Annotated in this window: 48 protein-coding genes and 1 pseudogene (2 of these 49 running past the window's edge); 45 read left to right on the top strand and 4 right to left on the bottom strand. The window is 41.8% G+C overall.

What is annotated here, in order from left to right; all coding sequences use genetic code 11:
• The 15 genes from BLS20_RS04800 to BLS20_RS04870 all read left to right on the top strand — a co-directional run.
• On the top strand, positions 1 to 320 hold the final stretch of the coding sequence (locus BLS20_RS04800) for a methyl-accepting chemotaxis protein (RefSeq protein WP_090172803.1). 1414 nt of this gene lie to the left of the window's left edge; 320 of the gene's 1734 nt are visible here — the last part of the coding sequence; its start codon lies off the left edge, out of view; it ends in the stop codon at positions 318 to 320.
• Positions 321 to 520: 200 nt separating this feature from the next.
• Positions 521 to 877, top strand: a complete 357-nt coding sequence (locus BLS20_RS04805) for an ArsR/SmtB family transcription factor (RefSeq protein ID WP_090172805.1) — start codon at positions 521 to 523, stop codon at positions 875 to 877.
• A 14-nt stretch (positions 878 to 891) separates the two neighbouring features.
• A complete protein-coding gene (locus BLS20_RS04810) occupies positions 892 to 1107 on the top strand; it encodes a cation transporter (RefSeq protein WP_090172808.1) in 216 nt (71 codons plus the stop codon).
• 80 nt (positions 1108 to 1187) lie between these two features.
• Positions 1188 to 3059, top strand: coding sequence for a heavy metal translocating P-type ATPase (locus BLS20_RS04815; protein ID WP_090172810.1), 1872 nt, complete (start codon positions 1188 to 1190; stop codon positions 3057 to 3059).
• 109 nt (positions 3060 to 3168) lie between these two features.
• Complete coding sequence (locus tag BLS20_RS04820) at positions 3169 to 7230, top strand: S8 family serine peptidase (RefSeq protein ID WP_090172812.1); 4062 nt, start codon at positions 3169 to 3171, stop codon at positions 7228 to 7230.
• 156 nt (positions 7231 to 7386) lie between these two features.
• Positions 7387 to 7890 carry a DUF5721 family protein gene (locus BLS20_RS04825; protein WP_090172815.1) on the top strand — a complete coding sequence of 168 codons (504 nt, stop codon included), beginning with the start codon at positions 7387 to 7389 and terminating at the stop codon, positions 7888 to 7890.
• 228 nt (positions 7891 to 8118) lie between these two features.
• Positions 8119 to 11043 (top strand): molybdopterin-dependent oxidoreductase, encoded by a 2925-nt coding sequence (locus tag BLS20_RS04830; RefSeq protein ID WP_242870530.1) that lies wholly within the window; start codon positions 8119 to 8121, stop codon positions 11041 to 11043.
• Positions 11043 to 11858, top strand: a complete 816-nt coding sequence (locus BLS20_RS04835; protein ID WP_090172819.1) for a 4Fe-4S dicluster domain-containing protein — start codon at positions 11043 to 11045, stop codon at positions 11856 to 11858. Before BLS20_RS04830 ends, BLS20_RS04835 begins: the two co-directional genes overlap by 1 nt.
• A 12-nt stretch (positions 11859 to 11870) precedes the next feature.
• The gene (locus tag BLS20_RS04840; RefSeq protein ID WP_090172821.1) at positions 11871 to 12185 is read left to right on the top strand and encodes a hypothetical protein; all 315 of its coding nucleotides are present in this window, start codon (positions 11871 to 11873) and stop codon (positions 12183 to 12185) included.
• A 201-nt stretch (positions 12186 to 12386) separates the two neighbouring features.
• On the top strand, positions 12387 to 12992 hold the full coding sequence (locus tag BLS20_RS04845; RefSeq protein ID WP_090172823.1) for a TetR/AcrR family transcriptional regulator: 606 nt from the start codon (positions 12387 to 12389) through the stop codon (positions 12990 to 12992).
• On the top strand, positions 12971 to 14476 hold the full coding sequence (locus tag BLS20_RS04850; RefSeq protein ID WP_090172825.1) for a DUF6937 domain-containing protein: 1506 nt from the start codon (positions 12971 to 12973) through the stop codon (positions 14474 to 14476). The genes BLS20_RS04845 and BLS20_RS04850 overlap by 22 nt, the downstream gene beginning before the upstream one ends.
• 1 nt (position 14477) lies before the next feature.
• Entirely contained in the window at positions 14478 to 16319 is a 1842-nt protein-coding gene (locus tag BLS20_RS14065; protein ID WP_341443189.1) for an MFS transporter, read from the top strand.
• A 203-nt stretch (positions 16320 to 16522) separates the two neighbouring features.
• Positions 16523 to 17461, top strand: coding sequence for an AEC family transporter (locus BLS20_RS04860; RefSeq protein ID WP_090172827.1), 939 nt, complete (start codon positions 16523 to 16525; stop codon positions 17459 to 17461).
• A gap of 10 nt (positions 17462 to 17471) precedes the next feature.
• Entirely contained in the window at positions 17472 to 18638 is a 1167-nt protein-coding gene (locus tag BLS20_RS04865; protein ID WP_090172829.1) for an FprA family A-type flavoprotein, read from the top strand.
• A 126-nt stretch (positions 18639 to 18764) separates the two neighbouring features.
• A complete protein-coding gene (locus tag BLS20_RS04870) occupies positions 18765 to 19358 on the top strand; it encodes an NUDIX domain-containing protein (RefSeq protein WP_090172831.1) in 594 nt (197 codons plus the stop codon).
• A 17-nt stretch (positions 19359 to 19375) separates the two neighbouring features.
• On the opposite strand, the gene asnB is transcribed toward BLS20_RS04870, so the two are convergent.
• On the bottom strand, positions 19376 to 21229 hold the full coding sequence (gene asnB, locus BLS20_RS04875) for an asparagine synthase (glutamine-hydrolyzing) (RefSeq protein WP_090172833.1): 1854 nt from the start codon (positions 21227 to 21229) through the stop codon (positions 19376 to 19378).
• A 97-nt stretch (positions 21230 to 21326) separates the two neighbouring features.
• On the opposite strand from asnB, the gene BLS20_RS04880 reads away from it, so the two are divergent.
• The 16 genes and pseudogenes from BLS20_RS04880 to BLS20_RS04950 all read left to right on the top strand — a co-directional run bounded on the left by BLS20_RS04880 (position 21327) and on the right by BLS20_RS04950 (position 38238).
• On the top strand, positions 21327 to 22352 hold the full coding sequence (locus BLS20_RS04880) for a hypothetical protein (protein WP_143010223.1): 1026 nt from the start codon (positions 21327 to 21329) through the stop codon (positions 22350 to 22352).
• 11 nt (positions 22353 to 22363) lie between these two features.
• Complete coding sequence (locus tag BLS20_RS04885) at positions 22364 to 24808, top strand: glycoside hydrolase family 2 protein (protein WP_090172837.1); 2445 nt, start codon at positions 22364 to 22366, stop codon at positions 24806 to 24808.
• 102 nt (positions 24809 to 24910) lie between these two features.
• Complete coding sequence (locus BLS20_RS04890) at positions 24911 to 25741, top strand: hypothetical protein (RefSeq protein WP_090172839.1); 831 nt, start codon at positions 24911 to 24913, stop codon at positions 25739 to 25741.
• Between the two features lie 269 nt (positions 25742 to 26010).
• On the top strand, positions 26011 to 27009 hold the full coding sequence (locus tag BLS20_RS04895; protein WP_090172841.1) for a hypothetical protein: 999 nt from the start codon (positions 26011 to 26013) through the stop codon (positions 27007 to 27009).
• A gap of 135 nt (positions 27010 to 27144) precedes the next feature.
• Complete coding sequence (locus BLS20_RS04900; protein WP_090172843.1) at positions 27145 to 28746, top strand: MBL fold metallo-hydrolase RNA specificity domain-containing protein; 1602 nt, start codon at positions 27145 to 27147, stop codon at positions 28744 to 28746.
• A 120-nt stretch (positions 28747 to 28866) separates the two neighbouring features.
• On the top strand, positions 28867 to 29433 hold the full coding sequence (locus tag BLS20_RS04905) for a hypothetical protein (RefSeq protein ID WP_090172845.1): 567 nt from the start codon (positions 28867 to 28869) through the stop codon (positions 29431 to 29433).
• A gap of 12 nt (positions 29434 to 29445) precedes the next feature.
• Entirely contained in the window at positions 29446 to 31212 is a 1767-nt protein-coding gene (gene argS, locus BLS20_RS04910) for an arginine--tRNA ligase (protein ID WP_090172848.1), read from the top strand.
• Between the two features lie 112 nt (positions 31213 to 31324).
• Positions 31325 to 33040, top strand: coding sequence for a bifunctional glycosyltransferase/class I SAM-dependent methyltransferase (locus tag BLS20_RS04915; protein ID WP_176762292.1), 1716 nt, complete (start codon positions 31325 to 31327; stop codon positions 33038 to 33040).
• Between the two features lie 118 nt (positions 33041 to 33158).
• Positions 33159 to 33494: pseudogene (locus tag BLS20_RS14070) on the top strand (NUDIX domain-containing protein); the annotation flags it as partial.
• A 93-nt stretch (positions 33495 to 33587) separates the two neighbouring features.
• Positions 33588 to 33992, top strand: coding sequence for a molybdenum cofactor biosynthesis protein MoaE (locus tag BLS20_RS13890; RefSeq protein ID WP_242870535.1), 405 nt, complete (start codon positions 33588 to 33590; stop codon positions 33990 to 33992).
• 211 nt (positions 33993 to 34203) lie between these two features.
• Positions 34204 to 34557, top strand: coding sequence for a hypothetical protein (locus BLS20_RS04925; protein ID WP_090172854.1), 354 nt, complete (start codon positions 34204 to 34206; stop codon positions 34555 to 34557).
• A gap of 167 nt (positions 34558 to 34724) precedes the next feature.
• Entirely contained in the window at positions 34725 to 35036 is a 312-nt protein-coding gene (locus BLS20_RS04930; RefSeq protein ID WP_090172856.1) for a hypothetical protein, read from the top strand.
• Between the two features lie 88 nt (positions 35037 to 35124).
• On the top strand, positions 35125 to 36129 hold the full coding sequence (locus tag BLS20_RS04935; RefSeq protein ID WP_090172858.1) for a metal ABC transporter substrate-binding protein: 1005 nt from the start codon (positions 35125 to 35127) through the stop codon (positions 36127 to 36129).
• 23 nt (positions 36130 to 36152) lie between these two features.
• Positions 36153 to 36863, top strand: a complete 711-nt coding sequence (locus BLS20_RS04940; RefSeq protein ID WP_090172860.1) for a metal ABC transporter ATP-binding protein — start codon at positions 36153 to 36155, stop codon at positions 36861 to 36863.
• Positions 36860 to 37702, top strand: a complete 843-nt coding sequence (locus BLS20_RS04945) for a metal ABC transporter permease (RefSeq protein ID WP_176762293.1) — start codon at positions 36860 to 36862, stop codon at positions 37700 to 37702. The genes BLS20_RS04940 and BLS20_RS04945 overlap by 4 nt, the downstream gene beginning before the upstream one ends.
• A gap of 5 nt (positions 37703 to 37707) precedes the next feature.
• A complete protein-coding gene (locus BLS20_RS04950) occupies positions 37708 to 38238 on the top strand; it encodes a hypothetical protein (RefSeq protein ID WP_090172862.1) in 531 nt (176 codons plus the stop codon).
• 137 nt (positions 38239 to 38375) lie between these two features.
• Here BLS20_RS04950 and BLS20_RS04955 read toward each other — a convergent pair whose 3' ends face one another.
• Both BLS20_RS04955 and BLS20_RS14075 read right to left on the bottom strand, forming a co-directional pair.
• Positions 38376 to 39443, bottom strand: a complete 1068-nt coding sequence (locus tag BLS20_RS04955) for a sodium-dependent transporter (protein ID WP_341443192.1) — start codon at positions 39441 to 39443, stop codon at positions 38376 to 38378.
• 12 nt (positions 39444 to 39455) lie between these two features.
• Positions 39456 to 39728, bottom strand: coding sequence for an SLC5/6 family protein (locus tag BLS20_RS14075; protein WP_341443190.1), 273 nt, complete (start codon positions 39726 to 39728; stop codon positions 39456 to 39458).
• Between the two features lie 229 nt (positions 39729 to 39957).
• Between BLS20_RS14075 and BLS20_RS04960 the strand changes: the two genes are divergently transcribed.
• The gene (locus tag BLS20_RS04960) at positions 39958 to 40413 is read left to right on the top strand and encodes an Hsp20/alpha crystallin family protein (protein ID WP_090172864.1); all 456 of its coding nucleotides are present in this window, start codon (positions 39958 to 39960) and stop codon (positions 40411 to 40413) included.
• Positions 40414 to 40487: 74 nt separating this feature from the next.
• Complete coding sequence (locus BLS20_RS04965) at positions 40488 to 41420, top strand: DnaJ C-terminal domain-containing protein (protein WP_090172866.1); 933 nt, start codon at positions 40488 to 40490, stop codon at positions 41418 to 41420.
• A gap of 173 nt (positions 41421 to 41593) precedes the next feature.
• Here BLS20_RS04965 and aroC read toward each other — a convergent pair whose 3' ends face one another.
• Positions 41594 to 42694, bottom strand: a complete 1101-nt coding sequence (gene aroC, locus BLS20_RS04970) for a chorismate synthase (protein WP_090172966.1) — start codon at positions 42692 to 42694, stop codon at positions 41594 to 41596.
• A gap of 151 nt (positions 42695 to 42845) precedes the next feature.
• On the opposite strand from aroC, the gene BLS20_RS04975 reads away from it, so the two are divergent.
• The 12 genes from BLS20_RS04975 to cysC form a co-directional block, all read left to right on the top strand.
• A complete protein-coding gene (locus tag BLS20_RS04975) occupies positions 42846 to 44054 on the top strand; it encodes a hypothetical protein (RefSeq protein WP_090172868.1) in 1209 nt (402 codons plus the stop codon).
• A gap of 16 nt (positions 44055 to 44070) precedes the next feature.
• Complete coding sequence (gene tgt / locus BLS20_RS04980) at positions 44071 to 45201, top strand: tRNA guanosine(34) transglycosylase Tgt (protein ID WP_090172870.1); 1131 nt, start codon at positions 44071 to 44073, stop codon at positions 45199 to 45201.
• Between the two features lie 57 nt (positions 45202 to 45258).
• On the top strand, positions 45259 to 45597 hold the full coding sequence (gene yajC, locus BLS20_RS04985; protein WP_090172872.1) for a preprotein translocase subunit YajC: 339 nt from the start codon (positions 45259 to 45261) through the stop codon (positions 45595 to 45597).
• Positions 45598 to 45745: 148 nt separating this feature from the next.
• Positions 45746 to 46846, top strand: coding sequence for a 3-isopropylmalate dehydrogenase (leuB, locus tag BLS20_RS04990; protein WP_090172873.1), 1101 nt, complete (start codon positions 45746 to 45748; stop codon positions 46844 to 46846).
• A 55-nt stretch (positions 46847 to 46901) separates the two neighbouring features.
• Positions 46902 to 48575, top strand: coding sequence for a dihydroxy-acid dehydratase (gene ilvD / locus BLS20_RS04995; RefSeq protein WP_090172875.1), 1674 nt, complete (start codon positions 46902 to 46904; stop codon positions 48573 to 48575).
• A gap of 71 nt (positions 48576 to 48646) precedes the next feature.
• Positions 48647 to 50314, top strand: coding sequence for a biosynthetic-type acetolactate synthase large subunit (gene ilvB / locus BLS20_RS05000; protein WP_090172878.1), 1668 nt, complete (start codon positions 48647 to 48649; stop codon positions 50312 to 50314).
• A 54-nt stretch (positions 50315 to 50368) separates the two neighbouring features.
• Positions 50369 to 51463 (top strand): 3-phosphoserine/phosphohydroxythreonine transaminase, encoded by a 1095-nt coding sequence (gene serC, locus BLS20_RS05005; protein WP_090172879.1) that lies wholly within the window; start codon positions 50369 to 50371, stop codon positions 51461 to 51463.
• A 21-nt stretch (positions 51464 to 51484) separates the two neighbouring features.
• Complete coding sequence (locus tag BLS20_RS05010) at positions 51485 to 52648, top strand: phosphoglycerate dehydrogenase (RefSeq protein WP_090172881.1); 1164 nt, start codon at positions 51485 to 51487, stop codon at positions 52646 to 52648.
• A 111-nt stretch (positions 52649 to 52759) separates the two neighbouring features.
• Positions 52760 to 53989 carry a DUF1015 domain-containing protein gene (locus BLS20_RS05015; protein WP_090172883.1) on the top strand — a complete coding sequence of 410 codons (1230 nt, stop codon included), beginning with the start codon at positions 52760 to 52762 and terminating at the stop codon, positions 53987 to 53989.
• 170 nt (positions 53990 to 54159) lie between these two features.
• Positions 54160 to 55065 carry a mechanosensitive ion channel family protein gene (locus tag BLS20_RS05020; protein WP_242870531.1) on the top strand — a complete coding sequence of 302 codons (906 nt, stop codon included), beginning with the start codon at positions 54160 to 54162 and terminating at the stop codon, positions 55063 to 55065.
• 72 nt (positions 55066 to 55137) lie between these two features.
• Positions 55138 to 56040 carry a sulfate adenylyltransferase subunit CysD gene (cysD, locus tag BLS20_RS05025; RefSeq protein WP_090172885.1) on the top strand — a complete coding sequence of 301 codons (903 nt, stop codon included), beginning with the start codon at positions 55138 to 55140 and terminating at the stop codon, positions 56038 to 56040.
• Position 56041: 1 nt separating this feature from the next.
• Positions 56042 to 57671 carry the 5' portion of an adenylyl-sulfate kinase gene (cysC, locus tag BLS20_RS05030; RefSeq protein ID WP_090172886.1) on the top strand. Its footprint extends 200 nt past the window's final position, so 1630 of the gene's 1830 nt are visible here — the first part of the coding sequence; the start codon lies at positions 56042 to 56044; its stop codon lies off the right edge, out of view.

The following is a 57671-nucleotide window of genomic DNA, read 5'->3' on the forward strand; positions in this document are numbered from 1 at the left end:
TCGATGAAAAGGTTATGGAAGATTATGACAAGTTCGTCGAAGTCGTAGATCAGTATCGTGATGACGCAGAAAGCGTTAACGAAATCATGGAAGAGTTTGAGAGAAATACGCAGACGATTACTGAGACAATGGAAAGCATGAACATTGGTCTTAATGATGTATCCGTAGCAATCGGTGAAAATGCACAGGGTGTAACCTTGGTAGCACAAAGTACCGTTGAACTGGTTCAGGCTATGGAAAATATTAAAGATGAAAGTAACACAAATCAGGAAATTTCATCACAGCTTAATGATGAAGTTGGCAAATTTAAGAACTTATAAGAGTTTGCTTTGGCAGTCCTTGCATAACAGCAAGGGCTGCTTTTTTTATTTAATAGGAAATTGCTCTGCATTTCCTAGTCAAGACTCGCGCGAGCAAAGGGAATTTAAAATAGCAATAATAAACCTGTTGACAATCCGGGAAAAACGTGGATAATAATAGTTGAACATATATTCAACTATTAAACGATGGAGATGAAATCATGCAAGACAAGATGTTTGAGTGCTGCTGTGAAGTGATTCACGAAGGTGTTGTAAACGAAGTAAAACTTAATATGGACAGTGAGAAGAATTATCAGGCGCTGGCTACGTTGTACAAGATGTTTGGAGATCCGACCAGGGTGAAGATCTTGCATGCTCTTAGACAGCATGAGATGTGTGTATGTGATTTGGCAGCACTTTTGGGTGTTACTAAGTCAGCAATCTCGCATCAGCTTAAGTCACTTAGATTGTCTAATCTTGTGCAAAACAGGAGAGAAGGACAGGTTGTTTATTATTCCCTCGCAGATGCACATGTGGAGATGATTTTGGATTTGGGTATGGAACATATTAATGAGTAAAGGAGAACAAAGGAATGAAGAAGAAATTTAAGTGTGAAATTGATTGCGCGGACTGTGCAGCTAAGGTTGAAACAGCAATTAAGAAAATTGATGGTGTCAATGATGCTTCCGTTAATTTCCTGACGCAGAAATTTATTTTGGATGCAGAGGATGAACGCTTTGATGAAATATTAAATGAGGCTGAGAAAGTAGGGCAAAAGATCGAAAGCGACTTTGAAATTGTGAAATAAGCCAATGCTTTGTACGATGGATGAGGAAAAAGCAAAAAGACTAAGAAAATCACTTTTGCCCCTGAGATTGAGGAGAAATAATGACTAAGAAGCAAAAGAAGATGCTACGAGCAATTATAATTGCGGGAATCATCTATACGGTTTTGTTCGTGCTCGATAAATGTGGGATGCTCGAGAAACTGCCGATTATCGTAGCCGGCGTGCTATTTGCAATTCCATATGTAATCGTCGGTTATGATGTTGTGATCCGGTCTTGTAAAAGCATTGCTCATGGACAGGTGTTTAATGAATATTTTTTGATGATGGTGGCAACATTTGCAGCATTTGGTACCGGAGAATTTTCGGAAGGTGTGGCAGTTATGCTTTTCTACCAGATTGGCGAGTTGTTCCAAAGCTATGCAGTGGGAAGGTCGAGAGCCTCGATTGCAGAAATGATGAGTATAGCACCGGAATATGCGAATCTTTTGCGAGAAGATGGTTCGGTGCAAGAAGTTGACCCGGATGATGTGCATGTTGGAGATGAAATATTGGTGCGTGCCGGAGAGAAAGTGCCTCTTGATGGTGTTGTCATACAAGGAACTTCTTTTCTTGATACTGCAGCGCTAACCGGAGAGTCGGTTCCGCAAAAAGTGACGGTTGGGGATGCAATAATCAGCGGCTGCGTTAATGCACAAGGCGTTTTAAAGGTTCGGGTGACAAAAGAATATGAGGATTCTACGGTGGCAAGGATTCTTGATTTGGTAGAAAATGCCAGCAATAAAAAATCAAGAATGGAGAATTTTATTACGAGATTTGCCCGTTATTATACACCGGTCGTAACAATCGGTGCAGTGATCCTTGCATTTCTTCCGCCGATTATACTGCACGGTGGATTGGTTGAATGGATTCAAAGAGCATGTATCTTCTTGATAGTATCTTGTCCATGCGCACTTGTAATCTCCGTGCCACTGGGATTCTTTGGTGGAATTGGTGCAGCTTCAAGGATTGGAGTGCTGGTAAAAGGAAGCAATTACTTAGAAGTGGCAGCCAATTTAAAAACGCTGGTATTTGATAAGACAGGAACACTGACCAAAGGACAATTTAAAGTAACGAAGCTGTGTCCGGCACCGGGATATACCAATGAAGAACTGCTGGAAATGGCAGCTCATGGAGAAGGAAATTCTACACATCCCATTGCACAGTCGGTATGTGAAGCTTATGATGGGACGCTGGATATGACACGAGTTTGTGAAGAGAGCGAGGTTGCCGGTCATGGAATCGTGGTTCTCTATGAGGGAAAGAAATTATGCCTTGGTAATAACCGTCTGATGGATGCACATAACATTGTTTACGAGAAAAATGATACGATCGGAACCGTGGTTTATGTAGCACACGATGGAAGATATGTTGGAAGTATTGTGATTTCCGATGTGCTCAAAGAAGGCGCCAAAGACGCCATCAATCAGATGAAACAGGTTGGAATCAAAAAGACCGTGATGCTGACAGGAGATCGAAGTGAGGTTGCCGGGGAGGTACAAAGGCAGCTGGGAATAGATGAGGTATATGCACAGCTTCTTCCGGCAGATAAAGTAGAGCGGGTCGAGGAACTTCTAAAGAAGCAGCCTGCTAATGAAAAGCTGGGATTTGTCGGCGATGGAATCAATGACGCACCGGTTCTTATGAGAGCGGATATAGGAATTGCCATGGGAAGTCTTGGCTCAGATGCGGCAATAGAAGCGGCTGATATCGTATTGATGGATGATGAGATACAAAAAATTGCGGCGATTGTAAGAATTGCGAAGAAAACGCAAAGGATTGTAAGACAAAATGTAATATTTGCAATTGGAGTAAAGATTTTGGTTCTTGTTTTGGGTGCATTAGGATATGCCAATATGTGGGAAGCCGTCTTTGCAGATGTAGGCGTAGCAGTGATTGCAATACTAAATTCGCTACGCGCACTTCGCACCAAATAAATGAGATAATTTTGAAATAAAATATTAAAACATAATTAATATCCCTTCGTTTCACTACGTGTTATCATAGTATTATGGTTATGAAATAAGTAAACGGAGGGATATTTTTATGAAAAAAAGAATTCTAACCACGATGATGTCGGGGCTTATGGCGGTAAGTCTGCTTCCGATGTCGGCATTTGCAACAGAGACGGACAATGCTCAGCAGTCGGATGACTCAATTATTGAGGAAGGAGCTGAGTATGTCGAGGGACAAGTTATTGTTCTTTATAAGGATGGAAAGGTTACGACAGAAGCATCCGGAAGCGCCACGCCTGAGGTGTCAGACGAATTTGGCTCTACAATGCGGTCGATAACGAGCTCCTCGAAAGTACGAAAGGAAATCAAAAAAGAACTGAATAACACTTTGTCCGATCAGAAGAAAATTCTGAAAAAATCATTGGGGGAATCATATGTTGTAGAAGACACCATTGTATTTGATGATGACAATGAAAAGACAGATGATTTGGTAACGAGTGTGATCTCTTCCGATGAGTATACGACAGAGCAATTGGTCGAGAAGTTATCAAAAAACAGCTCGGTAGAGATTGCGGAGCCAAACTATATCGTGAAGGCAGAGTCCACAACCAAGGCAACCGAGTCAATAAGTGATGAATATAAGGACACGGAATATCATCTGGATGATACGAATATAAAGCAGCTATGGAATAATTACACAGAAAGCGATGGCGAAGAGGTAGTCGTTGCAGTATTAGATACCGGTGTAGATTATTCACATGAAGATTTGAAAGATGTAATGTGGACCAATACACTTGCACCATCGGCCTTGGCAGGAGAGCATGGATTTGACTTTGTAAGCGATGATGCTTATCCGATGGATGATAACGGACATGGTTCACACTGTGCAGGTATCATTGCAGCAGAGGCGAATGATGCCGGAATTGCCGGTGTTGCCAGTAAAGCATCGGAAGTTAAGATTATGGGCGTGAAAGTATTAGATGAAGCCGGTTCCGGATATGGTAGTGACATTTTGGCAGGATGGTATTATATCATGCAGGCATGTGAAAATGGCATTAACGTAAAAGCGGTAAACTGCTCACTGGGTGGATCGTATCGAAGTGAAGTGGAGAGCCAGGTAATCAAAGAGTTGGGTGCTACCTATGGCGTGGTTAGCTGTCTTGCAGCCGGCAATGACACGCAAAATATTGATTACTTCGCATCAAGCCCTGCAAGTGTTGACTCGGATTGTGCATTAACGGTTGCGGCTACAAATGAAGAAGGAAATCTTGCAAGCTATTCCAATTATGGCGAAAAAAATGTAGATATTGCAGCACCGGGAACCAATATTGTTTCATCGGTAAGTTATAATAGCTTGCTTCCATATATTTATGATGATGCTCAGTTAGAAGAAGTCACACAAATCTATGGTGAAGTGACAGACAATGCAACGGTTGATACAGTGAACAGTACAGTAACCCTTGACCGTGTCAGTGATAATATATCAGCATTTGGAACGGGTGTTTTAAAGACGACGGACAATACTGCAATAATGACTTTATCAAAGACAACGGCGCAAGGAACTCTTAGCGGTGCTGATTCTAATTTGGAGTGGACCATTAGCAATCCGACAAAAGGCGGAAAATATCTGCTGGTATTCCCATTCGATCATAGCGGACTTACCGGGGATGAAGCAGCCAATATGTTGTATCGGGTTATTACAAATGGTGAGGATGAAGTTGGTTTGGAATGCGGAGATTTCATTTTCAAGGAGACCGGAGAATTATCCTATTTAGAGGATGAAGATTTAGAAATTCGAGATATTACATTTTCATACTCTGCTATAAATGATATTTGGATGAATTTTAATATTGGTACTTGGGACAGTATGTATAGATTGTATACCCAAAATGAAGTGGAAGCAGCCGGAGATGGTTATAGTGCGGGACTTGGAATTTTGGTAACAGCAAATGGCACAGAAGATATTACTGTTTTACTTGAGGATGTAGCGGTTACGAAACAGCTTTATGATGAAACGAATGATACATCGCTAGAAGACGAGTTTGGCAAATATGATCTTTATTCCGGAACTTCTATGGCGACTCCGGTTGTGACAGGTTCTGTGGCCATGCTTGCAGCATTGAATCCTTCTGCAAGCGCACAAGAGCTGTGTGCAATGGTAAGAGGAAATGTTAATACGAATAATGAAATTAAGGTTTCGACAGCCGGAGTGATTGATTTTTCTGATTATACAGATACAACCAAGCAGCAGACCGTGATTACGAAAGCAACGGTAGATGGCTCCAAAAAGACAGTTACGCTAAGCGGTGAGAATTTTGGAGATACGGCCGGCACACTTGCTTATTATGATATGAATGCAGAGGATTATGATGATTCAACGGATGAGAACGTAACCGTTGATGCGTCCAAGATTAGTTGGAGTGACAGCGAGATTGTAATAAGTGATGCAAGTTTGATTGGTAAGAATGTGCAATTTACGATAACAACCAGCGCCTCAAAGACGGCTAAGTATGCAGATTATCTTGTAGATGGTATGACAGAATTTACCGATGAAGGAACCATACCGCTTCTTACAATGACAGATGATTGGGGCGATGAAGTGGAAAGTGCACCGGGTATGTTAAACGGTAGCGATGTTTTGCGGTTTTATGACGCAAACGGTATCATTTATCAATATAATAGTTATAATAATGAAACGGCATACGGAGATGATTACTTAGATGACTATTCTGAGGATGATACTGCAGGTGGCGGATATTATATGGAAGCCGATCCGGCAGAACTTCTTTCTTCTTATGATTGTGCATCAAAATGGAATCTAACAGATAAGCAGTCACAAAAACTTGCAATTAAGGATGTTTTAGGGGTTGCTTATGACCAAAATATTATTTATGAAATCTTGAAAATCTCTACGAGTGGAACGGAACATTATCTCCTGGCCGGTTATGATACGGATACGGCTGAATGGAACGTTTATTACGACAGTTATGGAAAGAAAACGGCAGATATTCCATTTGCACAGTTGTCTAGTACAAGTATGACGGTTTACAATGGTTATTTGTATATGCTTGGTGGTTTGAGCAGTGTAGATGACGGACTTGGCGATAATTCGCAGGCACTTGATACGATTTATGCCGGTCAGATTTCGAAGGCTTCTTCTTGGACAACCAGCAATATGATGGTAGCTACGTTGCCGCAGACAACCTATGGAGGAAAGGTGCAAGCCTATGATGGTAAGATATATTATGCATTAGGACAGGAAAATGCCCTGATTTCACAGGATGTATATTGTTATGACATTTCGAAAAAGACTTGCTCAACTTATGTGACGCTCCCGGATGTAATTCGTGATCCGGTGATTAAAACACATGCGATGAATGGCGCATATGCGGATTATTTGCAGGGAACTTTAGGAGTCTATGGAAATGGACTGGTGATAAGCGGTATTTCGTTTGACGGATATGGCGATATGCTTTATATCAATACAAGCAACAAAACTGTTTCGAGTGCTTATGCAACAATTCATAGTGGTGTGATTTATGATTCGGTTGTCGGCATGACCATTGGAGATAAAGTATATGTTGGATATGCGGATACCGGAGAAGATGGAGGCAGCGAGGCTATTCGTCTGCGCAGCTTCAGTCTTTCGACAAGTGCATTTTCTAATATTGAAATAAATTATGCCGGTCTTGGAGGCGGAAGTGTTAGCGGAGATAACCTTTATGTGAAGGGTGAAAAAATCAGTGGAACCATCAAGGCAGATAGCGACTCATTTATCCAAAAAGTTGTGATAGATGGTAAGACCGTGAAGACCGGAACAGCTAAAACAAAGGTAAAATCTTATTCTTATTCTTTCACCGCTTCAAAAACAAAGCACATCATTAAGGTTACTTTTGGCAAATATGTAAGTAAGGTGAAGTTTACAAAGAAGAAAACGAAGATTAAAGCAGGTAAGAGTTTTACGTTCAAGGCAACCACAAACGGAACGAACAAGAATGTTAAGTGGAAAGTAAGCAATAAGAAATATGCGAAGATTACCGCGAAGGGCAAATTCACAGCCAAGAAAAAGGGCAAGGGTAAGACCGTTAAGGTAACCGCAATTTCAAAAGAAAATTCTAAGTACAAAAAGACAATTAAGGTGAAAATCAAATAGACCTGTCTAGGTAATGAAAAAGGTAGAAGAGGCCGCAAGTGATCTTGCGGTCTCTTACATTTTACAAAAATAGTGAAAAGGAATATAGACAATTCCATTCTTATGGAGGAAATGATACAATGATTTTGGCAAAATTATTGAGGGAGGATCTTACAGATGGTTGCATTACAGCTTACAAATGAACAGCAATTTTTGGATGCGCTGCTTAAGAATAATACATTTGACAATTTTTTGCTGGAAGAAGCTACAATCTTTTCGTTGGCGACGTTCTCGATTGACGGACATATCAATGAAAGTCTGTTAAAAGGCGATGATGAGAAGCGCGCGATGTTTGAAGGATGTGACTGTCTGCCATTTTCTTATCTGAAGAAATCATTTGCGGCTTACTTTGCAGATCCAAAACTTATTCACTCTTATCAGTTGACCATGAAACTTTCGACGGAGAATTTGATTCGGACGATTCGCGCCATTGATGAAAAATTATCGCCGGCAGATTATGCCGGATTATATATGAATTTTCGGATGCAGAATCAGCTTTTGACTTGTACACCGGGCGTGTCGCATCTGACATTTACGATGGATCATCAGGTGGATCGAGCTTGGGATCATATGACGGAAGTTTTTTTGAAGCAAAGCGGGCTGGAATATGAAGCGTTGTAGGCATGGGATTGGAAACTGAAAAATTGTACTTATCCTAGAACAAGAACACATTTCTATGTATATATCTTTTAAAAAATCATTTTATTTCAATCGTATTTCACCAAAAAAAGACATATAAAGTCGCAATACAGAGGGTAACAGGGCGCTAACGTAAGTTCGCGCCTTTTTATGCGAAATGCACAAAAAATGGCATGGTATACCATTAAAATACGGTTATTCCGAATTTGAATGATAGTAAAAATAAACAAGAAAACAAGAAGAGAATATCCTTGTTATAATGAAAATGTCAAAAAAGTAAGATTGGCGCATTTTGTTAATGTGTCAAAATCAACAATAACAAAAGGAGAAGAGGATATGTCAGAACTTGTAAGAAAAACGATGATGACGACCGGTGGTCCTGTTTTCGTATATGTAGACGAAGAAGAGGATAAAATCGTCAGAGTTACACCGATGGATCTGGATGATGATGATGCTCCTGGTTGGAAGATTGAGGCCAGAGGTCATGAATTCACACCACCAAGAAAAACAACGGTTACACCAGTTACACAGCAGTTTAAATCAATGATTTATTCGGATCGTCGTAACTTGTACCCAATGAAGAGAGTGGACTTCGATCCAAATGGTGACAGACATGAAGAAAACAGAGGTATTTCCGGATATGAGAGAATCAGCTGGGATGAAGCTCTTGACATTGTCTGTAATGAAATTAGAAGAATCAAGAGAGATTATGGTCCTGGTGCAATGGTGATTGAGCCATCCTCTCATCATTTATGGGGAACGGTAGGATACCGTCACTCAACATTATTTAGATTTATGAATGCCACAGGTATGACCTATGCGGATCATAACCCGGATTCGTGGGAAGGTTGGCACTGGGGTGCAACACATATGTACGGATTTACAGCTCGTCTTGGTAATCCGGAGCAGACAGATTTGTTGGAAGACTGCTTGCAGAATTGTGAAATGATGGTATTTTGGTCATCAGACCCAGAGACCAATAATGGTATTTACGGAGCTTTTGAAAGTACAATTCGTCGTCGCTGGCTGAAAGAACTCGGCGTTAAGATGATATTTATCGATCCATATTATAACCATACCAATCAGTTATATGGAGGAAAATGGTTCTCACCACAGCTTGGTACAGATGCGGCATTAGCACTTGGTATCGCTCATACATGGCTGGTAGAAGGAACTTATGATAAAGAATATGTAAAGACACATGCTGAAGGATTTGAAGAATGGACAGATTATGTGTTAGGTAAGTCAGATGGAATTGAAAAGTCAGCGGATTGGGCTGCAAAAGAATGTAAGATTCCGGCATATGATATCCGTGCACTTGCAAGAGAGTGGGCAAAACATAAGACGATGCTTGCTGCCGGCGGACTTGGCGGATGGGGCGGATGCTGCCGTTCACCAATCGGTATGGACTGGTCAAGAATGATGATTGCATTAATTACCATGCAGGGTCTTGGTAAGCCGGGTATTAATATCTACTCTACAACACAGGGTGTGCCGGTAGATTCTGACTTCTATTTCCCTGGATATGCAGATGGTGGTATCTGTGGTGATGCACAAAACTCTGCTGCAGGAGCAGTTCTTGCATATAGAATGTTCAACGGCGTAGATTCAAGACCGATGACTTCGAACCTTTCAACAGCGGCTGCCGTTCACGTAGACCGTATGCGTCTGCCGGAGACCATCTTAGATGATCGCGTAGAGTGGTATGGTCGTGGATTCGTTGGAGATTCACAAGAGCAGCAGTTCCATGAATATCATTATCCGGCAAATGGATTTAGCCGTGTTCAGATGCTTTATAAGTATGGTGGTTCACATATCGGAACTATGGGACAAGGTGACCGTTATGCAAGAATGTATCGTACTAAGAAACTTCCATTTGTAGTCAGCCAGTCAATCTGGTTTGAAGGAGAAGTTCCATTTGCAGATATTATTCTTCCTGCATGTACGAACTTTGAAAGATGGGATATCGGTGAATGGGCATCGAACTCTGGATACAACCCGGATTCACATAACCAGGCAAACTACCGCGTGATTACACTTCAGAAGAAATGTATTGAGCCACTTGGAGAGTCTATGTCTGATTACGAAATCTTCCATGCAATCTGTGAACGACTTCATGTTGGAGATGTATTCTCAGAAGGAAAGACAGAACTTGGTTGGGTAAAGCAGATGTTCTATGCATCAGATCTTCCAAAGGTAGTTTCTTGGGAAAAATTCTTCGAGAAAGGTTACTTTATCGTACCGCTTGATGGTAAGGCACCGTCAGCACCTGCATTCCGTTGGTTCGCAGAAGGAAGAGAACAAGATACAAGAGGATGGATTTCAAGATTCCGTCCGGGCGATTTGGTAGATCAGCAAGGTCTGCAGACACAGTCCGGTAAGATTGAATTCGTTTCTAATTCGTTAAAGAGATTTGGTCACTATGACACAGATGATACAGAAAGACCGCTTATGCCGATGTATATTCCATCTTGGGAGGGACATCATACAGAGCGTATTAAGAAATATCCGCTTGCAGTACTTTCACCGCATCCACGTTTTAGTTTCCATACACAGGGTGATGGAAAGGATTCCTTTGTTCAGGATATCGAAGACCACCGCGTATTTGTAGATGGATTCTGGTATTGGATTATGAGAATTAATCCGAAGGATGCCAAGGCAAGAGGCATTAAGAATAATGACCTTGTAAAGGCTTACAACGATAGAGGTGCCGTTATCTTTGCAGCGCAGGTAACAGAACGTGTACCGGAAGGAACATGCCACTGCTACGAATCTTCTGCAGAGTATAAGCCACTTGGTGAGCCGGGACATTCTGTAGATCGTGGTGGATGTATCAACATCTTAACACCTTCAAGATTCTTATCAAAATATGCAACCGGTATGGCTACGGAGCACTGTCTTGTTGAAATTGAAAAATGGGATCGTGCAGAGCTTAAGGATTACAAGGAAAAACCACTTGATAAGAACCACGGTGGAGCTGAAGAAAAAGCAAACTGGAATAATCCTGCCAATGTACCTGTAGGTGCAACAATTAAGGAAGGTCAGTTCTATACAGATCCAAACTGTGATGAAATGGTTTGGACAGAAAAAGCTTGGAAATTCTCCGGATCACAGTGGAAAGGAGGCCAAAAATAATGAGCAACAAACAGCATTATTTAGTAATAGATTTAGATTTATGTTTTAACTGTAATAACTGTCGTATGGCCTGCATGGATGAACATGTAGGTAACGACTGGAAACCTTATACAGAATCCATGCCGCGTCATCATGCGAACTGGATTGAAACAACACAAAAGGTTCGTGGTCAGGCTCCACGTATCGATGCCTGCTATCTTGTAAAACCATGTCAGCATTGCGAAAACGCAGAATGTATGAAGGCGTATCCGGATCAGGTGTATCGTCGCGAAGATGGTATCGTATTGATTGACCCGGAAAAGGCACGTGGAAATAAGGATTTGGTAAATCACTGTCCATATCATGCAATGAGCTGGAACGAAGAATTACAGGTAGCACAAAAATGTACTATGTGTGCACATATCTTAGACAGCGATCAGCAGCCATGCATGCCACGTTGTGCACATTCCTGTCCAACAGAGTCACTTAGACATATGTTTGTGACTCCGGAGGAGATGGACAAGATTGTAAAAGAGGAAGCGTTAGAAGAACTTCATCCACAACTTGGCTCTAAGCCACATGTATTTTACAAGAATCTGTATCGTTTCACAAAGAACTTCATTACAGGATGTATCTTAAAGGATAACGACTGTGTGGAAGGTGCAGAGGTTGTTTTGAATGGTGAAGGTGTAGTCTTTGATCAAAAGACAGATTGTTTTGGCGAATTTAAATTTGACAAACTTGAGCCGGGAACTTACGCAATCGAGGTAAATGGAAAGCCGATTAAGAGTGTAACCATTACAGAGTCCTTAGATGCAGGCCCGATTGAAATCTAGGAGGTGCGAATCATGAGTAACTATAATGTTGTTCCTGCTAATGAAATTCAGACGAATACGGAAACATTGACATTATCTAAAGAAAAGATTCTTCGTATCATCTACGATGCAGTAAAATGTAAGGTAATGCCATGCGTGATAAATGCTCCAAAAGATACTCCAAAGGAACTTATGGAAGAAATCATAGCAGCAGGATATCGCGTTGAAGTATCTCCTTGGAACAAGGAAAAAGATCAGTGGAGAGTATTCTGGGATTTTGCAGCATACAGAACTGTAGAGAAAGATCAGGATGATACCAAGACGTATTTAGACGTATATGAAAAGTAATGAAATCGACTGTAACGAGAAAATGTCGAAAAGATCAACAGCCCGCCGGAGTTTCCGGTGGGCTGTTTCATTTTTTCATCTAAAGTGCACAAGAGGAGGAAACTAATTTTGGGTAAATGGTTTCTTGCGGCTACTGGGGGTTCGTGTTACCATTAAGGAAACGAAAAGTATAAATGGAGTTTCCTAAAAAGGGAGAATGCAATGAATAGAAACCGCGATAATAAGGTGAAAGTATTAGAGGCGACAACGAGGGTATTTAAGAAAAAGGGAATGAAGTTTACCATGGATGATATCGCAAAAGAATTGTCCATGAGTAAGAAGACAATCTATACAATTTTCCGGGATAAAGAGGAAATCCTTTATGATATGGTCGATTATGCATTTGACAAAATCAAAGAAAGCGAAAAGCAAGTGTTAAATGATCATAATATGGATACGGTGGAAAAACTTCGAAATCTTTTGGGAGTTTTGCCGGAGGGATATAAAGAGCTGGATTTTAGACAGCTGATAATGCTTCGTACAAAGTATCCGGTGATTTATCAAAAAATCGAGCAGCGTCTTGAAAATGGCTGGGAGGCAACGCTTCGTCTCATCGAGCAGGGCATAGAAGAGGGCGTATTAAGACCGGTCAATCTTGTGATTTTTAAGTCTACTTATGAGGCGGCAATTGAGCAGTTTCTAGAAAGAGATATTTTGATTTCCAATAACATTGAGTATGCTGACGCGTTAGAAGAAGTCGTTGCAATCATGGTAGATGGTATCATTGAGAAAAGGAGGGGAATCGGATGGAAGAAAGGTCGAAGGTGATTTTTGGAAACGAAATAAGTAATGCGGCATATAAAAAAGCGTTGCGTTCGAAACAAAAATACATCAAAAAGTACGGCGACGACAGTGGTGCGGATTATCCGGTTGTACTTCAAAAGAATCCTTACATCGGAGATTCGTTAAATGTTGTGAACGTTCTGGTTGGGGATGTGCAGGAGAATGTCCATTATAATCCGGCAGATAACAATCTCAAATCGACATTTGACCTGGATAACGGGATTATTGTGGGAAATATCCGCATGGGATTTGGTCATTATCGCATCTCTATGGCAATGGCATCGGCGGCAAAAGCGCTTGGCTATACGCCGTATTGGATGGATCTTAACAGTTATTCTCAAACAACGTGTACAAAGGTAATCGAAGCGCAGAATCATCTATATTCATTAGGCTCGAGATTGTCGAAGAATCCACTGTTTAACAAGTTTGTCTGGGAACCGATGAACTATGAAGGATTTCGGGCTTTGACTTATAATGCATCCGATCAAAAGAATGCAGAGCTTATGGCTCCGGTGTATCAAAATATTCCAAAGGAGATTCCGGTAATCGCAACGCATGTATGGCCGGCACAGGCGGCTGTTCACGCAGATATGAAATACGTGGTAAATGCGATTCCGGACAATTGGCCGATGGCGCTTCACTATGCGGAGGGCGCAGTACATACCATCCAGTGCCGGAATGCTTATATGGGATATCGTATTTGTAATGGGATGGCAAAAAAAGAGGTATTAAAACCAATGCCAAAGGAAGCACTTGTTTATACCGGTCATTATATCGATCATGAATTGGTCAGTAATATTACGGAGGATTGCAAGGCGAGAATTGCACGTAAAGAAAAGGGTGCGCCGATTCGGTTTTTGTTGACGATTGGAGGAGCCGGTGCGCAAAAAGAAATATTTGCCGCAATCATCCGACATTTGCTTCCAATGATTACACAAAAGAAGGTTACGCTGTATGTAAATGTCGGCGATTACAAGAATGTTTGGGAGGATTTGCTTAGAGAAATTCCGCAGATGAAAGAAGTTTCAAAAGAACATTTTGATGATTGGAACGATACAGTGCATTTTGCGGCGGATGCACGGAATCCGGAAAATGAGATTACCGGAATTCATGGTTTTTGGCATAAAAATATATTTGAAGCGGTATACGCAACAAATCTTTTGATGCGAAGTGCAGATGTGCTAGTGACAAAGCCTTCGGAACTGGCGTTTTACCCGGTGCCAAAACTTTTTATCAAGCGAGTTGGAAAGCATGAAATGTGGGGTGCAATTCACTCGGTGGAAATCGGGGATGGAACCTATGAATGCCGGGATATACCGCACACGATGCAAATGCTTGACCTTTTTTTGCAAGAGGATGATTTGCTGGTGGATATGTGTCACAATATCATGAAAAATAATGAGCAGGGAATATATAACGGTGCATACAAGGCGGTAGAACTTGCAATGCGCTTGAAGGAGGAAGGTTAGTATGGAAACAAAGAGACTTACGGGATCGGAAAAGTTCGCATACGGAATCGGTGCAGTTGGAAAAGATATGGTCTATATGTTGTCAGCCAGCTATATTCTGTATTATTACCAGGACATTATGGGCGTCAGTGCCTGGATTATGGGTGTGATTTTATTGATTGCACGAGTGTTTGATGCATTTAATGATCCGATTATGGGGGTTTTGGTTGCGAAGACTAAGACAAAATGGGGAAAATTTAGACCATGGTTGTTTGTCGGTACACTGACAAATGCTATCATTTTGTATTTTATGTTTGCAGCACCACCTACGCTTGATGGTGGCGGACTAGTAGCCTATGCGGCATGCTTTTACATCATTTGGGGCGTGACTTATACGATGATGGATATTCCGTATTGGTCAATGGTTCCGGCATTTACAGACAGTGGTAAAGAGCGAGAGAATCTTTCGGCGTTGGCACGTACGTGTGCCGGTGTTGGTTCTGCAATTATCACGATTGTGACGGTTATGGCAGTTACAAGTATTGGTTCTGCTGCGGCGGCTAAGACAACAGATTTGCAGACGATAGACATGGCGGATTATCAGACAACCGTATATGTCATGGAACGTAATGATGCGCAGGTGGCGACCGGAAGCATGATGGTTTGTGAAGATGGGATGGAATCTTTGACCGTATCCGCGGACAAATCTGAATTTGAAGAAGCCATCTTATTTAACCAGGATAATTCAGAGTACACAATTCAGATTGATGATATCGAGCTTGATGGCGATAACAGCGCTATGAATATCGTTCTTGACTCGGTGGACAGTAAAGAAGCTGTTGTGGTGGTATATGTTACAGAAAGCCAGTTTGAAAGCCTGTCAGAATCGGATCAGCATACCATCCGCGGAGAGGTTTCCTCGACAAAAGAGGTGGAAAGACTTGGTTACAAATATTTTTCTTTGATTGTGGCCGTTTTGTTTTTTGTATTTATCTTAATTACCTGTCTTCGTATTAAGGAAAAATCTTCGGTTAATATGAAGACGGCATCTGTGAAGGAAATGTTCCGTTCACTGGTTCAAAATGATCAGGCAATGACGATGGTTATTGCGATTGTGCTAGTGAATACCGCCGTGTATATTACATCGAATCTGCTAATCTATTTCTTCAAATATGATTTGGGCGGTGCAAGCTGGACCGGTAATTATACATTGTTTAACACCTTTGGCGGTGGTATTCAGATTATTTCAATGATCGTTTTCTTCCCGTTGCTTCGAAAGTTTTTTACGATTATGAAGGTGTTTTATATCAGCGTGGGCTCTGCCATTATCGGTTATGTGGTGTTGCTTGCGATGGCGCTTGTCGGGGTCAGCCAGGTATATCCGTTTTTTGTACCGGGATTTTTTATCTTTGCAGCAGTTGGCATGTTGAATGTTATCGTAACGGTATTTTTGGCAAATACGGTTGACTATGGTGAAGTGAAAAATGGTAGAAGAGATGAGTCGGTGATCTTCTCTATGCAGACATTTGTCGTTAAGCTTGCCAGCGGCGTTGCAGCGCTGATTGCATCTGTATGCCTGTCTGTCTTTCATATCAGTGAATCTGAGCAGACTTTTGAGCTGGTAAATGGAAGTGCGGTGAAGGGAATCACCAAGATGTTGTATGACATTGTAGATCATGGTGCTTCGATTGTGACAAATGATTCCGTTGTGGGTCTTCGTATGACGATGACACTTCTTCCAATTCTGGCGTTGGTTATTGCCGTTATCGTATTTAGAAAGAAATATATTTTAACAGATGAGAAGCTTGATGAGATTACCAAAGAGCTAAAATCCAGACATGAAATAAGTGTTGAAAAAGCATAGAAAAAGGGCGTATCGCTTAGGCGATGCGCCTTTTGCAGTTGTGTAATAGCAGGAATGAAATTCTTTGGTCTGGCCAGGTGACAGGAATGTCTGGCATTTTAGATGTATAATAGGTATAATGTTAAGTGGAGAGTTATTGAAAAGACGAGTCGAGAATCTGACACTCGCTCTTTTTGGGGGGTAAAGAAAGGAAGCGAGATAAGATGGTTATAGCGACCACGATGTGTAAACTCTTTTTTGCAATGCTTATAGGATTTTTGCTTGCAAAAAAAGAGATTCTTACCAAAGAAGCTACGGGCAAGATGTCGGCCATGATCGTGCAGATTACATGCCCGTGTTTGATTTTAAGCAGTATTTCTACCGTATCCCATGATGGGGGAGGTATGGTGCTGCGATTGTTTGTTTCCGGAGTGGTAATGTATATTATTTTTCCGGTTCTGGCAATTGTTTTTACGCGACTGATGAGAGTGCCTAAGCATCTTCGGGGAACTTATATGTGTATGTTTATATTTTCCAACAGTATGTTTATGGGCTATCCGGTAGTACAGGCGTTATTTGGAGACAGTGCAATCTTTTATATTACGATCTTCAATATGCCATTTAATATTTTGTTCTTTACTTTGGCAATGCATTTATTTCAGAAGGATGCTGCCACCGAGACTGGAGGGTATGAGAAACAAAAATTAGAACTTCGTAAAGTGCTGAACAACGGAATCATCGCATCGATTGCGGCTTTAGTTATTTATTTTGTCGATATTCCGTTACCTGACATTTTCTACACTTGTGTTGGCTTTGTCGGAAATATCACAACGCCGCTTTCTATGATTATTATTGGTGCGTCAATGGGCTCTGTTGTGTTACGTGACTTAAAGAGAGAAAAGGGAATCTGGCCGATGCTTCCGATTCGCCTGATTTTGTTGCCAATTATTACTTGGTGCGTACTGCACCTGTTTCTTTCAGATGCGACACTGATTAGTATCTGCACGGTTGGTGCAGGTATGCCGGTTGCTTCATTGGTGGCAATGGGAAGTGCGCAGTATCCGAGACAAAGTTTTACGGCTTCGATTGGAGTGGCTGTTTCTACAATTTTATCATTGATTACTATTCCAATCATGGTAATCGTTCTTCAGCAGGTTTCTTAAGGAGGAGAATATGGAACTTACAATTTCAGAGGCAGTTAGATATATTGGTGTTGACGATCTTGATCTTGATTTGTTTGAGAGTCAGTATGTAGTGCCGGATGGTGTTTCCTACAATTCTTATTTGATTATGGATGAGAAGGTGGCATTGATGGATACCGTTGATGCACGTGGTATGGATGCGTGGGAAGAGAACCTGAAGCGTGAACTTAATGGACGTAAGATTGATTACCTTGTGATTTCTCACATGGAGCCGGATCATAGCGGCAGCCTTGCACGCGTGCTGGAACTGTACCCGGATGTCATTCTTGTCGGTAATGCCAAGACCTTTCAACTGGCGGAGAACTTCTTTGGTGATGTGATTAAGAGCGCGCAGAAGCTGACGGTTGGGGAAGGAGAGACCCTGAATCTTGGTGTGCATAAGCTTCATTTTTATTTGGCTCCTATGGTGCACTGGCCTGAGGTTATGGTTGCTTATGAAAGCAGCGAGAAGATTTTATTCTCAGCGGATGCGTTTGGTAAGTTTGGTGCACTGAGTAAAGAAGAGGACGATTGGGCCTGTGAAGCTCGTCGTTATTATTTTAATATTGTTGGTAAATATGGTCAGCAGGTTCAAAAACTACTTGCGAAATTATCGGACGTACAAGTTAGTACAATTTGTCCGCTTCATGGGCCGATATTGAAAGAGCATCTAGAGACGTATCTTGATCTTTATGATACATGGAGTAAATATGAACCGGAAGACGAAGGTATCTTAGTTGCCTATGCTTCGATTCACGGAAACACGGCAGTAGCAGCAAAGAAACTTGCCAATATGCTTGAAAAGGCAGGTGCTAAGAAGGTTGCTCTTGCCGATCTGTGTCGTGATGATATGGCAGAAGCAATTGAAGATGCTTTTCGTTATGATCGGATGGTGCTTTGCGCTGCTAGCTATGATGGTGGTGTATTCCCACCAATGGAGGATTTTTTACATCACTTAAAGTCTAAGATGTATCAGAATCGTACAATTGGTATTCTTGAAAATGGTTCCTGGGGGCCAACAGCAGCCCGGACTATGAAGGGAATCTTAGAAGGTATGAAAGATCTTACAATTGTGGAGCCTGTTGTGACAATTCGTTCCAAGATGAAGGGTAGTGATATCTCTGCTATGCAAGAGCTTGCAAAAGCTATGTGCAAATAAGAAAAGACATTTGTTCCGCACACCTAGGGGTGTGCGGAAATTTCCTTATTATGGTAGAATTCTCAAAACAAATCAGAAAAAACAACAGCAGGACATAAGATAGCCCAATATAAGTGGAGGAAACAAATGACACAAGAAGAATTTCTGCAAGAATATAAAAAACAAGAATATCCGAAACCATCAGTGACAGCAGATATCATTTTGTTTTCAGAAGAAGAAAAAGAAAATAAGGTGCTTCTTATTAAGAGAGGAAATCATCCTTATAAAGATTGTTATGCCTTTCCGGGAGGATTTGCCGAGCCGGGCGAGACCATTGATGAGACAGCGCAGAGGGAATTAAAAGAAGAGACCGGCTTAGATGTGAAGAATCTTCAGCCGCTTCGTGTATTCTCAGATCCAAATCGAGATCCGCGAGGCTGGACGATGACACAGGCCTACGTTGCAATAATTGATGCAGGCAAGATGCCGGTGAAAGCAGGTGATGATGCAAGGGATGCAAAATGGTTTCGCATTTCACAAATCCAAGAAAATGAGGAAAGAAAGATCCTGTTGATTAGCGATGAAGAGAGGATCATGATTCGTGTAAAAGGAATGGAAGAAAAGAAACTCTCGCCGCAAATAACGCTTATCGAAAGCGAGAATATAGCATTCGATCATGGATTAATCATGGCATATGCCATTCATAGATATGAGTATTTACAAAGGATGAAAGAATGGTAAAAAATGAGGACTGTAATCTAGTCCTCATTTTTGGTATCCAGCCATTTCATAAAGCAAAGGAAATTCCAGATGATATCTGCAAGAGAGGAATGCTTAGATGGATTATCGTAAAATGTTTTCAACAAAAACAAGGTGCCGTCCTTAGAAAGATAATCCTGACGGATAAGCGCGCTTTCACTTAAGGTATCGAGCGCAAATTCTTTAAGAGGACCTGTTAAATAAGCATAATTGGGCTGAACAAAACCAGCCTTTTTTCGATAAACAATTCGCTTAGGAAGATAGTCGGTGGCAAGTTCTTTCATAAGCCGCTTTCCGTAGTCATCGCGCGCATTGCAGGTTAACGAATCGGCTTTGCTACGAGAATCAAGGGAGGCGACATATTCTACCAATCGGTAGTCCAAAAACGGAGAACGCACCTCTAAAGAATGTGCCATGGACAGATGATCAGAGTAATGAAGCACCTGGTTTGGCAGCAGATTGAGACCATCATATTCAAGAGAACGGCAAAAGACATCGTGTCCCTTTTGCTGGTCTTTGATTTGGCGAATCAGATGCAAGGTGGCTTCTTGACGGGCATAACGTCTCATACGACGAGAAAGAAACAGCTTCTTGTCAGCATCGGTCAAAAGGGTCATACGCTCAGCAAGTAAAGCTTCATCGCCTTTTGTAAATTCATAAAGAGACTTAAGATAGTCAATCTGATCATGAAAATACCCAAGCTCAGTTGGCGTAGAGGCAATCTGCTTTGCAAAGCGTTGCATAGGCAAAGCCAGGATGTGCGGCAGATAACCACCAAACAATTCATCAGCACCGTCGCCGCTAAGAGCAACCTTGATATTGCTCGCAGCATATGCAGACAAAAAATAAGTAGAAATCGGTCCGGAAAATGGTTCGAAAAAAATACGGCAGATCTCATCTAGCGAAGAAATTACATCATCACCGGAAATGGAATGAATATGGTGCGAAAGAGAAAGCATAGAAGCAACCGAAGAAGCGGCTGAAATATCGCTATCATTATCGTGCTGCAGAGTATAAGCATCAAGATGCACACCATGAAAACCGGCAATGGAAGCAATGAGAGCCGAATCTAGACCACCACTCAAAAAGAGACCTTGCGGGGCATCGCTGTTAAGACGAATCTTGACGGCATCTTCTAAAAGATTGCGAAGCTTCTCGCGCTCGTAGGTTTCTTTACGAGCATAACAATCGCTAAGAGACCAGTACGTGCGAAGAGAGATCTGATTATTTTCAAATGCAAGTTCTTGTCCCGGAAGCAGAGCTTTAACAGCGCTATAGGCAGTAGATGGGGCGATTGTATTTTTGAAAGAAAAGTATTGATAGATAGCCATATCATCAAGGGTTCGATCGGTATCCGGATGTGCGAAAAGCGTACGAATCTGCGAAGCAAAAATCAGGGCTCCGGATGGCAGGATGCTGTAGTATAAAGGTTTAGCACCAAGCCTGTCACGATAAAGTAACAGCACATTAGAGCGCTTATCCCAGATGGCAATTGCGAACATACCATTAAGCTTAAGGACGAAGTCACGCCCCCATTTCAGGTAAGCTTGAAGTAATACCTCGGTATCCGAGCGATCGGAAGAGAAACGAACGCCAAGCTGCATAAGCTCCTTGCGAAGACACGGAGCATTATAAATCTCACCATTAAAAATCAGGACAACCTTACCGCCGGCTCCGTAGAAAGGTTGTCTGCCACCGACCTTATCTAAAATGATAAGCCGGCGAACACCAAGCTGTATATCCAGGCTTTCAAAAAAGCCACAATCATCGGGGCCGCGCTGGATAAGAGTATTCGTCATCGCATGAAGTAACCTTGTATTGCGCGCCCCGGAAAATCCACAAATTCCGCACATGTTAGTACCATTCTTTCACAGTTTTTTGCTATAATAATCTTATTAGAATTATTATAACAAATGAATGAGGAAAATGAACATGAAGGTCCTACTTCATATGGGAAATTATAAGACGGGAACAAGTGCACTGCAGCAGTATTTGAGCGAACATGCCAAAGAGATAAGCCGGCAGGGGATATACTATGGCAAGGAACAAAAAGAACTTTACTTCGCGCATGCATTCTTCGCCTGTGCAGTACTAAAACAGGCATTAAAGGGGCAGAATTTTTGGGCAAAGGAACCAAAAATCTGGGAGAGAATCCAGCGAAGCGGGGAAGAGCTTTTGCAAGAAATGGTGCAAGAAGCACGCAAGATGGGGTGCCATACGGTTGTGATTTCACAAGAAGGTATCCTTTGTGAACTACTAAGAACGCTCGGAGGACTTTGGAAAAGTCAGTTCAGCGGAGCGTATGACGAGGATGAGATGCTGATCAAATATCATAAGACGATGTATGAGCTTTTGCGCAAGTCGTTTGATGAGATTGAAGCTTTGATATTTTTAAGAAGGCAGGATGAATATCTTGAGTCGCAATACAAACAATATATCAAATGGCCTTGGAAAGAAGACGCTGTGAAGCTTCCGGAATTTTCCGAATTTGTAGCATTAAGACCGGTAAGACTTCATTACAAACCGGTATTGGATATTTTGGCATTCATATATGGAAAAGATGCGCTGCGCGTTATGGGGTATGGGGAAAAGACCGATACTGTGGAAGAAATCATTAAACTGCTCAAGCTACAGAGGAAAGAGGAGAAGACATTAAAGAATTCCAATCCATCTCTCAACATGGATGCGACGGAATTTCGAAGGAAATATATAAAACCGGAAGCAATCTATAACGAAGAATTGCTGCAAGTACTTTTAGAATATTCCAAAGAACATCCGCAGCCGGAATTGACATATATAAAGCCGCAGATGTGGCAGCAACTCAAAGAAACTTATGAGAAGGAAAATCGGCAGATAGCCGAGCAATATATGACACCAGCAAGTAAACCGATTCCACCATTTGAGTGGAAAGAAAAGACACTGTATAAGGGGCTGAAGGTGGAACAACTAGAAGAAATATTTGGTCTGTTTCGCTGATAAAGAAAAGTATGAGAACGAAGATTAATTTAAATAATGACTGGGAATTTACCGGGGAATTTACGAAAGAATTTTATAATGGAGAAGCAGGAGCGTATGAAAAGGTGCGCCTGCCGCATACCTGTAGGGAACTTCCGATGCATTATTTTGATGAACGGGATTATGAGATGATAAGCGGCTACAGGAGAATGATTTTCGCAAATCCGTTCTGGAAGGGAAAACGTCTCTTTTTGGTGATAGAAGCGGCCGGTCATAAGAGTGAAGTTTATTTCAATGGAAAAAAACTGGCCGAGCATCAATGCGGTTATACGGAATATGAAGTAGAACTGACAGGGATGATAAAGTGGGAAAAGAACAATCTGCTTGTCATAAAGGTAGATTCGCGAGAGGAACTCAATCAACCGCCATTTGGTTATGTGATTGATTATCTGACTTATGGTGGTTTGTACCGCGAAGTGAGACTAGAGCTGCGCGATCCGGTATATTTGGGAGATATCTACGCCATTGGAACGGTCCAAGGAAAGATTGACAACAAAAAAGGATATTGCAATCTGAAGACGCATACACAGATAAAACATTTGCCAAAGAATCATAGTATGGAAATCTGCCAGCAACTTTACGATGGCGACAAATGTCTTGCGACGATGAAAAAAGATTATCGGGATATGCGCGAAAGAGTTGAAGAGCGTATGTATAGCGATGAAATCTATTATGAAATGAATTTTTCCGTAGGACAGATGAAGCTGTGGGATGTCGATCAGCCCAAACGATATCGACTCGAGACGCTGCTGATGTATCATGGAAAGGTGATTGACCGAGTTAGTCAAATGGTGGGATTTCGAAAGAGCGAATTTCGAGCAGAAGGCTATTATCTAAATGGAAGAAGATTGAAATTCTGCGGATTGAACCGGCATCAAAGTTATCCATATGTAGGCTATGCCATGCCCGAATCCATGCAGCGTCTTGATGCTAGGATTTTAAAAGAAGAGTTGGGGGTAAATGCGGTAAGAACCTCGCACTATCCACAATCAAAATATTTTCTGGAAGAATGCGATCGGTTGGGATTGCTGGTATTTACGGAGATTCCGGGCTGGCAGCACATCGGAGATGAAGCCTGGAAGCGACAGGCAATGGAAAATGTGCAGGATATGATTGTGCAATATCGAAATCACCCATCCATTATTATCTGGGGAGTTCGAATCAATGAGTCAGCGGATGATGATGAGTTTTATACCATGACAAATAAGATTGCGCATGCACTTGATGAAACTCGTCCAACAAGCGGGGTGCGTTATCTAAAGAAAAGCCATTTGCTAGAAGATGTCTATGCATATAATGATTTTTCGTATGATGGAACGGGAAATGGCTGTGAGCCAAAGAAGAAGGTTACATCGCAAGAAGATAAACCTTATATCATCAGCGAGTACAATGGTCATATGTACCCAACAAAGAGTTTTGATAACGAAAAGCATCGGCAAGAGCATGCGCTGCGTCATGCAAAAGTGTTAAATGATATTGCAATACAAGAAGGCGTTGCGGGGTCTTTTGGATGGTGTATGTCAGATTATAATACGCATTCGGATTTTGGAAGTGGTGATAATGTATGTTATCACGGAGTTATGGATATGTTTCGAAATGCCAAGATGGCAGCAGCAGTCTATGCTTCGCAGTCTGAGAATGCGCCGGTATTGGAAGTGACATCGGCCTTTGATATCGGGGAAAATCCGGCCGGTAATCGTGGGCGCATCTTTATCTTAACCAATGCACAAAAGGTGCGGATGTATAAGAACGATGTCCTGATTCGAACCTACCAGGCGCAGTCTGAGGAGTATCCTTATATGCTACATCCTCCGATCGAAGTGGATGATTTTATCGGCAATCAGATAGAAATCGGAGAGGATTTTGAACCAAAGCAGGCAATGCTTGTCAAGGAAATTCTCAATTATGGAGCGCGCTTTGGCTATCAGCATTTGCCGATTCGATTGTTGCTGAAAGGTGCCTGGCTATTGCTTCGATATCGAATGAATTTTCAGCAGGCGTATGCCCTTTACGGAAAATACATAGGAGACTGGGGCAAGAAAGGTTCGAGCTTTAAGTTTGAGGCTGTTTATGAGAATCAGGTAGTGAAGACCGTAACGAAAGGTCCGGCTAATTCCATTAAGCTTGAAGCGGTAGCCGATCATGTCCTGTTAAAGGAAAAAACAACTTATGATGTCGCTTTGGTGCGAATTAAAATGGTCGATCAAAATGGTAATATATTGCCATATTATAACGAACCTGTCACAGTTAGAACGAAAGGAATGTTGCAGATTATTGGACCAAAGACATTTTCCTTGCAAGGAGGAATGGGCGGAGTATTTCTAAAAACGCAGGGAATCAGCTCGGATGCTGAAGTTACGATAAGTGCGAATGGAGCAGAGACTGTGAAGATTTCCTTTAGGATAGAAGCGGAATAAGGATTCGAAATTATTTCACATATTCTTAAGAAAAATTAATACTTATTACGTACCGTTATGGTCTATTATAGAACTATCAATACGAAAGGGGGACTTTTTATCATGTATAAAAAGGGTCTGGTTGTTCTTTTGGGAGGATGTATGCTGGTATCACTCGTAGCCTGTTCCAAGACAACAACACAAGGAGATAATTCGGCGACAGAACAAGAAGTTGTAAGTGATACTGCTACGGAGGCTGAGAATATAAGCGCAGAGGAAGAAACAGTCAGCGCGGATGCACAAGAGGAACCAAATGCTCAAGAACAAGAAGAGGTATCAGATCAGATTGCACTGATTAAGGAGAATAAAGATACCTGGAATCGGGCAGATTCGGAAGGAGAGCAATATAATTATACCGTTAGCGATCTAGATCATGATGGGTATCTGGAAATAACGACGGCATCTATGCAAGGAACCGGATTGTATACCTATTTTACAATCTATGAAGTAAATGAGGATAAGACCGGTCTGGTGGAACAGTCGTATGATGCAGAAGAAGGAGAGTCGCTTCCGGATATTATAGAAACAACGGTAGATACGTATACCATGGCAGATGGAACCGTGAACTATGCATATACGGATATTCTTCGTGCGGGTCCTGCGGACAGCTATGAAATCATCGGATATCTGACACTTGGCGACGGTAAGCTTACCATCACACCGGTTGCAACTAAGTATGAAATGTTTGAAACAGAAGAGGAAAGCACGACGACTTATGCGGATGCAGAGGATAAGGAAATTACGGAAGATGATTACAATGCCGCGATGAAGAATACCTTTACAGGCGCAACAAAGGGAACACAAAAATTCTTGTGGATTTCTGAAGAAGACTGGAATGATGACATCACCGATCAGCTTACAAGCGCCTATGAAACTTTTACAGGGAATAACTAAAGATTTCACCTGCTGTGACCGATATTAAAGTTACCGGGACACCTATCGGCCAATAGGAGAAACGGTAAAATGAGACACCATGGATGGAAAGACTATGTAAAAAGGAATTTTACGCAGTCTTTCCATCTTTTTTTGCTTACATCGGATGAGATGTGAAAAAGTCCAGACAAGGAGGGGAGACGCGAGAATATTTCAATCTGCTGCGGCAATATGCGCAATTGGCGCGGCTATGGAGAGAAATTTGGTGTCGAAACAAAGGAGTTATGAACATGAAAATTGAATCAAGTATGATTGCAATGCAATCGCAGCACGCCTACATGAGTTACACGTCGCAGTCACTTAACACATTTCGTGCAAATCTTCAAGACGCGAAGGATTTAGCATCGGCCAAAGCTTCCCAGCAGATAGCAGAAAATCAGGAGACGAAAAGTAGTCAGGAATCTGCGCTTATGCAGGTGCAAAAGCATTCTCTATTCTATCTGTTTGAACTTTTGTTTGCGAATCACAAGAACTGGTATCACCAGCTTTTTAATCAGTATGCGCTAAGTTCACAGTCCATGAATTATGCCGGTGGCTACGCAAGTGCTTTTTCGAGCGGAAACTACATGATGGAGAGTTACCATTATGAGCAGGAAGTAACAACATTTTCCACAACCGGAACGGTCGTAACGGCGGATGGTCGGGAGATTTCGTTTGGGTTAAATCTTCAGATGAGTCGTAGTTTTGAAGAGTACTATCGTGAAGAAATGCAAGGCAGTCCGTTTGATTTGTGCGATCCATTGGTGATTAATTTAGACAGTGATATTGCACAGCTGACAGATCAGACATTTTTGTTTGACCTTGATGCGGACGGAAAGCAGGAGAACATCTCGATGTTGGCAGCAGGCAGTGGTTATCTGGCGCTGGATAAAAATGGCGATGGAAAGATTACAGATGGTCTTGAATTGTTTGGCGCAAAGAGCCAGGATGGATTTGCAGATCTTGCAGCTTATGATGAAGATCAAAATGGATGGATCGATGAGAATGATGCCGTCTTTTCCAAGCTGAAGATTTGGGCCAAGGATGCATCCGGCAATGACATCTTGTATAGTCTTAAAGAAAAAGGTGTCGGAGCGATCGGGCTTGCCAATGTGTCTACCGATTTTACCGAGCGCAGTGCTTCGAAGGTGAATGGTGCCATCAGATCTAGTGGAATTTTCTTGTATGAGACAGGAGGAGTCGGCAGTGTTCAACACGTTGATGTTGCAAAATATGCAAGCATAGCTTGAGGCTAAGGGAGAAAGGAGCTGTCGCTTAAGATGATAAATCGTCTTGGCGAGGCTCCTTTTTCCTTGCCGAAATCGTTGCCGCAAAATCCCAAAAAGGTTATGATAGATACAGAATAGTTATGGGAGAAGATGCATATGAAAATACAATTTATCGGAGCTGATCATGAGGTAACGGGAAGCTGTCATTTCCTGGAAGTTGGAGGAAAGCATTTGCTTGTGGACTGCGGTATGGAGCAGGGCGCAGAACTGTATGTGAATCAAGAGATTCCGGTGAATCCGTCGATGATTGATGCCATATTGATTACGCATGCACATATTGATCATTCCGGATTGCTGCCATTGATTTACAGTCGAGGATTCCGCGGGAAGATCTTCGCCACGGAAGCTACGACCAACCTATGCAGTATTATGTTAAGAGACAGTGCGCATATCCAGATGTTTGAGGCTGAGTGGAAGAATCGCAAGGCAAAGCGTTCGGGTAAGCCGCAGATTGAGCCTATGTATACGCTAGAAGATGCAGCAAATGTTATGAACAAATTTGTGCCTTGTGATTATAATCATCGCATTGAAGTCTTCGAGGGAGTCGAAATTAATTTTGTAGATGCCGGACATTTGCTTGGGTCATCAAGCATTGAGGTGTGGCTGACAGAGGGTGAAGAAACAAGAAAGCTTGTTTTTTCCGGAGATATTGGAAATGAAACCAAGCCCTTAATTCGTAACCCGCAGATGGTTGATGACGCAGATATTGTGATTATGGAGTCCACTTACGGAGATAAGAATCACGGAGCAAGAGTGGATTACAGCATTGCACTGGCAAATACCATTCGTAATACATTTTCTAGAGGAGGGAACCTGGTTATTCCGGCATTTTCTGTAGGACGAACGCAGGAACTGCTCTATTTCATAAGAAAGATAAAGACGGAGAATCGACTGCCGGAGTATGAAGGTTTTCAGGTGTATATCGACTCGCCGCTTGCAGTGGAAGCAACCGGCATTTTTCAAAAGAGCGTTTCGCAGTGTTTTGACGAGGAGGCACTTGAGCTTGTCAACAGTGGTATCAACCCGATCTCATTTCCGGGGCTTGTAACGGCATCAAGTGCAGAAGAATCAAAGGCCATAAATTTTCTAAAAAAGCCGGTGATTATTATCTCGGCGTCCGGTATGTGCGAAGCCGGTCGTATCCGACATCATTTAAAACACAATTTATGGAGGCCGGAGTCTACGATTTTGTTTGTAGGATATCAGGTTCCGGGAACGCTAGGGCATATGTTGTTAAATGGCGCTAAAGAGGTGAAGCTGTTCGGGGAAAATATTCATGTTCAGGCGCAGATTTTGAATCTTCCGGGAATATCCGGTCATGCGGATCAAGAGCATTTGCTTGAGTGGGTGAATCATATTTCACCAAAACCGAAGAAGGTATTTGTGGTACATGGTGAAGATGAAGTTGTGGAAAGCTTTTCAAAGCTGCTTTCTAAGGACGGATTTGATGCCTATGCGCCGTATAGCGGCGACGCATTTGATTTGGTAACTCTAGAACAGGTCAGCTATGGAAGTAAGGAGAAGATAAAGGTTACTAAGAAAGCGTCTTCAAAGGCTTCAAGTAATGCATTTGCCAGATTGTTGGCAGCAGGAGAACGGCTGCTTAGCGTGATTAAAAAATGCGAAGGCAGACCAAACAAAGAATTAGGTCAATTTGCCGACCAGATAAATTCTCTTGCAGATAAATGGGAAAAATAACGAAAAAGATAGGCGTTTAACCAATCTTTTTGGAGGGCGAAATGCCCTTGCGTATCTTTTCATTAAAATGGTTTTGTGCTAACATGAAACAAAGAAAGTCAAGCAAAAGGCGGGATATCTATGAAAGATCGAATTGACCAGAGAGATTTTTTGCACAGCATGCATAGCTCGGTAATTAAATATTGGAATGTCAACTTTGAGCCGGAGGAAGAAGAGACGAGGGAACTTCCGGAAGCGGAACAAGAGGTTCATTATAATGAAGTGACCGGTAAGGCAGAGCCACCTTCCGCGCTCTATGGACAGAAGAAGGATGAGATGGAAGCCGAGGCGCTTGCGATTTATGAACGGTTGCAAAATGAAGCGGCTGCGGACGAAGCGGCAAAGGAAAAAGAGATTGCGGATTTGCTTGCACAAAATAATGAAGAAGAGATTCATTATAATGAGGTGACCGGTAAGGCAGAACCACCATCGGCACTGTATGGCCAAAAGAGAGATGAGATGGAAGCGGATGCGCTTGCAATCTATGAACGCTTGCAAAACGAAGCGGCTGCGGATGAAGCAGCAAAGGAAAAGGAGATTGCCGATCTTATTGCTGCTGGTGCACAACAAGAAGAAGTGCCGGATGAGGTCGCCAAGGAAGAGGCATTGTTTATGGATATGCCTGAGGCAGAAGAAATACAAGAATAGAGGATATAGAGCATGAAATATTTATTGGATTTAATCGGAAATGAGATACAGGCTGCTTTTGCAGCCTGTGGTTATGATACTACATATGCAAAGGCTACGATTTCTAACCGTCCTGATCTTTGTGAATTTCAGTGTAATGGTGCGATGCCACTTGCTAAGTCAGCGCATAAGGCTCCGATTATGATTGCGGAGGAGATTGCGCAAAGACTTAAAGAAAGTGTTTTGTTTGAAACGGTTGAAGCAGTAAAACCGGGATTTTTGAATCTGCGCCTGAATAAGGAGGCTCTTAGCGAATATCTTTCGAATATTGCGAAGGACGAGAAGCTCGGTGTCAATGCACCGGAAAAAGTCAAAAAAATCATGATTGATTATGGTGGACCGAATGTAGCCAAGCCTCTTCATGTTGGTCATCTTCGTTCTGCGATTATCGGAGAAAGCGTAAAGCGTTTGGGACGTTATGTAGGTCATGAGATGATTGGAGATGTACATCTTGGAGACTGGGGACTTCAGATGGGCCTGATTATCACAGAGCTGAAAGAGCGCAAACCGGATCTTGTTTATTTTGATGAAAATTATGAGGGCGAATATCCAAGCGAAGCACCATTTACTATATCGGAGCTTGAGGAAATCTATCCGACAGCTTCCGCGAAATCAAAGGAAGATGAGAAATATAAAGAAGCAGCGATGCAGGCAACCTATGAGCTGCAGCATGGAAGACGCGGTTACCAGGCAGTGCTTGCACATATTTTGGATGTTTCTGTAACGGATCTTAAGAAGAATTATGAGAATCTGAAGGTTTCTTTTGATTTGTGGAAAGGAGAATCCGACGCTCAGCCATACATAGCAGATATGGCTAAGAAAATGCAAGAGGATGGATATGCTTATTCTTCGGAAGGAGCACTTGTTGTGGATGTTAAGGAAGAGACAGATGCAAAGGAGATTCCGCCATGTATGATTCTAAAATCAGACGGAGCTTCCTTGTATACGACAACAGATCTTGCAACACTTGTTTGGCGGCAACAAGATTACCAACCGGATCAGGTAATCTATGTTGTGGACAAGCGACAGGAACTTCATTTTGTACAGGTGTTTAGATGTGCGAAAAAGACCAAAATTGTACCGGAGGATATGGAGCTTACGTTCCTAGGATTTGGTACGATGAATGGTAAGGATGGAAAGCCGTTTAAGACCAGAGAAGGCGGAGTTATGCGTCTTGAGAATCTGGTAGCGGATACCAATAAAGAAATGTATCGTAAGATTGTAGAAGGTGGTAAGGTACCGCAAGAGGAGGCGGATCAGACTTCTAAGACGGTTGCGCTTGCGGCAATCAAATACGGCGATTTATCGAATCAGGCATCGAAGGATTATGTCTTTGATGTAGATCGCTTTACTTCTTTTGAGGGAAATACCGGACCATATATTTTGTATACCATGGTTCGTATCAAGTCTATTATGAAGAAATATCAAGAACAGGGCGGCAAGGTGGAATGCGGCAATATCATGCCGGCCAAGACGGAGGCTCAAAAGTCTCTGATGCTGATTTTAGCTCGTTGGAATGAGGTTGTGGAAAATGCATTTGCAGACCTTGCACCACATAAGATTTGTGCCTATATCTATGAAGTGGCAAATGCATTGAATCATTTTTATCATGAGACCTCGATTATGGGCGAAGAAGATGAAACCAAGAAGGCAGGATATATCCGGTTATTGAATCTAACCCTAAAGGTGCTCGAAGATGGTATTGAAATTCTGGGATTTGAAGCACCGGAGAGGATGTAGGGAACGAAAACGATTGCGTTTTTGGTATGGAAAAGAGAATCGGGTTTGCGACGGAGAAGATTCAGCGCGTACCCGATTCTTTTATACATATTGGGGGAAGGATGATCAGTGTATGAATGAGATTGTGAGAAAAATTGAGCAGGGAGATTATGACGAAGCCCAAATTGCGCTTGAAGCGTATATGGAAGAACATCCATTTACTGCGGATATTGCAGTTTTGGGTGCGACAATTGCTGAGGGGCAAGGGCAAAAAGAGGAGATGTTTGCCTGTATTCGGCTAGGACTGGAATCTCATCCGGATAATTATGAATTGTATTATCTGATGGGAAATTATTATCGATATGAGAATCCACGAGTGGCACTTCTATACTATAAGCTTTCGGTATCGCTTTGCAATTGCCGGGATGATAAGGAATTTTTGCAGGAGACTTATGATGCATATCTAAAAGAGAGCGGGGAAAAGCCTCCTCAAACGACAATTCTTTATCTGACACATGATTCTGAGCAATCAATCAAAAGCTCGATGAAAGCATTAGAAGAAAATATTGATGTGCATAAGACGGAGGTTATTGCAATTGATAACGGGTCGACGGACAAAAGTGTAGAAATACTAAAGAAGTATCCGTTTGTAACGGTGATAGAAAATGAACACCCTGTGGGAATTGCAAAGTGTATCAATCAAGGAATCAAAAAAGCGCAAAAAGAGCATGACATATATCTGATTCAGGCAGAGTTTCGGCTGACGAAAAACAGCTTTCAGATGCTTCAGATTGGTGCATATGCAAATGAAAAAATTGGTGCAGCAGGTTCTGTCTCCAATCATTTTGTAAATTACCAGGGAGATACGAATCTATATGCAGATGAGCAAAAAAGCCAAAGACAAAACATTCCGGCAAAGAATTATTATGAAGTAAAGACGTATCTGGCACTTTTTTCGTTATATCTGAAAAGAGAAGTCATCGATAAGATTGGTGGATTTGATGAGTCACTTGAGCCGGCGGGGAATGTAGATGAGGACTATGGAATTCGAATTTTAAAGGCCGGTTATCAAAATTATTTATGTTATAACAGCTATGTTTATCGGCTTTCAAAGGATGATACGGGATCGGTTATCCGTGATTGGAAGTATGAGCCGGGACAGTATAGGTCGTTTCGGGAAAAATGGGGATTTTTAGCGGAATATTTTAGTGCTTCGAGAGAAGATCTGATGATGCTGATTAATCGTCAAAGAGAGGAAGAAATTCATTTTCTGGAAGTGGGATGTACTAGCGGTGAGACACTTTGCAGGTTGCAATATCTCTATCCGAATGCAAGTGTTTATGGCGTAGAACTAAATGAGCAGGTTGCGAAGATTGGAGCTTGTAAGACGAATATTTTGTGCGGAAATATTGAGAGTATGGAACTTCCTTATGAAAAGGGATATTTTGATTATATTATTTTTGGGGATGTGCTTGAACATCTGGCATATCCGGAAGAAACCCTTATTCGAATGAAGGATTATCTAAAAGAGGGAGGCTGTATTTTGACAAGTATTCCGAATCTTTTACATGGAGATGTGCTTTATGATTTGTTGCGAGGTAATTTTACATATCGGGAATATGGAATTTTAGACCGGACACATCTGCGCTTTTTTACGGAAAAGGAAATCTTTCGAATGTTTGCTCGTTGCGGATACGAGATAGATGCATTGCTTACGACAAAGACGAGGCAAAATCCGACGGATAATCATCTGGAATTTTTTAAAGCACTTTTTGAGATTGCGGAAGTTAGCATAACTAAAAATCAAGTGAATACATTTCAATATCTTGTTCGGGCAAGAAAAAAATGAGAACATTGATGCAGGAGGAAGAATCTAAATGGAGGAAATGATTGATATTTATAATGAACAAAGGCAAAAGACATCCTTACAATTGCCGAGAAAATCAAAGCTGAAAAAAGGACAGTTTATGTTGTACGTTCTAGCTTTGATTGAAGATTCTAAGGGAAGATACCTGATTACAAGGCGCGCTATGGATAAGAAATGGGCCGGCGGCCAGTGGGAGATTCCGGGAGGAGGAGCTGTTGCCGGGGAAACGTCTTTTGATGCGGTCTGCCGCGAGGTAAAAGAAGAAACCGGGTTAGACGTATCTGGATGCGACCCGAAAGTGATTTATTCGTACGTAAATGAAGATTTAGAGCGCGGAGATAATTATTTTGTAGATATTTATTTGCTTAAAATGGACTATGCAATTGCGGATGTCACGATTCAAGAAGAAGAAGCAATTGCAGTAAAGGCGGCCGGCTTTGATGAAATTACAAAAATTCATGAAGAAAGCGGTTTTTTGCATTATCAAAGACTGGTAGAAGCACTTAAAGGCATAGAGGAGAAAAAGAACATGTTAGTAAAGACTATAACACCACCATCTACGGACACATTGTTAACGGAAGCTAAGGCAGATATTACGGCTCCAAAATGCGGCATGTATCTGACACATTGCGGAATTGTAAGAGAAGATGCGAAGGCTAAGGTAAGAGCCGGTGCGCAAGGAACCAAGCCGGTTGTGGCAATGGATTTTTCTTATGATGAGGCTAAGGTGAATGCAGCCATTGATGCAACGCTTAAGATGGATGGCATCTATTATGTAAAGGTCTGGCTTGCAAGTGGAAGACTTACGGTGGGTGATGATATTATGAGAGTGCTGATCGGAGGCGATATTCGTCCGCATGTGATTGATGGATTAAATGCTTTGGTCGGTGAAATCAAGAATCATTGTGTTGAAGAAATTGAAATCTATGAATAGAGCATTATTATATGGAATCGTCAATGTGAACAAAATATAAACGGGAAACTATTTTTGATTGTGCAGTTTCCTGAGAAGGTTAGAAAAACTGGTAAAAAGTACATATGCAAATAGGAATAAAGGGGTGTTTACAGCGATTTTTGGCTAGTGTAGAATAGCATCTGTTGAAAATTTTAGTTGAGGAAATAAGATTGTAAAAGAGGATTGGAAGATGATTAAGCCAACAGCTGTTATTTCTATGAGGAAAGACAAGGACAATGCACTTTTTAAAGTTGCACTTACAGAGATTCCACATCGTTTTGTGAGTAAAGCAAGACGTCTTGATCTCGAAGGATTTGCCCAAGAGCGTTTTTCGTGCTTGGTGAATATGGAGTATTTTTCAGGTTTTTCGATTATAACGAATCAAGAGTATAGCTATGCACCTAAGGGGCAGTTAATCTATTGTGATAAGAACGGAGAAGAGCATTATCTTGATTGCTTACTCACAACAGGTGAACAAGAGAAAGTTTTTGAACTTTGCAGAGCCGCCTTCAAAGGTGATATTGTTTGTGAAGCAATGGTGTAATAATGGAAAGCATTCGCTAAGGAGCGGATGTTTTTTTTTTTTTTTTTTTCACAGATTAAATCTATTATATTTTCACATGAATACTTGACAAAAAATCGGAAAACTCGTACAATCGAACACGTCTAAAATGCAAATCATTTGCAAATCTAATCAAGAGGAATATCATTATGAGAATTGGCAGAGAAGGACGATGGAATAAAGTTCTTGCGTTGATGACCATTGCGGTCATCTTTTTTGTGATGGTATTTTCCGTATGGTATCTTGTCAATCATGCGAACCATGAGTGTAGTGGCCAAAACTGCCCAGTCTGCGAACAAATGCAGCAATGTGCACAGAATGTCAAACAGCTGGGAACCGCCGATGTAGTTGTGGTGGTGGTCATTGCACTTATTCACATGGATTTTCTTGGAAGCGAATTATTTAAAGAACCAATGATTGAAAATTCTTTGATTTCCCTAAAGGTAAGAATGGATAATTAAATCTTTCGAAACAAGGGCGTAGTGCGCCCTAATGCAGATGAATGGTAATCATGATGTATATCTCAGACTTGAAATGGAGGATTTAAGAATGAAAAATTTCATAACGATAGTCGCAGCAATGGTACTTGGCGTAACCATGCTTGCAGGATGCAGCGCATCATCATCGAACCAGGCTTCATCCAATGAAGCTGTAGATGGTGGTGATGACATTTCCGTAGTTGCAACAATCTTTCCGGAGTATGATTGGGTGAAAGAGATTGTTGGTGATACGCAGGGAGTTGAGGAGACATTGCTGGTGGATACAGGCGTGGATCTTCACAGTTATCAGCCGAGTGCAGAAGATATTTTGACAATCAGCGAATGCGACATGTTCATCTATGTGGGCGGAGAGTCCGATGAGTGGGTGGAAGATGCTCTTAAGAGTGCGGTAAATGAAGATATGGTTGTCATCAATCTTCTAGATGTGCTTGGTGAAGATGCCGCGGAGGAAGAGGTTGTGGAAGGCATGCAAGAAGAAGCTGAAGAAGCGGAGGAAGAAAGCGAAGAGGAAGTTGAATATGATGAACATGTATGGCTTTCTTTGAAAAATGCTGTGAAGCTGTGTACTGCGATTGAAGAAGGGCTTGAGAAAGTAGATGCGGCTCATGCAGATGCCTATAAAGCGAATCTTGACAGTTACCAAGCGCAGCTTGAAAATCTCGATGCTGAGTATGCGCAAATGGTAGAAAATGCACAGGTGACAACGGTATTATTTGGTGACAGATTCCCGTTTCGTTATTTGGTTGATGATTATGGTCTGGACTATTATGCGGCATTTGTGGGCTGCTCGGCGGAATCAGAAGCAAGTTTTGAGACGATTACTTATCTTGCGCAGAAGGTGGATGAGCTTGGGCTTTCTAGTATTTTGCAGATTGAAAGTTCAGATGGAAAGATCGCACAAACCATTAAAGAAAATACAACAAACAAAGATCAGCAGATTCTGACATTGGATTCGATGCAGTCTACAACCGCTGAGGATGCAGACAATGGTGTGACGTATCTGTCAACCATGGAAAGCAATCTTGAGGTTCTGACGCAGGCATTGCAAAAATAATAATTAAGTGAGGTGACAATTAGGTGTCATATATTACGGCAAAGAACCTTTCTCTTGGTTATGATGGGAAAGTGATTCAAAAAGGGGTCAGTTTTGAGATTGAAAAAGGAGATTATTTATGTATTGTCGGGGAAAATGGTTCCGGCAAATCGACATTGATGAAGACGCTTCTTGGATTGCAGCCGCTTTTGGGAGGTGAAATCATCTTTGGGGATGATCTTTCTAAAAATGAAATAGGTTATCTTCCGCAGCAGACATTGGTGCAAAGAGATTTTCCGGCTTCGGTTGCGGAAATTGTATTGTCCGGATGTCAGGGGCGTATGGGAATGCGTCCGTTTTATGGAAAAGAAGAAAAGAGACTGGCTAAGGCCAATATGGAGCGAATGCAGATTACAAATCTTGCCAAAAGATGCTATCGCGAATTGTCGGGTGGACAGCAGCAAAAGGTTCTTCTTGCGAGAGCTTTATGCGCAACGCAGAAGATTTTACTTTTGGATGAGCCGGTTTCGGGACTTGATCCGATGATTACCACAAGCATGTATGAGCAGGTGAAACAGCTCAATGAAGAAGGGGTTACGATTATTATGATATCACACGATATTTCCGCAGCCCTAAAATATGCATCGCACATTTTGCATATCAATCAAAAGACGTTCTTTGGGACAAAGTCGGAATATATGGAAAGTGCACTGGGAAAATATTTTCTAGAGATGGAAGGAGGAAATGAGGCATGATGCAAATTATGGAAAAACTGAGTTTGTACATGGAGTATCCGTTTGTTCGTTATGCGCTTGTGGCAGGTATTTTAATTGCATTATGTTCTTCCTTGCTTGGAGTTACACTGGTATTAAAACGATTTTCCTTTATTGGTGATGGATTGTCACATGTTGCATTTGGGGCAATGGCGGTAGCCGGCGTTTTCGGTTTGGTGAACGATACAATATTGGTGCTTCCGATTACGGTGGTAAGCGCGGTATTGCTTTTGCGAACGGGGCAAAATACCAAGATTAAGGGCGATGCATCAATTGCAATGATTTCAGTGGGAGCACTCGGTCTTGGTTATCTTCTTATGAATATATTTTCCGCTTCCTCGAATCTTTCGGGGGATGTATGTACAACGTTGTTTGGTTCTACTTCAATTTTGACCATTTCTAAGACCGAGCTTTGGCTGTGTGTGATTATGTCGATTCTTGTAGTTGTATTTTTTGTGTTGTTCTATCATAAGATTTTTAATGTGACGTTTGATGAGAATTTTGCAAGGTCAGCAGGAACCAAGGTGGAACGCTACAATTTGTTTATCGCCATCATTATAGCGGTAATCATTGTATTGGCGATGAATCTTGTCGGTTCGCTTTTGATTTCGGCATTGGTGATTTTTCCGGCGTTATCGGCAATGAGATTGTTTAAGAGTTTTAAGTCGGTTACGATTTGTTCAGCGGTGATATCGGTGTGTTGTGCATTTGTTGGAATTATTGTTTCTATTCTTGCAGGGACGCCGGTAGGTTCCACGATTGTAGCAGTCGATGTGGTAGCGTTTTTGATTTCGTTTGTGATTGGTAAGAAAGGAGCTTAGAGAGCATGAGAAAGAAGATATGGGGAATGATTTTGGCAGCAGGTATGATGACGGCTTTGCTTGGTGGTTGCGCATCTGAAGATGCGACATCGGATACGGTGTCTGAGGAGGCTGTATCAGATACACAGACCGAATCCGATGCGATATCGGAAGAGGAAAGCACAGTGTCAAAGCAGGAAGTGTCCGCTGCAGAAGGGATAGATGTGGATCTTACCCAGCTTAGCAGTACGATGGTGTATTCGGAAGTTTATAATATGATGCTTGTACCGGATGAGTATATTGGTAAGACGGTTAAGATGAATGGTGCTTTTACAACATATGAAAATGAAGAAACCGGACAGATTTATTATGCCTGCATCATTCAGGATGCAACAGCATGCTGCTCGCAGGGAATTGAATTCGAACTTGCCGGAGATTATACATATCCGGATGACTATCCACAAGAGGATACGGAGATTGTTGTGCAGGGAACCTTTGAAACCTATGAAGAAGATGGTCTTACGTATTGTAGATTGGCAGATGCGACTATGGAATAACAATTAGAATCTAAAAAGAAAGAATAAAATACCCTCCTTACCGGATTGTGATATGTACTCTTCTTACTGGATTGTCCAGTAAAGAGGGTACTTATCATTGTGTTCGATAAGGAGGGTATATTACATATACAGTTTTTTTAAAGTGAAATAATTCCAAATTGTGCAAGATTGTAAAAGATGAGGATTAAAACCATCATAACCGGTGTTACGTATTTAATCATAACACGCATTACAAGCTTACGCCGGAACACTTCACCATTTTTTTGAATTTCAGCTTCGAGTGCCTTCGTTCCAACAATCCATCCGATAAGGATACAGGTAAAGAAGGTGACGATTGGCATCAGTACACTGTTTGTAATGTAATCGAAGAAGGTTAATAAATCCATGCCTCCGATTGTGAAGTCTGACCATAATCCAAAACCGAGTGATACGGCAATTCCTAATAGAATAGAAAAGACCGTAAGAATGATGACCGATTTTGTTCTTGAAAGCTTCCAGCGATCCATCAGCATCGAAGTGGTTGCTTCTAAGATGGAAATGGAACTAGTCAGTGCCGCAAGCAGTACCAGGATGAAGAACAAAGCCCCGATAAATGTGCCGGCCGGCATACTGTCAAATACTTTAGGAAGCGCCATAAACATTAGTCCGGGTCCTTTACTCGCTGTTGCCTCGGCTCCGCTGTAGATTACAACCGGCGGAATAATCATCAGACCGGAAAGCAGAGCAATCAGTGTATCAAACAGCTCGACTTGATTGACGGATTTTACAAGGCTTACATCATCGCGTACATAGGAACCGTAAGAAACCATGATTCCCATGGCAATGCTAAGCGAGAAGAATAACTGGCCGGCAGCGGCAGCAATTGTTTTAAAAGAAAACTGCGAAATGTCCGGAACCAGATAATACTTTAATCCTTCTATTGCATCTGGCAAGGTTAATACATAAATCGATACTCCGATTGCAATCACGATAAGAACCGGCATGAGAATTTTGCTGATTCTTTCAACTCCCTTTTGCACACCAAATGCTACAACGATGGCAGTTACAAGTAAGAAAATCAAAAACAGGATAATAGGAGAGCCTGTTTGGGAAATGTGACTGCTAAAATAAGTATCCGAGGCAGCGAGGCTACCTTCGCCGGTCAGATAGACCAGACAATACTTTAAAACCCATCCTCCGATGACTGCATAGTAGGGAAGAATCAGTAACGGAACGAGCTATGCCAGATAACCAAGAAATGCAAACTTGCTGCAGAGCTTTTTATAGGCGCTGATGCAGCTGAGTTTTGTTTTTCGGCCAAGGGCAATTTCGGTCATAAGCATTGCAAATCCAAATGTAAACAGCAAGATGATATAGACTAACAAGAAAATACCACCACCATACTGGGCTGCAAGATATGGAAAGCGCCAAAGATTTCCGAGGCCGACAGCACTTCCTGCGGCGGCCATTACGAAACCGATTCCACCGGTAAAAGTACTTCGTTTATTCATTTTTATCTCCTCTCGTAATGATAATCATAGTACGTCCAAATTATCATTATCATACAATATTCAACATTTTACCATAACTTCAAATAAGTGTCTACGAAAAGAAAATTTAAAAAATGTTAGCACTCACCCTTGACGAGTGCTAATAAAAGTGATATAACATAATTGTGAAAAGAAAAAGGTAGCGACCGATGAAAGATCATCGAGCCGATAGTAGAAGGAGGAATGACTTATGTTATTAACAACAGCAAACAACAATTTATTTGATACGTTTTTTAATGATCCTTGGTTTATGGATCCTTGGTCAGCCCCGGATGCACGCAGAGGCGATAAGAAACGCTACAATAGTAAGAACCTCATGCTTACAGATATTACAGAATCCGATCAAGGATACGAATTAGAGATGGAACTTCCTGGATTTGATAAAAGTGAGATTCAGGCAACTCTTGAAAAAGGATATCTGACAATTACGGCTGAGAAGAAGACCGAGCAGACGAAAGAAAAGGATGCGTATATTCGCAAGGAAAGATTTTCCGGAACATGCCAAAGAACCTTTTTCGTTGGCGAAGAACTAGAACAAGAAGACATCAAAGCAAGCTTCAAGGATGGCATCCTAAAACTTGCAATTCCGAAAAAAGAAGCAAAACCACAGGTGGAAGAGCGTAAGTGCATCACCATTCAAGGTTAATAAAGAACAACATTGGCGGGCTGCACTAGAATGCAGCCCGCTTCTTACTATAAGCGGATAAGGAGGTGGAGGATATGGTTGCCAAAAAAGATTATTATGACGTGTTAGGCGTGGGGCGTTTAGCGGATGCATCAGAAATAAAAAAAGCATATCGCAGACTTGCAAAGAAGTACCATCCGGATACAAACAAAGATCCTAAGGCAGAGGAAATGTTTAAGGACGTTACGGAAGCGTACAATGTACTAAGTGATGAAAAGAAAAAGAAGTTATATGATGAGTTTGGAATGATGGGATTAGAAGAAGGATTTGATGCAGATGCGGCTAGACGATATGCCGGACGCCAAGGGACGGATGGAGGCTTTCATTTTGAATATCAAAATGACGGTATGGATCTTGACCTGGATGATCTTTTGTCCGGAATGTTTGGTGGCTTTGGTGGTTTCAAAACCGGAGGATTTCATGCAAATCATGACTATGGTATGAGAGGTGAGGATATTACGGCGGAAATTGCAATTGATTTTCGGGATGCGATATGGGGATGTGATCATACGATCGTGATCCAGGATGCGCATACCGGGCAGACAAGGAATCTGTCAGTACATATTCCGGCAGGCATAGATTCCGGCAAAACAATTCGCCTAAAGGGGCAGGGAAATCCGGGATATCACAACGCAGCTTCAGGGGATGTACTTTTGAAAGTGAAAGTAAATGAGGATAAAGAATATACCAGAAAAGGAGACGATTTATATACGACTGTGCGCATTCCATACACAACCGCTGTGCTTGGAGGAACTGCTCGGGTGCATACTCTGTATGGAGATGTGGAATGTGTCATAAAAGCCGGGACACAGGCGGGTAGCAAGATTAGGATACGATCTAAAGGAGCGCCGCATATGAAGGACCCTTCCAAAAAAGGAAATCTGTATGTAACAGTGGAAATTCAGGTGCCAAAGCATGTCAGTGCAAAAGCGAAGGAATTGCTAAAGGAATTACAAAACGTCAGTTAACTCAGTCGGAGAGCAAGCTCCGACTGAGTTAAACGCTCCGCGAGGATGCGCACGGATTCGGACAGGAATTTGTCTGCTGAAGCAGATCCGAATCCGGCGCGCAAGACTCGCGAGCGAGTCTTGACATAAAGGTCAGCCCCTAGGATTGTTAGAATCTGGGTGCTGACCGGTTTTTATTTATATATTTTTTTTAACGTATCAATACGGGCGCTGGCATTTGCAAATAATGCATCCACAAGTGTGAGCGCGGTCATAGCTTCGACGACGACAACGCCTCGTGCAGCAATCAAGGGGTCGTGACGTCCGACAATCTCGATGGTGATTTCTTCGCCGTCTTTGTTGACTGTCTGCTGAGGAGCTGCAATGGATGGCGTTGGTTTAAAGGCAGCTCTTAAAACAAGCTGCGCACCATCGCTGATGCCACCTAGTATACCACCGGAGTGGTTGGTTTTCTTAGTGATGTGACCCTGCGCATCTGTTATAAATGCATCATTGTTATGAAGGCCTGTCGTATGTGCGGCTGCAAATCCGTCACCGATTTCCAATCCTTTTACAGCGCCAATAGAGAAAATTGCTTTCGCGAGGTTGGCATCTAGTTTATCAAAGACGGGATCGCCTAGTCCGGTTGGGAGTCCTTGAACGATGCATTCCACGGTGCCGCCTGCAGAATTTTTTTCTTTTATCAGGGTTTCAAGATATGCAGCAGCTTCCTGTGCGGCTACTTTATCCGGCATATTTAGTTCGTTTTTATCAATTTCATCTAAGTCAAATCGATTTTGCGAAATGCTGATAGGCCCAATGGAAGCGACATAGGTGTTAAGCGTGATGCCGAATTCTTTTAAGATTTTGGCTGCGATTGCACCGCCTGCTACGCGTCCGATGGTTTCTCTTCCGGAGGAACGACCGCCGCCGCGGTAATCGCGAAAACCATACTTTTCATCAAATGTATAATCTGCATGACCCGGGCGATAATAGGATGCAATCTTAGAGTAATCGGCCGAGTGATGATCTTTGTTTTTTACCATCATGCTGATGGGAGTTCCGGTTGTCTTGCCCTCGAAGATTCCACTTAGAATTTCTACTTTATCATCTTCGCTGCGCGCAGTGGCGAAGCGGGAAGCGCCGGGTTTGCGTCTGTTTAGATAAACTTGAATATCCTCTTCGGATAGAGAAAGACCTGCGGGACATCCATCGACAACAACACCTAATGCCTTGCCGTGAGATTCTCCCCAAGTAGTGATTTTAAATATATTTCCATATGTAGAACCTGCCATATTGTTTCCTTCTTTCGTCATATTGAATGTAGTCTCGTTCAGTATACTTTACAATGGGAAATGTCGCAAGAATAGTGGCAAAATCTATCGAATTTTTATATAATCATATTTAAAAGAAGAGATGGAGTCGAAGATCAGCGGAGGTGTAGAAATGAATTATATGAAAAAGTTGGGAAGCTTATTGTGTGCAGCTTCGATTGCTGTGACAGGAGTGTTTGCATTGCAGATGCCGGCGAATGCACAAGAGAGTGTGCCGGAATTGGTGGAATATGAAGAAGGTGAAGAAGGCTTGTTTTATTTTGGAAGTGAAGAACCTTCTTTGAATACGGATTTAGGGTATTCGGATACGGTGGCTGTTTATGCGGCAACTTTAGATAATGAGAAGTGTACCATCACGGGGGTTAATATGCCGGCCTATGATATGAGCGTGCCATCAACTGCATCGTATGGAGATAATACCTATTCCGTTGAGATTGGAAGTGGTATGCATTTTAAAGAGATGAATTATCAATCGATTTCATTTGTATCGTACGAGGATGATAAAGTAAGCACTGTGGATACGGATTTGTCTGAGTGGTTTATGGAGGATACGGCGCTAGAAAGCGTGGATCTTTCCGGACTTGAACTGACAGGCGTGACGGCAATAACAGATATGTTTAAAGATTGTACGAGCCTTACAACGATTGTGATGCCGGATGAGATTCCAGAAGGCCTTACAGCAGATTTGCCGTCGACATTTTATGATACGAGTGGCAATGCTTATACAACGATGACAAGTGCCTGCGCCGGCAAGACATTAACAACCACAATGGCGCCGGCAACACAGACGAAAGCATCGCAGACCTTCACCGGTAAGAAGACTTATACCAAGAGATTAAATGCAAAGGCGTTTAAGATTGATGCAAAAGCACAGACGACGCTTACATATACCAGTTCCAAGAAAAAGGTGGCAACCGTGGACAGCAATGGAAAGGTCACAATTAAAGGCACGGGAACAACGGTAATAACCGTAACAGCAGCGGAGACGTCTGCATATAAAGCGGCAACTTATCAGGTGAAGATTAAAGTGAAAAAATTAAGCAAAGTGAGCGTGAAATATTGCGGTAGATTTGCAGGTCCATATGCAAGTGTTATGGCCTGGAAGAAGATGTCGAATATTTCCGGTTACCAGATTCAAAAGTCGACTTCAAGTAAATTTGCCAAAAATGCAACAAAGACTTACAATGTGAAGAAGTCTGTAAAAAAGAAAACTTTTGGAGGCTTATCCAATCGAAAGGCATATTATTACAGAATCCGTGCCTATAAGAAAATTGGAAAGAAAAAATATTACTCAGCATGGAGTGATAAATACGTAGGATAGATAGAGGATTATAAGCATGTATGAATTATTAAAGACTGAGGGCCGTGCAAAACGAGGTGTGCTGCATACGGTGCATGGAGATATCCAGACACCGGTGTTTATGAATGTTGGAACAGCGGCAGCGATTAAAGGTGCTGTATCAACAGAAGATCTTGAACAGATTAAGACACAGGTGCAGCTTTCAAACACATATCATCTTCATGTGAGACCGGGAGATGAGATTGTAAAGAAGATGGGCGGTCTGCATAAGTTCATGTCATGGGATAAACCGATACTGACGGACTCCGGTGGATTTCAGGTGTTTTCGCTTGCCGGACTTCGTAAGATTAAAGAAGAAGGCGTGACCTTCCATTCACATGTGGATGGACGCAAGATTTTTATGGGACCGGAAGAGAGCATGCAGATTCAGTCGAATCTTGGCTCTACGATTGCGATGGCATTTGATGAATGTCCACCGGCACTTGCCGAGCGGGATTATGTTATGCGTTCCGTAGAAAGGACAACGCGCTGGTTAAAACGATGTAAATTGGAAATGGCGCGGTTGAATCAATTAGAAGATACGGTAAATCCACACCAGCTTTTGTTTGGAATCAATCAGGGAGCTATCTATGCGGATATTCGAATCGAACATGCAAAGCAGATTGCGGATATGGAACTTCCGGGATATGCGGTGGGAGGCCTTGCAGTAGGGGAGTCTCATGAGCAGATGTATTATATTTTAGAAGAAGTGGTTCCTTATCTGCCGAAAAACAAACCGACGTATCTGATGGGCGTTGGAACACCGGCCAATATTCTAGAGGCGGTGGAGAGAGGTGTTGACTTTTTTGATTGCGTATATCCAAGTCGTAACGGACGTCATGGACATGTCTATACCAATAATGGCAAATTAAATCTTTTCAACAAAAAGTTTGAACTTGATGCAAGGCCGATAGAAGAAGGCTGTGGATGTCCGGCCTGCCGAAGATATTCAAGGGCTTATATCCGGCATTTGCTTAAGGCGAAAGAGATGCTGGGTATGCGCCTGTGCGTACTTCATAATTTGTATTTTTATAATACAATGATGGAGGAGATACGCGCGGCATTGGACGAGGGCAGATTTGCGGAGTATAAGAAACAAAAACTTGACCAAATGCAATCAGATGTGTAAAATATAGAACTGTTAGAAAAACTATAAGAGATTGATAGGTATTAGGAGGATAATAGAATGTTTTCATCGTTATTAGCATCAACTACGTCGGGCGGTAGCTCGTATACAATGATTATTTGGATTGTGGTACTATTTGTTATCATCTGGTTTATGATGCTTAGACCACAGAAGAAACAGGAAAAGCTAAAAAAAGCAATGCTTGAGACAATGGAAACCGGAGACACTGTATTAACAAACAGTGGATTCTACGGAACTTTGATAGATGTATCTGATGATACTGTAATCGTAGAATTTGGTAACAACAAAAACTGTCGTATCCCAATGCAAAAGAGTGCAATTGCAGAGGTTGAAAAAGCTTCTGAAGCAGTCGCAGATGATACAACAGAAGAAAAGTAAGAACAGTCTTTAGAGCCGTTGCTTTTATGCAGCGGCTTTATTTGCGTAACAAGTACTGTAGTAATTTTGTTGAAATATCTTATTAGATAGGCTATAGTATAAAAGATTAAGACCCAAAATGGGTGAAGTGTATGAAAGGTAAGAAAAGATGGAATTTCATGTTGGAGTTATTTCCGGAGATGGAATCGGTCCGGAGATTGTAAGAGAAGCAAAGAAGGTTCTTGACCAGGTTGGTAAGAAATATGGTCATACATTTAACTATGAAGAAATTTTGATGGGAGGCATCTCCATCGACACACATGGTGTTCCGCTGACAGATGAAGCAATTGCACAGGCTAAGGCATGCGATGCGGTATTGATGGGATCAATCGGTGGAAATACAGCAACCTCACCATGGTATCAATTGCCGGCAGAGAAAAGACCGGAGGCAGGACTTTTAAAACTGAGAAAGGCACTTAATTTATTTGCCAATTTACGTCCGGCTTATTTATATAATGAGCTTCGTGAGGCGTGTCCGCTTAAGGATGATATCATCGGCGACGGATTTGATATGGCAATTATGAGAGAATTGACCGGTGGTCTTTATTTTGGAGAACGAGAGACCAAAGAAGTGGATGGAATTTTAGTTGCGACAGATACGCTTACATATTCAGAGACAGAAATTAAGAGAATCGCAATTAAGGCTTTTGAATCTGCAATGAAGAGAAGAAAGAAAGTAACAAGTGTTGATAAAGCCAATGTCTTAGATTCGTCAAGACTTTGGAGAGGCGTTGTGGATGAGGTTGCGCAGGATTATCCTGAAGTGACCTATGAGCATATGCTGGTTGATAATGCGGCTATGCAGCTTGTAAAAGATCCTAGACAGTTCGATGTGATTTTGACGGAGAACATGTTTGGAGATATATTGTCAGATGAAGCAAGTATGGTAACAGGTTCTATTGGAATGCTTTCGTCGGCAAGCTTTAATGATACGAAGTTTGGTTTGTATGAGCCAAGTGGTGGTTCGGCACCGGATATTGCAGGTAAGGGAATTGCGAATCCTATTGCAACCATTTTGAGTGCAGCCATGATGCTTCGTTTCTCCTTTGACCTTGATCAGGAAGCAGATGCAGTTGAAGCAGCTGTAAAGCAGGTGTTAAAGGATAACTATCGTACGATAGATATCATGCCACAGCATGAAGCAGATCGTGCGACGGTACAACAGGTTGGGACTGCACAGATGGGAGACCTCATTGCACAGCGAATCTGATTAAGACGACAATAGTATTGGAAAAGATATAACAACAACAAAGGAAGGTAAAGAAATGAGAAGTGATAATGTAACAAAAGGGATGCAGCAGGCACCTCACAGATCCTTGTTTAATGCATTAGGGTTTACAAAAGAAGAACTGGATAAGCCAATGGTAGGTATTGTAAGTTCTTATAACGAGATTGTACCGGGTCATATGAATCTGGATAAGATTGTAGATGCCGTTAAGATGGGTGTTGCAGAAGCAGGCGGAGTTCCTGTAGTATTTCCGGCAATTGCAGTATGTGATGGTATTGCAATGGGACATGTAGGAATGAAATATTCTCTTGTAACTAGAGATTTGATTGCTGATTCTACAGAGTGTATGGCTCTTGCGCATCAGTTTGACGCACTTGTTATGGTGCCAAACTGTGATAAGAATGTGCCGGGACTTTTGATGGCTGCAGCAAGATTGAATGTGCCAACTGTATTTGTCAGTGGTGGTCCGATGCTTGCAGGTCATGTTAACGGCCAGAAGAGATCTCTTTCTTCTATGTTTGAGGCAGTTGGTTCCTATGCAGCCGGCAAGATGACAGAAGAAGATGTAGAAGAGTTCGAAAATCATGTATGTCCGACTTGCGGTTCATGTTCCGGTATGTATACAGCCAATTCTATGAACTGTCTGACAGAGGCACTTGGTATGGGTCTTCGCGGAAATGGAACAATTCCGGCAGTTTATTCTGAGAGAATTCGTCTTGCAAAACATGCAGGTATGGCGGTTATGGATTTGTATCGTAAGAACATTCGTCCGCTTGATATTATGACAAAAGATGCAATTTTAAATGCTTTAACAATGGATATGGCACTTGGTTGCTCTACAAACTCAATGCTTCATCTTCCGGCAATTGCGCATGAAGTAGGATTTGATTTTGATATCTCATTTGCAAATGAAATTTCAGAAAAGACACCAAACCTATGTCATTTGGCACCGGCAGGTCCGACTTACATGGAAGACTTAAATGAGGCCGGCGGAGTATATGCGGTAATGGCAGAACTTGCTAAGAAAGATCTGTTAAATCTTGACTGTATGACGGCAACCGGTAAGACAGTCGGAGAAAATATTAAGGGCGTTGTAAATAAGAATCCGGAAGTTATTCGTCCGATTGACAATCCTTATTCACAGACCGGTGGACTTGCAGTATTAAAGGGTAATCTCGCTCCTGACGGCGGTGTTGTAAAACGTTCCGCAGTGGTAGAAGAAATGATGGTTCATGAAGGACCGGCTCGCGTATTTGACTGCGAAGAAGATGCGATTACTGCAATTAAAGGTGGCAAGATTGTGGAAGGCGATGTTGTTGTCATCCGCTATGAAGGACCTAAGGGTGGCCCTGGTATGAGAGAAATGCTCAATCCGACATCAGCAATTGTTGGTATGGGACTTGGCTCATCTGTAGCATTGATTACAGACGGACGTTTCTCAGGAGCAAGCCGCGGAGCTGCAATTGGTCATGTATCTCCGGAAGCAGCAGTAGGTGGACCAATTGCATTGGTTGAAGAAGGCGATATCATTAAGATTAATATCCCGGCTATGACACTTCAGGTAGATGTATCAGATGAAGAAATGGCTAAGAGAAAGGCTGCTTGGAAGCCAAGAAAGCCAAGAGTAACAGAAGGTTATCTTGCTCGTTATCAGGAAATGGTAACTTCAGGAAGTACAGGAGCAATCTTAAAGACACCTTCTTTTGAATAAAAGATATTACAACATACCAAATCTGCCCATAGTGGCAGATGTGGGTGTGTATTAAAGGAGACATTAAGAATATGCAACTGACAGGCGCGCAAATAGTAATAGAGTGTTTGAAAGAGCAAGGCGTAGATACGGTATTTGGATATCCCGGCGGAGCGATTTTAAATCTCTATGATGAATTGTATAAACACAGCAGTGAAATTCGGCATGTGTTAACATCTCATGAACAGGGAGCTGCACATGCGGCAGATGGTTATGCCAGAAGCACCGGTAAAGTAGGCGTATGCCTGGCAACATCCGGTCCGGGAGCAACCAATTTGGTTACCGGTATTGCAACCGCTTATATGGATTCTGTTCCGATGGTGGCAATTACTTGTAATGTCGGGGTGAGTTTGCTAGGAAAGGATTCTTTTCAGGAAATTGATATCACAGGAATCACGATGCCGATTACAAAGCACAATTTCATCGTGAAGAATGTGGAGGATTTGGCAGCAACCATGAGACGGGCTTTTATGATTGCGCAGACCGGAAGACCAGGTCCGGTTCTTGTAGATATTCCAAAAGATGTAACGGCGAATAAGACAAAGTTCGTATCGACCGTGATTCGAAAACCGCTTCGTGTGGCAGATACGATATTACCAAAAGACTTAGAGGATGCAGCTTTGTTGATTGAAAAAGCGCAAAAACCAATTGTCTTTGTCGGCGGTGGCGGTGTGATTTCAGATGCCAGTGAAGAGATTGCGAAGTTTGTATCGCTGGTGGATGCACCGGTATGCGATACCTTGATGGGAAAAGGTGCCTATGATGGTACGAAAAGTAATTATACCGGTATGCTTGGTATGCATGGAACGAAAACTTCTAATCTTGCAGTGCAGCAGTGTGATTTGCTGATTGTTATCGGAGCAAGGTTTTCAGATCGTGTATTTGGTAATGCGGCATCTTTTGCAAGTAATGCAAAGATTCTTCAGATTGATGTTGATCCGGCAGAAATCAATAAGAATATCAAGATTGACAGTGAAATCATTGGAGATATCAAGGAAGTGCTGCTTCGCTTAAATCAAATCGTAAAGCAGCAAGAACATAAAGAATGGATGCAGCATATTCTGGAAATGAAAGAGACTTACCCATTAAGTGATCCAAGTGATGGATTATCAGGACCACAGGTAGTGGAAACGATTTTTGAAATGACAAATGGTGAGGCTATTATTTCCACGGAGGTGGGACAACACCAGATGTGGGCAGCGCAATTTTATAACTATAAACAGCCAAGAACGTTCCTGACATCCGGAGGACTCGGAACAATGGGATATGGATTGGGCGCCTCGATTGGAGCGCAGATTGCGAATCCTGATAAACAGGTGATTAATATTGCCGGTGATGGTTGTTTTCGTATGAATATGAATGAAATTGCAACAGCAGTTAGAGAACAGCTTCCACTGATTCAGGTCGTGATTAATAATCATGTACTGGGTATGGTAAGGCAATGGCAATCGTTGTTTTACGGACAGCGTTATTCGCACACGATTCTAAATGATTCGGTTGACTTTGTTAAACTTTCTGAAGCAATGGGTGCGGATGCAGAAAGAGCAACGACGATTGACGAATTTAAAGAGATATTTAAGAAGGCACTCGCGTCTAAGACGCCTTATGTAATAGAATGTGTTATTGATAGTGATGATAAGGTATGGCCGATGGTAGCACCGGGTAAGCCGATTGACGAAGTAATGAGTGCTGATGATTAGAAGTAACATCATATTATAAAAAAAGAAATGTAACAATGTAGGAGGAAGAAAGAAATGGGAAGAGTGTATAACTTTTCAGCAGGTCCGGCAGTTTTACCGGAAGAAGTATTAAAAGAAGCACAGGAAGAATTAATGGATTACAGAGGATGTGGAATGTCCGTAATGGAAATGTCACACCGCTCTAAGATGTTTGATCAGATTATCAAAGAAGCAGAAGCTGATATCCGTGACGTTATGGGAATTCCGGATAATTACAAGGTATTATTCCTTCAAGGCGGAGCAACTTTAGTATTTTCCATGATTCCAATGAATCTGTCTATGCATAAGAATAAAGTTGCTGATTATATCGTAACAGGTAACTGGGGAAAGAAAGCATTCCAGGAAGCCGGAAGATTTATCACAGCAAATAAGATTGCATCATCAGAAGATAAGACATTTACATATATCCCGGATCTTTCAGATCTGCCTGTTACAGACAATGCAGATTATGTATACATCTGCCAGAATGAGACAGTATACGGAACAACAATTAGAACATTACCGAATACAAAAGGCAAGCCATTAGTAGCTGATGTGTCTTCTATGTTCTTATCAGAGCCTATGGATGTTAGCAAATATGGTGTTATTTACGGTGGAGTTCAAAAGAATGTTGGACCTGCAGGTCTTGCAATTGCAATTGTTCGTGAAGATCTGATTCCACAGGAAGATCTTGCAGATGTACCGGTATATCTTCAGTTTAAGACACATGCAGATGCTAATTCTTTATATAACACACCAAACTGCTGGGATATTTATATGTGCGGCAAGGTATTTAAGTGGCTCAAGAATATGGGCGGTCTTGAAGAAATGCAAAGAAGAAATATTGAAAAGGCTAAGATCCTTTATGATTATATTGATCAGTCTGATATGTTTACAGGAACAGTACGTAAGGAAGACCGTTCTGTTATGAACGTTCCATTCGTAACTACAGCAGGAGATAAGGACTTAGAGGCTAAGTTTGTTGCAGAATCACAGGCAGCCGGAATGGAGAACTTAAAAGGACACAGAAGTGTTGGTGGTATGCGTGCAAGTATCTACAATGCTATGCCAAAGGCCGGTGTTGAAAAGCTTGTTGATTTCATGGCTGAATTTGAAAAGAAATATAAATAAGAGAAAGGAAGTACTAAGGTAATGTATAAGTACGCGTGTTTGAATCCAATCGCAGCAGTAGGTCTTGACGGCTTTGATGCTGCTTATGAAAAAACAGAAGATGTAAATGAGGCACAGGCAATCCTGGTACGTAGTGCGGCAATGCATGATATGGATCTTCCGGAAAGTCTTGAAGTTGTTGCTCGTGCAGGTGCAGGTGTAAACAATATTCCGTTGGATAAATGTGCACAAAAAGGTGTTGTTGTATTTAACACACCGGGAGCAAATGCAAATGGTGTTAAGGAGCTTGTTCTTACAGGTATGCTTCTTGCATCTCGTGGTATCGTAGACGGTATTAACTGGGTAACAGAAAATAAGACCGATGCTGATCTTGCAAAGAAAGCTGAGAAGCAGAAAAAACAGTATGCAGGTACTGAGATTCTTGGTAAGAAGCTTGGTGTAATCGGACTTGGAGCAATCGGTGTTCAGGTTGCAAACTCTGCAATCAAGCTTGGAATGGAAGTAGTTGGATATGACCCATATCTGTCAGTTCCGGCAGCACTTCATCTGTCAGGAAAAGCAACCATCGTAAAAGATCCGGCAGAAATTTATAAAAACTGTGATTTTATCACAATTCATGTACCGCTTATGGATGCTACAAGGGGTATGGTGAATGCAGAAGCGATTGCTTCAATGAAGGAAAATGCGGTTGTACTTAACTTCTCACGTGATGCGTTGGTAGAAGAAGAAGCAATCGTAAAGGCGTTAAAAGACGGTAAGATTCGTCGTTATGTATGCGATTTTCCGAACCCAACAACTGCAGGTCAGGAAGGTTGTATCGTACTTCCGCATCTTGGTGCTTCTACAGCAGAGTCTGAAGACAACTGTGCAATTATGGCAGTTAAGGAAATTCGTGATTATCTTGAAAATGGTAATATCACCAATTCCGTAAACTATCCAAACTGCAATCTTGGAGTATGTGCAAGTGCCGGAAGAATTGCGGTTCTTCATAAGAATGTAAAGGGAAGTATCGGTAAATTCACAGCGGTATTTGGTGATGCCGATATCAATATTGCCAATATGTCAAATGCATCTAAGGGAGATTATGCATACACATTATTGGATCTTGATAGTCCTGCTACACAGGAAGTTGCAGACAAATTAGCTGCAATTGAGACCGTATTTAAAGTACGTGTAATTAAATAATTAATGTTCGAAATTATAAATTATATAGGACGCGTGAAGGGAGGAGTGTTACAAAGACACTCCTTTCCTGTTACATAGATAAGCGTCTATGAGAGATAGGAGGAGAAGACTATGGCAATAATCAAACCATTTCCGGCAATCCGCCCAAATGTGAAAGAGGCGGAGCAGATTGCCGCTTTACCATATGATGTGTATAACAGACAAGAAGCGAAAGAGGTTGTAAAGGGGAATCCACTTTCTTTTTTAAATATCGATCGTCCGGAGACGCAGTTTTCAGATGAGCAGGATATGTATGCAGATGAAGTATATGCAAAAGCCCATGATATGTTCTGGGATATGGTAACAGAAGGTCATTATGTAAAGGATGAAAAGCCTTGTTATTACCTTTATGAATTGACGATGGATGGACGTGCACAGACGGGGCTGGTAGCATGTGCATCGATTGATGATTATCAAAATGAAGTAATCAAAAAGCATGAAAACACACGAGCAGAAAAGGAAAAAGACAGAATTCGTCATGTAGACACCGTAGGTGCGCAGACGGGACCAATCTTTCTTGCATATCGTGCAATAGATGAGATTAATAAGCTTGTGGATAAGATAAAAACGAAAAATGCCGTAAATGATTTTGTCTCAGATGATGGCATTCGTCACAGAGTCTGGGTGATAGATGAGGCTGCGGATCTTACAACCATCGAAGAAGCTTTTGCAAAGGTTGGCGAGATCTATATTGCAGATGGTCATCACAGATGTGCATCAGCAGTAAAGGTTGGATTGAAAAGACGCGAAGCAAATCCTAAATATAACGGAGAGGAGCCATTTAACTATTTTCTGTCGGTGCTATTCCCGGATCGGGAACTTATGATTATGGACTATAACCGCGTGGTAAAAGATCTAAATGGATTAAGTCCGAGAGAATACCTCGAACAAGTCAAACAACTATTTACCGTATCCGAATATAAGAAAGAAAAGCCGCAGGATAAAGGACGTGTATCTATGTATCTTGAGGGAAAATGGTATGACCTTGTCCTTCCGAAATCTGAAGAAGGAGTCAATCCGGTAGAGGCTATGGATGTGTCAAAACTGCAGAAACTCCTTTTAGAGCCGGTTCTTGGAATTAAAGATCCAAAGACCGATGAAAGAATTGATTTTGTAGGAGGAATTCGAGGCCTTGATGAACTTGAAAGAAGATGTAAGACGGATTGTAAGGTAGCATTTGCCATGTATCCGACTTCAATTTCTGAATTGTTTGCCGTTGCAGATGCATCGCTTTTGATGCCGCCAAAATCAACCTGGTTCGAACCAAAGCTTCGAAGCGGATTGTTCATTCATGAGATTTAACTCAGTCGGAGTACAAGCTCCGACTGAGTTAAACGCTCCGCGAGGATGCGCACGGATTCGGACAGGAATTTGTCTGCTGAAGCAGACCCGAATCCGGCGCGCAAGACTCGCGAGCGAGTCTTGACACATTGGAATTCGAAATAAGAACTTAGGAGTGGAAGGAAAGTATTATGTGGAAGATGTTTTTGTCCTCAGATGCCACACAAACAATTGATACGAGTGAATTGGCAGAAGGAATTGACCTTAGCAAATTCGGTTTATCAAGCATACAAAACTGGTTTGCCCAAAATTCACAGGGAATTGTTAACTTTATTGTAAAAATTATAATTGCGATTATTATTATTTTGATTGCAATAAGAGTGATTCGATTTGTTCGTAAATTGTTTCGCAAAGCTATGGAAAAAGCAGGTTTTGAAAAGGGTGTCATTCAGTTCCTCGATTCGACAATAAAGATTATTCTTTATATTATTTTGTTCCTGGCGGTGATTAACCAGTTTGGCGTTCAGACGACTTCGATTGTTGCAATTTTAGGTAGTGCAGGTCTTACTATTGGTCTTGCATTGCAAGGTTCGCTTTCTAATTTTGCAGGAGGCGTTTTGATACTTGTTCTCAAACCATTTAAGGTTGGCGATTATATTGTAGAAGATACACATGGAAATGAAGGATTTGTAAAAGAAATTACGATTTTCTATACGAAGCTTACAACGGTGGATCATCGGACGGTTGTAGTACCTAATGGAACACTTGCGAATACGTCACTTACCAATGTAACGCATCAGGATGAAAGACAGCTGGATTTAAGCGTTGGAATATCTTATAATGCGGATCTTCGCTACGCAAAAGAAGTTATCAAAGAAGTTGCAGAAGGCATTGAAGGACGAATCAAGGAAAAAGAGGTTGTCATATTTGTAAAAGAACTTGCGGCATCAAGCGTGGATATTGGGATTCGCGTGTGGATACCGGCGGATGATTATTGGACCATAAGGTGGCAGTTGTTAGAAGATATAAAACTGGCACTTGACGATCACAACATTGATATTCCATATCAGCAGGTTGATGTAACGATAAAGCAATAAATGATGCTTGTATGCGATAATAAAAATCGTTATAATAGATAAGATTAGAGGGATGAAAGAAAGGATATTAACATGAGTAATATGAGTCATTTGGACAAGCTTGAAGCAGAAGCTGTCTATATCATGAGAGAAGTTGCAGCAAAGTGTGAAAAGCCGGTTATGTTATATTCCATCGGTAAAGATTCATCAGTAATGCTGCATTTGGCTATGAAGGCTTTTTATCCGGAGAAACCACCATTTCCGTTCTTACATGTAAATACGACATGGAAATTTAAAGAAATGATTGAGTTTCGCGATAAGACGGCGCAGAAACTTGGAATAGAAATGCTTGAATATATTAATCAGGATGGTGTGGATCAAGGGATCAATCCTTTCGATCATGGAAGCGCATATACGGATATTATGAAGACACAAGCATTAAAACAGGCATTGGCAAAGTATGGTTTTACGGCAGCCTTCGGTGGCGGACGCCGAGACGAAGAAAAGTCAAGAGCAAAAGAGCGTATTTTCTCGTTTAGAAATGCGGAACAGGCCTGGGATCCTAAGAACCAAAGACCGGAGATGTGGGAACTGTTTAACACAGACATTCGGCAGGGGGAAAGTGTTCGTGTGTTCCCGATTTCGAATTGGACAGAGAAGGATATCTGGCAATATATCAAACAGGAAAATATCGATATTGTACCGCTGTATTTTGCGGCAGAAAGACCGGTTGTGGAACGAGACGGCAACTTGATTATGGTTGACGATGACAGAATGCGCCTTAAAGAAGGTGAAGAACCGGAAATGAAGATGGTGAGATTCAGAACGCTTGGTTGTTACCCGCTTACCGGTGCGGTAGAATCAACAGCAGATACGATTGATGAAGTAATTGCAGAGACTCTTTCAGCAGTAGAATCTGAAAGAACAAGCCGTGTGATTGATTCGGACGGTGGAGCAGCAAGTATGGAAAAGAGAAAGCGGGAAGGATATTTTTAATATGAACGGATTACTTAGATTTATTACCTGCGGTAGTGTGGATGATGGAAAGTCTACATTAATCGGGCATATGTTATATGATGCGAAATTGATATTTGCGGATCAAAAAGAAGCTCTTGAATTGGATTCTAAAGTTGGATCAAGAGGCGGCAAGATTGACTATTCCCTTTTGCTTGACGGACTCGAAGCAGAAAGAGAGCAGGGAATCACGATTGACGTTGCATACCGTTATTTTACAACGGATAACCGAAGCTTTATCGTAGCAGATACTCCGGGACATGAAGAATATACAAGAAATATGGCAGTGGGTGCATCTTATGCAGAACTGGCTGTTATTTTGGTTGATGCATCTCAGGGGGTATTGGTTCAGACAAGACGTCATGCGAGAATCTGTTCTCTGGTCGGTATCCGTCATTTTGTGTTTGCTGTAAATAAGATGGACCTTGTGAATTTCTCACGAGAGACATTTAAGAAGATAGAAAAGCAAATCAAGGTATTGATGGCAGAGTTTGAATATGAATCTTTGCAGATTATTCCGGTATCCGCTACAGAAGGAGACAATGTAACCAAGAAGGGAACCGCCATGCCTTGGTATAATGGCGAGTCGCTTTTGACTTATCTGGAAAATGTAGATGTGTCAGAAGAAGATAGTGAGTCCGGATTTACCATGAATGTGCAACGAGTGTGTCGTCCGGATCATACATTTAGAGGATTCCAGGGACAGATAGCAAGCGGAAGCATTTCGGTGGGCGATGAAATCATCGTGGAGCCTTCCGGAGAAAAAGCGCATGTAAAGTCTATCTATAACGTGGACAAAGAAGTTGAGACATTAGATAAAGGTCATGCAGCAACCATTCAGCTAGACAAGGAAATAGATATTTCAAGAGGCTGCGTACTGAAAAAAGATGCACAGGTACATGTTGCGAATATGTTTACGGCAACATTGCTTTGGATGGATGATACACCTTTAGTGGAAGGTAAGAATTATAATTTGATGATCGGAACACAGGAAATTCCTGCAACGGTCATGAAAATCAAATGTAAGATTGATGTCAACAGTGGTGATGAAGTAGCGGCTAAGACAATTTATAAAAATGAGATTGCACGCTGCGATATCGCGATCTCGAATAAGATTGCCTTTGCAGAATTCTCCTATAATAAAAAACTCGGTTCTTTGATTATGATTGACCGAATCAGTAATATGACCTGCGCGGCAGGAGTTGTGAACCATTCGTTGAACCGAGGAGAGAATCTCACCTGGCATGGTATGGATATTACACGTGCATTTAGAGAAAACCACATGGATCAAAAGGCATATACTTTGTGGTTTACCGGATTATCCGGTTCCGGAAAGTCGACTTTGGCCAATGAAGTGGAAAAACGATTGGCAACCATGGGCAAATATACGATGTTGCTAGATGGTGACAATGTTCGAATGGGACTCAATAAGAATCTTGGATTTAAGCAGGAAGACAGAATTGAGAATATTCGAAGAATTGCAGAAGTATCTAAGCTTATGAATGATGCAGGCTTAATCGTCCTTAGCAGTTTCATTTCACCATATATTTCCGATCGTGAAAATGCCAAGGAAATCATTGGTGACAGCTTTATTGAAATTTACGTCAGCACAC

It is taken from the genome of Eubacterium oxidoreducens, assembly GCF_900104415.1.
In the GTDB taxonomy this organism is placed as follows: domain Bacteria; phylum Bacillota; class Clostridia; order Lachnospirales; family Lachnospiraceae; genus Eubacterium_C; species Eubacterium_C oxidoreducens.

What these genes read in the sequence shown, in the direction of transcription:
- BLS20_RS04805 (WP_090172805.1), top strand. Translation starts at nt 521, where the DNA reads ATGCAAGACAAGATGTTTGAGTGCTGCTGTGAAGTGATTCACGAAGGT.
- BLS20_RS04810 (WP_090172808.1), top strand. Translation starts at nt 892, where the DNA reads ATGAAGAAGAAATTTAAGTGTGAAATTGATTGCGCGGACTGTGCAGCT.
- BLS20_RS04815 (WP_090172810.1), top strand. Translation starts at nt 1,188, where the DNA reads ATGACTAAGAAGCAAAAGAAGATGCTACGAGCAATTATAATTGCGGGA.
- BLS20_RS04820 (WP_090172812.1), top strand. Translation starts at nt 3,169, where the DNA reads ATGAAAAAAAGAATTCTAACCACGATGATGTCGGGGCTTATGGCGGTA.
- BLS20_RS04825 (WP_090172815.1), top strand. Translation starts at nt 7,387, where the DNA reads ATGGTTGCATTACAGCTTACAAATGAACAGCAATTTTTGGATGCGCTG.
- BLS20_RS04830 (WP_242870530.1), top strand. Translation starts at nt 8,119, where the DNA reads ATGATAGTAAAAATAAACAAGAAAACAAGAAGAGAATATCCTTGTTAT.
- BLS20_RS04835 (WP_090172819.1), top strand. Translation starts at nt 11,043, where the DNA reads ATGAGCAACAAACAGCATTATTTAGTAATAGATTTAGATTTATGTTTT.
- BLS20_RS04840 (WP_090172821.1), top strand. Translation starts at nt 11,871, where the DNA reads ATGAGTAACTATAATGTTGTTCCTGCTAATGAAATTCAGACGAATACG.
- BLS20_RS04845 (WP_090172823.1), top strand. Translation starts at nt 12,387, where the DNA reads ATGAATAGAAACCGCGATAATAAGGTGAAAGTATTAGAGGCGACAACG.
- BLS20_RS04850 (WP_090172825.1), top strand. Translation starts at nt 12,971, where the DNA reads ATGGAAGAAAGGTCGAAGGTGATTTTTGGAAACGAAATAAGTAATGCG.
- BLS20_RS14065 (WP_341443189.1), top strand. Translation starts at nt 14,478, where the DNA reads ATGGAAACAAAGAGACTTACGGGATCGGAAAAGTTCGCATACGGAATC.
- BLS20_RS04860 (WP_090172827.1), top strand. Translation starts at nt 16,523, where the DNA reads ATGGTTATAGCGACCACGATGTGTAAACTCTTTTTTGCAATGCTTATA.
- BLS20_RS04865 (WP_090172829.1), top strand. Translation starts at nt 17,472, where the DNA reads ATGGAACTTACAATTTCAGAGGCAGTTAGATATATTGGTGTTGACGAT.
- BLS20_RS04870 (WP_090172831.1), top strand. Translation starts at nt 18,765, where the DNA reads ATGACACAAGAAGAATTTCTGCAAGAATATAAAAAACAAGAATATCCG.
- asnB (WP_090172833.1), bottom strand. Translation starts at nt 21,229, where the DNA reads ATGTGCGGAATTTGTGGATTTTCCGGGGCGCGCAATACAAGGTTACTT.
- BLS20_RS04880 (WP_143010223.1), top strand. Translation starts at nt 21,327, where the DNA reads ATGGGAAATTATAAGACGGGAACAAGTGCACTGCAGCAGTATTTGAGC.
- BLS20_RS04885 (WP_090172837.1), top strand. Translation starts at nt 22,364, where the DNA reads ATGAGAACGAAGATTAATTTAAATAATGACTGGGAATTTACCGGGGAA.
- BLS20_RS04890 (WP_090172839.1), top strand. Translation starts at nt 24,911, where the DNA reads ATGTATAAAAAGGGTCTGGTTGTTCTTTTGGGAGGATGTATGCTGGTA.
- BLS20_RS04895 (WP_090172841.1), top strand. Translation starts at nt 26,011, where the DNA reads ATGAAAATTGAATCAAGTATGATTGCAATGCAATCGCAGCACGCCTAC.
- BLS20_RS04900 (WP_090172843.1), top strand. Translation starts at nt 27,145, where the DNA reads ATGAAAATACAATTTATCGGAGCTGATCATGAGGTAACGGGAAGCTGT.
- BLS20_RS04905 (WP_090172845.1), top strand. Translation starts at nt 28,867, where the DNA reads ATGAAAGATCGAATTGACCAGAGAGATTTTTTGCACAGCATGCATAGC.
- argS (WP_090172848.1), top strand. Translation starts at nt 29,446, where the DNA reads ATGAAATATTTATTGGATTTAATCGGAAATGAGATACAGGCTGCTTTT.
- BLS20_RS04915 (WP_176762292.1), top strand. Translation starts at nt 31,325, where the DNA reads ATGAATGAGATTGTGAGAAAAATTGAGCAGGGAGATTATGACGAAGCC.
- BLS20_RS13890 (WP_242870535.1), top strand. Translation starts at nt 33,588, where the DNA reads ATGTTAGTAAAGACTATAACACCACCATCTACGGACACATTGTTAACG.
- BLS20_RS04925 (WP_090172854.1), top strand. Translation starts at nt 34,204, where the DNA reads ATGATTAAGCCAACAGCTGTTATTTCTATGAGGAAAGACAAGGACAAT.
- BLS20_RS04930 (WP_090172856.1), top strand. Translation starts at nt 34,725, where the DNA reads ATGAGAATTGGCAGAGAAGGACGATGGAATAAAGTTCTTGCGTTGATG.
- BLS20_RS04935 (WP_090172858.1), top strand. Translation starts at nt 35,125, where the DNA reads ATGAAAAATTTCATAACGATAGTCGCAGCAATGGTACTTGGCGTAACC.
- BLS20_RS04945 (WP_176762293.1), top strand. Translation starts at nt 36,860, where the DNA reads ATGATGCAAATTATGGAAAAACTGAGTTTGTACATGGAGTATCCGTTT.
- BLS20_RS04950 (WP_090172862.1), top strand. Translation starts at nt 37,708, where the DNA reads ATGAGAAAGAAGATATGGGGAATGATTTTGGCAGCAGGTATGATGACG.
- BLS20_RS14075 (WP_341443190.1), bottom strand. Translation starts at nt 39,728, where the DNA reads ATGAATAAACGAAGTACTTTTACCGGTGGAATCGGTTTCGTAATGGCC.
- BLS20_RS04960 (WP_090172864.1), top strand. Translation starts at nt 39,958, where the DNA reads ATGTTATTAACAACAGCAAACAACAATTTATTTGATACGTTTTTTAAT.
- BLS20_RS04965 (WP_090172866.1), top strand. Translation starts at nt 40,488, where the DNA reads ATGGTTGCCAAAAAAGATTATTATGACGTGTTAGGCGTGGGGCGTTTA.
- aroC (WP_090172966.1), bottom strand. Translation starts at nt 42,694, where the DNA reads ATGGCAGGTTCTACATATGGAAATATATTTAAAATCACTACTTGGGGA.
- BLS20_RS04975 (WP_090172868.1), top strand. Translation starts at nt 42,846, where the DNA reads ATGAATTATATGAAAAAGTTGGGAAGCTTATTGTGTGCAGCTTCGATT.
- tgt (WP_090172870.1), top strand. Translation starts at nt 44,071, where the DNA reads ATGTATGAATTATTAAAGACTGAGGGCCGTGCAAAACGAGGTGTGCTG.
- yajC (WP_090172872.1), top strand. Translation starts at nt 45,259, where the DNA reads ATGTTTTCATCGTTATTAGCATCAACTACGTCGGGCGGTAGCTCGTAT.
- leuB (WP_090172873.1), top strand. Translation starts at nt 45,746, where the DNA reads ATGGAATTTCATGTTGGAGTTATTTCCGGAGATGGAATCGGTCCGGAG.
- ilvD (WP_090172875.1), top strand. Translation starts at nt 46,902, where the DNA reads ATGAGAAGTGATAATGTAACAAAAGGGATGCAGCAGGCACCTCACAGA.
- ilvB (WP_090172878.1), top strand. Translation starts at nt 48,647, where the DNA reads ATGCAACTGACAGGCGCGCAAATAGTAATAGAGTGTTTGAAAGAGCAA.
- serC (WP_090172879.1), top strand. Translation starts at nt 50,369, where the DNA reads ATGGGAAGAGTGTATAACTTTTCAGCAGGTCCGGCAGTTTTACCGGAA.
- BLS20_RS05010 (WP_090172881.1), top strand. Translation starts at nt 51,485, where the DNA reads ATGTATAAGTACGCGTGTTTGAATCCAATCGCAGCAGTAGGTCTTGAC.
- BLS20_RS05015 (WP_090172883.1), top strand. Translation starts at nt 52,760, where the DNA reads ATGGCAATAATCAAACCATTTCCGGCAATCCGCCCAAATGTGAAAGAG.
- BLS20_RS05020 (WP_242870531.1), top strand. Translation starts at nt 54,160, where the DNA reads ATGTGGAAGATGTTTTTGTCCTCAGATGCCACACAAACAATTGATACG.
- cysD (WP_090172885.1), top strand. Translation starts at nt 55,138, where the DNA reads ATGAGTAATATGAGTCATTTGGACAAGCTTGAAGCAGAAGCTGTCTAT.